Annotated in this window: 63 protein-coding genes and 1 tRNA gene (2 of these 64 only partly in view); 33 read left to right on the top strand and 31 right to left on the bottom strand. The window is 45.5% G+C overall.

Features of this window, described 5'->3' with window-relative positions:
• From ACN9MT_RS09140 to ACN9MT_RS09090, 11 genes are all read left to right on the top strand, one after another.
• Positions 1 to 393 carry the end of a S66 family peptidase gene (locus tag ACN9MT_RS09140; RefSeq protein ID WP_426272107.1) on the top strand. Its footprint begins 618 nt before the window's first position, so the window shows 393 of its 1011 coding nt (coding positions 619-1011); its start codon lies off the left edge, out of view; its stop codon occupies positions 391 to 393.
• A gap of 15 nt (positions 394 to 408) precedes the next feature.
• Positions 409 to 750 (top strand): hypothetical protein, encoded by a 342-nt coding sequence (locus ACN9MT_RS09135; RefSeq protein ID WP_023468553.1) that lies wholly within the window; start codon positions 409 to 411, stop codon positions 748 to 750.
• A gap of 21 nt (positions 751 to 771) precedes the next feature.
• Positions 772 to 1704, top strand: coding sequence for an alpha/beta hydrolase (locus ACN9MT_RS09130; protein WP_426272106.1), 933 nt, complete (start codon positions 772 to 774; stop codon positions 1702 to 1704).
• 42 nt (positions 1705 to 1746) lie between these two features.
• Positions 1747 to 1830 (top strand) — tRNA-Leu (locus ACN9MT_RS09125).
• 202 nt (positions 1831 to 2032) lie between these two features.
• Positions 2033 to 2800 (top strand): transporter substrate-binding domain-containing protein, encoded by a 768-nt coding sequence (locus tag ACN9MT_RS09120; RefSeq protein ID WP_035407400.1) that lies wholly within the window; start codon positions 2033 to 2035, stop codon positions 2798 to 2800.
• A 31-nt stretch (positions 2801 to 2831) separates the two neighbouring features.
• Positions 2832 to 3476, top strand: a complete 645-nt coding sequence (locus tag ACN9MT_RS09115; RefSeq protein ID WP_035407403.1) for an amino acid ABC transporter permease — start codon at positions 2832 to 2834, stop codon at positions 3474 to 3476.
• Positions 3473 to 4201, top strand: coding sequence for an amino acid ABC transporter ATP-binding protein (locus ACN9MT_RS09110; RefSeq protein WP_035407405.1), 729 nt, complete (start codon positions 3473 to 3475; stop codon positions 4199 to 4201). Before ACN9MT_RS09115 ends, ACN9MT_RS09110 begins: the two co-directional genes overlap by 4 nt.
• A gap of 312 nt (positions 4202 to 4513) precedes the next feature.
• Positions 4514 to 7354 carry a 2-oxoglutarate dehydrogenase E1 component gene (locus ACN9MT_RS09105; protein WP_426272105.1) on the top strand — a complete coding sequence of 947 codons (2841 nt, stop codon included), beginning with the start codon at positions 4514 to 4516 and terminating at the stop codon, positions 7352 to 7354.
• Positions 7355 to 7389: 35 nt separating this feature from the next.
• On the top strand, positions 7390 to 8646 hold the full coding sequence (gene odhB / locus ACN9MT_RS09100) for a 2-oxoglutarate dehydrogenase complex dihydrolipoyllysine-residue succinyltransferase (RefSeq protein WP_426272104.1): 1257 nt from the start codon (positions 7390 to 7392) through the stop codon (positions 8644 to 8646).
• Between the two features lie 156 nt (positions 8647 to 8802).
• Complete coding sequence (locus tag ACN9MT_RS09095; RefSeq protein WP_375091863.1) at positions 8803 to 9708, top strand: glycerophosphodiester phosphodiesterase; 906 nt, start codon at positions 8803 to 8805, stop codon at positions 9706 to 9708.
• Between the two features lie 221 nt (positions 9709 to 9929).
• Complete coding sequence (locus tag ACN9MT_RS09090) at positions 9930 to 10373, top strand: Rrf2 family transcriptional regulator (protein WP_035407421.1); 444 nt, start codon at positions 9930 to 9932, stop codon at positions 10371 to 10373.
• A 54-nt stretch (positions 10374 to 10427) separates the two neighbouring features.
• Here the strand turns inward: ACN9MT_RS09090 and mnhG are convergent, their stop codons facing one another.
• From mnhG to ACN9MT_RS09055, 7 genes are read right to left on the bottom strand one after another with little or no spacing between them, the layout of a single operon-like run.
• Positions 10428 to 10802 (bottom strand): monovalent cation/H(+) antiporter subunit G, encoded by a 375-nt coding sequence (gene mnhG, locus ACN9MT_RS09085; RefSeq protein ID WP_290751007.1) that lies wholly within the window; start codon positions 10800 to 10802, stop codon positions 10428 to 10430.
• Complete coding sequence (locus ACN9MT_RS09080; protein WP_369792030.1) at positions 10786 to 11022, bottom strand: Na(+)/H(+) antiporter subunit F1; 237 nt, start codon at positions 11020 to 11022, stop codon at positions 10786 to 10788. Before ACN9MT_RS09080 ends, mnhG begins: the two co-directional genes overlap by 17 nt.
• Positions 11023 to 11069: 47 nt before the next feature.
• Positions 11070 to 11546: a Na+/H+ antiporter subunit E gene (locus tag ACN9MT_RS09075; protein ID WP_290751004.1), complete on the bottom strand. Its 477-nt coding sequence runs from the start codon at positions 11544 to 11546 to the stop codon at positions 11070 to 11072.
• A gap of 3 nt (positions 11547 to 11549) precedes the next feature.
• Positions 11550 to 13037, bottom strand: a complete 1488-nt coding sequence (locus tag ACN9MT_RS09070; protein WP_426272103.1) for a Na+/H+ antiporter subunit D — start codon at positions 13035 to 13037, stop codon at positions 11550 to 11552.
• A complete protein-coding gene (locus ACN9MT_RS09065; RefSeq protein ID WP_023468540.1) occupies positions 13030 to 13371 on the bottom strand; it encodes a Na(+)/H(+) antiporter subunit C in 342 nt (113 codons plus the stop codon). Before ACN9MT_RS09065 ends, ACN9MT_RS09070 begins: the two co-directional genes overlap by 8 nt.
• A 1-nt stretch (position 13372) precedes the next feature.
• On the bottom strand, positions 13373 to 13813 hold the full coding sequence (locus tag ACN9MT_RS09060) for a Na(+)/H(+) antiporter subunit B (protein ID WP_023468539.1): 441 nt from the start codon (positions 13811 to 13813) through the stop codon (positions 13373 to 13375).
• On the bottom strand, positions 13810 to 16215 hold the full coding sequence (locus ACN9MT_RS09055) for a Na+/H+ antiporter subunit A (protein ID WP_426272102.1): 2406 nt from the start codon (positions 16213 to 16215) through the stop codon (positions 13810 to 13812). Before ACN9MT_RS09055 ends, ACN9MT_RS09060 begins: the two co-directional genes overlap by 4 nt.
• 356 nt (positions 16216 to 16571) lie before the next feature.
• Between ACN9MT_RS09055 and ACN9MT_RS09050 the strand changes: the two genes are divergently transcribed.
• Positions 16572 to 16823, top strand: a complete 252-nt coding sequence (locus ACN9MT_RS09050) for a hypothetical protein (protein ID WP_056062056.1) — start codon at positions 16572 to 16574, stop codon at positions 16821 to 16823.
• 39 nt (positions 16824 to 16862) lie between these two features.
• Here the strand turns inward: ACN9MT_RS09050 and ACN9MT_RS09045 are convergent, their stop codons facing one another.
• Positions 16863 to 17156, bottom strand: a complete 294-nt coding sequence (locus ACN9MT_RS09045; RefSeq protein ID WP_035407444.1) for a hypothetical protein — start codon at positions 17154 to 17156, stop codon at positions 16863 to 16865.
• A 246-nt stretch (positions 17157 to 17402) separates the two neighbouring features.
• Complete coding sequence (locus ACN9MT_RS09040) at positions 17403 to 18116, bottom strand: YebC/PmpR family DNA-binding transcriptional regulator (protein ID WP_308101692.1); 714 nt, start codon at positions 18114 to 18116, stop codon at positions 17403 to 17405.
• A gap of 194 nt (positions 18117 to 18310) precedes the next feature.
• Between ACN9MT_RS09040 and ACN9MT_RS09035 the strand changes: the two genes are divergently transcribed.
• Positions 18311 to 20083 (top strand): glycoside hydrolase family 13 protein, encoded by a 1773-nt coding sequence (locus ACN9MT_RS09035; protein WP_426272101.1) that lies wholly within the window; start codon positions 18311 to 18313, stop codon positions 20081 to 20083.
• Between the two features lie 51 nt (positions 20084 to 20134).
• Here ACN9MT_RS09035 and ACN9MT_RS09030 read toward each other — a convergent pair whose 3' ends face one another.
• The 6 genes from ACN9MT_RS09030 to ACN9MT_RS09005 form a co-directional block, all read right to left on the bottom strand.
• Positions 20135 to 21337, bottom strand: a complete 1203-nt coding sequence (locus tag ACN9MT_RS09030) for a DUF1015 domain-containing protein (RefSeq protein ID WP_426272100.1) — start codon at positions 21335 to 21337, stop codon at positions 20135 to 20137.
• A 13-nt stretch (positions 21338 to 21350) separates the two neighbouring features.
• On the bottom strand, positions 21351 to 22508 hold the full coding sequence (locus ACN9MT_RS09025; RefSeq protein WP_133207446.1) for a phosphoglycerate dehydrogenase: 1158 nt from the start codon (positions 22506 to 22508) through the stop codon (positions 21351 to 21353).
• Positions 22509 to 23573, bottom strand: coding sequence for a 3-phosphoserine/phosphohydroxythreonine transaminase (serC, locus tag ACN9MT_RS09020; protein WP_426272099.1), 1065 nt, complete (start codon positions 23571 to 23573; stop codon positions 22509 to 22511).
• A gap of 124 nt (positions 23574 to 23697) precedes the next feature.
• Complete coding sequence (locus ACN9MT_RS09015) at positions 23698 to 24063, bottom strand: nuclear transport factor 2 family protein (RefSeq protein WP_023468530.1); 366 nt, start codon at positions 24061 to 24063, stop codon at positions 23698 to 23700.
• An 83-nt stretch (positions 24064 to 24146) separates the two neighbouring features.
• Complete coding sequence (locus ACN9MT_RS09010; protein ID WP_023468529.1) at positions 24147 to 24347, bottom strand: cold-shock protein; 201 nt, start codon at positions 24345 to 24347, stop codon at positions 24147 to 24149.
• A 247-nt stretch (positions 24348 to 24594) separates the two neighbouring features.
• Positions 24595 to 24852 carry a hypothetical protein gene (locus tag ACN9MT_RS09005; protein WP_056062036.1) on the bottom strand — a complete coding sequence of 86 codons (258 nt, stop codon included), beginning with the start codon at positions 24850 to 24852 and terminating at the stop codon, positions 24595 to 24597.
• 142 nt (positions 24853 to 24994) lie between these two features.
• Here ACN9MT_RS09005 and ACN9MT_RS09000 point away from each other — a divergent pair, with 142 nt between their 5' ends.
• The 5 genes from ACN9MT_RS09000 (at position 24995) to egtD (ending at position 29548) form a co-directional block, all read left to right on the top strand.
• The gene (locus tag ACN9MT_RS09000) at positions 24995 to 25552 is read left to right on the top strand and encodes a GNAT family protein (protein ID WP_329468641.1); all 558 of its coding nucleotides are present in this window, start codon (positions 24995 to 24997) and stop codon (positions 25550 to 25552) included.
• The gene (locus ACN9MT_RS08995; RefSeq protein WP_329468639.1) at positions 25539 to 26045 is read left to right on the top strand and encodes an NUDIX domain-containing protein; all 507 of its coding nucleotides are present in this window, start codon (positions 25539 to 25541) and stop codon (positions 26043 to 26045) included. Before ACN9MT_RS09000 ends, ACN9MT_RS08995 begins: the two co-directional genes overlap by 14 nt.
• Positions 26046 to 26203: 158 nt before the next feature.
• A complete protein-coding gene (gene guaC / locus ACN9MT_RS08990; RefSeq protein WP_035407471.1) occupies positions 26204 to 27187 on the top strand; it encodes a GMP reductase in 984 nt (327 codons plus the stop codon).
• A gap of 124 nt (positions 27188 to 27311) precedes the next feature.
• Positions 27312 to 28592, top strand: coding sequence for an ergothioneine biosynthesis protein EgtB (gene egtB, locus ACN9MT_RS08985; protein ID WP_426272098.1), 1281 nt, complete (start codon positions 27312 to 27314; stop codon positions 28590 to 28592).
• Entirely contained in the window at positions 28592 to 29548 is a 957-nt protein-coding gene (gene egtD / locus ACN9MT_RS08980; RefSeq protein WP_056061879.1) for an L-histidine N(alpha)-methyltransferase, read from the top strand. The genes egtB and egtD overlap by 1 nt, the downstream gene beginning before the upstream one ends.
• Before the next feature lie 84 nt (positions 29549 to 29632).
• Here egtD and ACN9MT_RS08975 read toward each other — a convergent pair whose 3' ends face one another.
• Together ACN9MT_RS08975 and ACN9MT_RS08970 are read right to left on the bottom strand one after the other, a co-directional pair.
• Entirely contained in the window at positions 29633 to 29956 is a 324-nt protein-coding gene (locus ACN9MT_RS08975) for a hypothetical protein (RefSeq protein ID WP_056061877.1), read from the bottom strand.
• Positions 29957 to 29995: 39 nt separating this feature from the next.
• On the bottom strand, positions 29996 to 31114 hold the full coding sequence (locus tag ACN9MT_RS08970; protein WP_035407485.1) for an NAD(P)/FAD-dependent oxidoreductase: 1119 nt from the start codon (positions 31112 to 31114) through the stop codon (positions 29996 to 29998).
• 284 nt (positions 31115 to 31398) lie between these two features.
• Between ACN9MT_RS08970 and ACN9MT_RS08965 the strand changes: the two genes are divergently transcribed.
• From ACN9MT_RS08965 to ACN9MT_RS08955, 3 genes are all read left to right on the top strand, one after another.
• Positions 31399 to 31947 carry a hypothetical protein gene (locus ACN9MT_RS08965; RefSeq protein ID WP_426272097.1) on the top strand — a complete coding sequence of 183 codons (549 nt, stop codon included), beginning with the start codon at positions 31399 to 31401 and terminating at the stop codon, positions 31945 to 31947.
• A gap of 96 nt (positions 31948 to 32043) precedes the next feature.
• Complete coding sequence (gene corA, locus ACN9MT_RS08960; RefSeq protein WP_426272096.1) at positions 32044 to 32994, top strand: magnesium/cobalt transporter CorA; 951 nt, start codon at positions 32044 to 32046, stop codon at positions 32992 to 32994.
• 12 nt (positions 32995 to 33006) lie between these two features.
• A complete protein-coding gene (locus ACN9MT_RS08955) occupies positions 33007 to 33915 on the top strand; it encodes a LysR family transcriptional regulator (protein WP_426272095.1) in 909 nt (302 codons plus the stop codon).
• 60 nt (positions 33916 to 33975) lie between these two features.
• Here the strand turns inward: ACN9MT_RS08955 and ACN9MT_RS08950 are convergent, their stop codons facing one another.
• The gene (locus ACN9MT_RS08950) at positions 33976 to 37563 is read right to left on the bottom strand and encodes a dynamin family protein (RefSeq protein WP_426272094.1); all 3588 of its coding nucleotides are present in this window, start codon (positions 37561 to 37563) and stop codon (positions 33976 to 33978) included.
• Positions 37564 to 37684: 121 nt separating this feature from the next.
• Positions 37685 to 39109, bottom strand: a complete 1425-nt coding sequence (locus ACN9MT_RS08945) for an NAD(P)H-binding protein (RefSeq protein ID WP_290750952.1) — start codon at positions 39107 to 39109, stop codon at positions 37685 to 37687.
• A gap of 160 nt (positions 39110 to 39269) precedes the next feature.
• On the opposite strand from ACN9MT_RS08945, the gene ACN9MT_RS08940 reads away from it, so the two are divergent.
• Complete coding sequence (locus ACN9MT_RS08940) at positions 39270 to 39659, top strand: hypothetical protein (RefSeq protein ID WP_426272093.1); 390 nt, start codon at positions 39270 to 39272, stop codon at positions 39657 to 39659.
• A 247-nt stretch (positions 39660 to 39906) separates the two neighbouring features.
• Positions 39907 to 41256 (top strand): phenylacetate--CoA ligase family protein, encoded by a 1350-nt coding sequence (locus ACN9MT_RS08935; protein WP_426272092.1) that lies wholly within the window; start codon positions 39907 to 39909, stop codon positions 41254 to 41256.
• 55 nt (positions 41257 to 41311) lie between these two features.
• Here the strand turns inward: ACN9MT_RS08935 and ACN9MT_RS08930 are convergent, their stop codons facing one another.
• Both ACN9MT_RS08930 and ACN9MT_RS08925 read right to left on the bottom strand, forming a co-directional pair.
• Positions 41312 to 42166: an effector binding domain-containing protein gene (locus tag ACN9MT_RS08930; protein WP_426272091.1), complete on the bottom strand. Its 855-nt coding sequence runs from the start codon at positions 42164 to 42166 to the stop codon at positions 41312 to 41314.
• A 303-nt stretch (positions 42167 to 42469) separates the two neighbouring features.
• Positions 42470 to 42823: a hypothetical protein gene (locus tag ACN9MT_RS08925; protein ID WP_368914794.1), complete on the bottom strand. Its 354-nt coding sequence runs from the start codon at positions 42821 to 42823 to the stop codon at positions 42470 to 42472.
• A gap of 356 nt (positions 42824 to 43179) precedes the next feature.
• Between ACN9MT_RS08925 and ACN9MT_RS08920 the strand changes: the two genes are divergently transcribed.
• The gene (locus ACN9MT_RS08920; protein ID WP_426273497.1) at positions 43180 to 43635 is read left to right on the top strand and encodes a DUF5694 domain-containing protein; all 456 of its coding nucleotides are present in this window, start codon (positions 43180 to 43182) and stop codon (positions 43633 to 43635) included.
• A gap of 61 nt (positions 43636 to 43696) precedes the next feature.
• Positions 43697 to 44293 (top strand): hypothetical protein, encoded by a 597-nt coding sequence (locus ACN9MT_RS08915; RefSeq protein ID WP_056061855.1) that lies wholly within the window; start codon positions 43697 to 43699, stop codon positions 44291 to 44293.
• Here ACN9MT_RS08915 and ACN9MT_RS08910 read toward each other — a convergent pair.
• Positions 44275 to 45198, bottom strand: coding sequence for a zinc-dependent alcohol dehydrogenase (locus ACN9MT_RS08910; RefSeq protein WP_426272090.1), 924 nt, complete (start codon positions 45196 to 45198; stop codon positions 44275 to 44277). The genes ACN9MT_RS08915 and ACN9MT_RS08910 overlap by 19 nt on opposite strands.
• Positions 45199 to 45317: 119 nt before the next feature.
• Between ACN9MT_RS08910 and ACN9MT_RS08905 the strand changes: the two genes are divergently transcribed.
• Genes ACN9MT_RS08905 through ACN9MT_RS08890 form a run of 4 tightly spaced genes read left to right on the top strand, consistent with a single transcriptional unit; the run spans position 45318 to position 47056 of the window.
• A complete protein-coding gene (locus ACN9MT_RS08905; protein WP_426272089.1) occupies positions 45318 to 45485 on the top strand; it encodes a hypothetical protein in 168 nt (55 codons plus the stop codon).
• Between the two features lie 12 nt (positions 45486 to 45497).
• The gene (locus tag ACN9MT_RS08900; protein WP_214854197.1) at positions 45498 to 45911 is read left to right on the top strand and encodes an RDD family protein; all 414 of its coding nucleotides are present in this window, start codon (positions 45498 to 45500) and stop codon (positions 45909 to 45911) included.
• Positions 45901 to 46626 (top strand): alpha/beta fold hydrolase, encoded by a 726-nt coding sequence (locus ACN9MT_RS08895; RefSeq protein ID WP_426272088.1) that lies wholly within the window; start codon positions 45901 to 45903, stop codon positions 46624 to 46626. The genes ACN9MT_RS08900 and ACN9MT_RS08895 overlap by 11 nt, the downstream gene beginning before the upstream one ends.
• Entirely contained in the window at positions 46598 to 47056 is a 459-nt protein-coding gene (locus ACN9MT_RS08890; protein ID WP_426272087.1) for an NUDIX hydrolase, read from the top strand. Before ACN9MT_RS08895 ends, ACN9MT_RS08890 begins: the two co-directional genes overlap by 29 nt.
• 55 nt (positions 47057 to 47111) lie before the next feature.
• On the opposite strand, the gene ACN9MT_RS08885 is transcribed toward ACN9MT_RS08890, so the two are convergent.
• Positions 47112 to 47861, bottom strand: coding sequence for an SDR family oxidoreductase (locus ACN9MT_RS08885; RefSeq protein ID WP_426273495.1), 750 nt, complete (start codon positions 47859 to 47861; stop codon positions 47112 to 47114).
• A 188-nt stretch (positions 47862 to 48049) separates the two neighbouring features.
• Between ACN9MT_RS08885 and ACN9MT_RS08880 the strand changes: the two genes are divergently transcribed.
• Complete coding sequence (locus tag ACN9MT_RS08880; RefSeq protein ID WP_426272086.1) at positions 48050 to 48439, top strand: thiol-disulfide oxidoreductase DCC family protein; 390 nt, start codon at positions 48050 to 48052, stop codon at positions 48437 to 48439.
• Between the two features lie 44 nt (positions 48440 to 48483).
• Here the strand turns inward: ACN9MT_RS08880 and ACN9MT_RS08875 are convergent, their stop codons facing one another.
• From ACN9MT_RS08875 to ACN9MT_RS08840, 8 genes are all read right to left on the bottom strand, one after another.
• Entirely contained in the window at positions 48484 to 49596 is a 1113-nt protein-coding gene (locus ACN9MT_RS08875) for a hypothetical protein (protein ID WP_426272085.1), read from the bottom strand.
• Between the two features lie 74 nt (positions 49597 to 49670).
• Positions 49671 to 49961, bottom strand: a complete 291-nt coding sequence (locus tag ACN9MT_RS08870; protein WP_290758872.1) for a spore coat protein — start codon at positions 49959 to 49961, stop codon at positions 49671 to 49673.
• 30 nt (positions 49962 to 49991) lie between these two features.
• Positions 49992 to 50873: a manganese catalase family protein gene (locus ACN9MT_RS08865; RefSeq protein ID WP_058264888.1), complete on the bottom strand. Its 882-nt coding sequence runs from the start codon at positions 50871 to 50873 to the stop codon at positions 49992 to 49994.
• 84 nt (positions 50874 to 50957) lie between these two features.
• On the bottom strand, positions 50958 to 51608 hold the full coding sequence (locus ACN9MT_RS08860) for a DUF2817 domain-containing protein (RefSeq protein ID WP_426273493.1): 651 nt from the start codon (positions 51606 to 51608) through the stop codon (positions 50958 to 50960).
• On the bottom strand, positions 51572 to 52096 hold the full coding sequence (locus ACN9MT_RS08855; protein ID WP_426272084.1) for a DUF2817 domain-containing protein: 525 nt from the start codon (positions 52094 to 52096) through the stop codon (positions 51572 to 51574). Before ACN9MT_RS08855 ends, ACN9MT_RS08860 begins: the two co-directional genes overlap by 37 nt.
• A gap of 2 nt (positions 52097 to 52098) precedes the next feature.
• On the bottom strand, positions 52099 to 52653 hold the full coding sequence (locus ACN9MT_RS08850) for a cysteine hydrolase family protein (protein WP_426272083.1): 555 nt from the start codon (positions 52651 to 52653) through the stop codon (positions 52099 to 52101).
• A gap of 12 nt (positions 52654 to 52665) precedes the next feature.
• Complete coding sequence (locus tag ACN9MT_RS08845) at positions 52666 to 52971, bottom strand: hypothetical protein (protein WP_426272082.1); 306 nt, start codon at positions 52969 to 52971, stop codon at positions 52666 to 52668.
• Positions 52961 to 55018 (bottom strand): sensor histidine kinase, encoded by a 2058-nt coding sequence (locus ACN9MT_RS08840; protein WP_426272081.1) that lies wholly within the window; start codon positions 55016 to 55018, stop codon positions 52961 to 52963. Before ACN9MT_RS08840 ends, ACN9MT_RS08845 begins: the two co-directional genes overlap by 11 nt.
• 546 nt (positions 55019 to 55564) lie before the next feature.
• On the opposite strand from ACN9MT_RS08840, the gene ACN9MT_RS08835 reads away from it, so the two are divergent.
• The 3 genes from ACN9MT_RS08835 to ACN9MT_RS08825 all read left to right on the top strand — a co-directional run.
• The gene (locus tag ACN9MT_RS08835) at positions 55565 to 55966 is read left to right on the top strand and encodes an RrF2 family transcriptional regulator (RefSeq protein ID WP_056061810.1); all 402 of its coding nucleotides are present in this window, start codon (positions 55565 to 55567) and stop codon (positions 55964 to 55966) included.
• A 327-nt stretch (positions 55967 to 56293) separates the two neighbouring features.
• Positions 56294 to 56722, top strand: coding sequence for a hypothetical protein (locus ACN9MT_RS08830; RefSeq protein ID WP_426272080.1), 429 nt, complete (start codon positions 56294 to 56296; stop codon positions 56720 to 56722).
• A 250-nt stretch (positions 56723 to 56972) separates the two neighbouring features.
• Positions 56973 to 57250 carry the start of an MBL fold metallo-hydrolase gene (locus tag ACN9MT_RS08825; RefSeq protein ID WP_426272079.1) on the top strand. It continues 535 nt past the right edge of the window, so 278 of the gene's 813 nt are visible here — the first part of the coding sequence; the start codon lies at positions 56973 to 56975; its stop codon lies beyond the right edge, outside the window.

The following is a 57250-nucleotide window of genomic DNA, read 5'->3' as shown; positions in this document are numbered from 1 at the left end:
GGTTGTCTGGAGACGATTCGCCATCTGATTGGGACACCGTACGGGGATGTGAAGCGCTTCCAACATGAAGAGATCAACGGAGAACCGATTCTCTGGTACTTCGAGGTGTCTGAAGCGAGTTCTGCCGAGGTGCATCGGACGCTTCGACAAATGGCGTATGCAGGATGGTTTGACCATGCGGCTGGCTTTTTATTTGGCCGTACGTCTGCAAGGATTACAGAAGATCTGACATGGCTAGACGTGTATCATTATCTAGCGGATGAAACGGGCTTACCAGTCTTATATGATCTTGACATCGGTCATCAGCCGCCACAGTTAACGTTAATCAATGGAGCGACAGGTACGGTTCGTATTCAAGGAAAAGATTCACGAATCGATCTTACGTTCAACTAAAAAGGAGAGCACGCAATGGCACGTCGTAAGTTTCAAGCATTAGGCGTTTATAAACGCGTCCATATTAACCCGGAAACACGTCGAATGACGTTACCGGAACCGTTTTACGATGCACTTCGTCTAGAAGATGAATTACTGATTGCACAAGTCGGAGATGTTCTCGTCATGCGACGTCCGGGGGAAGTCGTCGAGACAGAAACGGATTTATTGAGCGAACTCGTAGAAGATGGATTCACGGGTACAGAGCTTGTCCAAGAGTTTGCCTACCGGCGTCAGCAACAGGAACAACGATTACGTCAACAAGTCTTGCAGGATGAAGAGGATGACCATGCTGCTCAACTGAAGATCGAGCTATAACTTAAAGAAGGAGTGGGGCAGATGCGTCGCAGAACAAAAATTGGAATCGGAGTCATCGGATCCGGATTAGTAGCAGCGAGTTATTATTTTTATGAGATGGCAATCGCCACGAATCCGAAGCCGTTCTTATCGAATAATCGGGATTTGAGTGATGAGATGGTCCGATTGATGCAACCTGGACAGACATGGATCAAGGAGCAGCCGCTCGAGCGGATCGAGATTCAAGCAAAAGATGGCTTAACGTTACGCGGACATTTCCTCCCGTCTCCTGTTCCGTCAGACCGGATTGTCATTCTCGTGCATGGATACGGAGGCGTCGGAACGGATTTAGCCGGATTCGCCTATCTGTACCATCAGGCCGGTTTCCATGTCATGATGCCAGATAATCGAGGACACGGAATGAGTGACGGTCATTATATCGGATTCGGATGGCATGATCGGGAAGATTGTCTCAGTTGGTCGAACTATCTGATTGAACGGATTGGACAGGATGCTAAACTGTTCTTACATGGTGTGTCGATGGGAGGGGCGACCGTATTGATGACGAGTGGCGAACAACTTCCACCACAAATCAAAGGAATCATTTCTGATTGTGCCTATACGTCCGTCAATGCTGTTCTTGCGTATCAGATGAAGCGGATGTATCGACTACCACACTTCCCGTTTTTAGGGATGACGAGCGTATTGACGAAGCTAAAGGCAGGTTATACGTTCCGTGAAGCATCAGCTTTGAAACAGGTCAAAAAGGCACAGGTTCCGATTCTCTTCATTCATGGTGGGGCGGATACGTTCGTACCGACAGATATGGTGTATGAGCTGTACGAAGCCTGTCCAACGGAAAAGGAACTGGTCGTCATTCCAAATGCCGCACACGCGATGGCATATTTCGAGGATCCGGCATTGTATGATGACGTCGTTGAGAAGTTCGTCCGGAACATCTTGCGAAATGATTGACAACTCAGTTCGTTACCCGCTATATTAATATCATAAATCAACGTCGTCGTGGCGGAACTGGTAGACGCGCTAGACTCAGAATCTAGTGGTGGCAACACCGTGGAGGTTCAAGTCCTCTCGGCGGCATAAATGATTGAAGGAGGCAATCCCATCAAGGGGTTGCCTCCTTTTTTGATAATGAATAGAAAACGGTTGCATCGAATAAAAATTCAGAAATGTTTATCTTTTTAGAACTTTTCTGGTAAAATACGTTTTAAAGAGGGTACTCTTCAGGGAAAGTACTAAGTGGAGTCGACAATCTTTAACACATAGGAGAGGGGAAACAAACATGAAAAAAGGAAGTATTTTGCTAGCGCTCTTGATGAGCTGTATTCTCGTACTTGGTGCATGTAGTATCGGTTCGAAGGATGAAGGGTCTTCAGAAGGAAAGACGTATAAAGTTGGTATCGACGTCACGTATCCACCATTTGAGTACAAAGACGGGGACACGTACAAAGGAATCGACATCGATCTTATGAAAGCAATCGCTAAGGATCAAAACTTCAAGATTAAATTTGAAGCAATGGATTTCAGCGGTATCATTCCAGCACTTCAAGCAAATCAATTGGACGTTGCCATTGCCGGTATGAGTATTACACCAGAACGGAAAAAAGTCGTCACATTCTCAGACCCATATTTCAAAGCTGGTCTTATTTTAGTCGTCAAAAAAGATGAGAATGGTATTAAATCTGTTAACGATCTTAAAGGGAAAAAAGTAGCCGTCAAAAAGGGAACGACGGGTGCAAAATATGCAACGGACAACGCGGATAAACTTGGCTTCACTGTTACACAGTTCAATGACAGTCCAGCGATGTTCCAAGAAGTAAAGAACGGTAACGCAGCTGCCTTGATTGAAGATTATCCGGTCATCTCATATGCAAACAAACAACAAAACCTTGGATTGAAACTTGTCGGTGATCGTCTCAACGGTGATAACTACGGGATCGCTGTCTTAAAAGGTGAGAATAAGGATCTGCTGAAGAAAATCAACAAAGGACTTGCGAATCTGAAAGAAAACGGTGAATACGATAAAATCGTTGACACGTATCTGAAATAAGTCGCAAGGCGATAAGGGAGTGGGATAGCCAATGGAAGTGGTCAAAACCGCATTTCCATTTTTCTTGGAAGGGCTTCAAGTCACATTGTATATTTTCATCATTGCGGTCATCGTCGGCTTTCTGATTGGCTTAGTCGTCGCATTGATGCGTTTGTCACCGTTAAAGATTTTGAACGCAATCGCGATCATCTATATCGATGTCATTCGTGGTACACCGTTCATCGTTCAGCTTTTCTTCATCTACTTTGGACTCAACTCGCTTGAGTGGTTATCGATGGACCGGATGTATGCAGGGATACTGACGGTCGCGATCAATGCTGGTGCTTATTTCGCGGAAATTATTCGAGCAGGTATCCAGTCGATTGATAAGGGACAAACAGAAGCCGCACGTTCACTCGGGATGACAGGACGTCAAACGATGGTTCAAATCATTTTACCGCAAGCATTCCGACGGATGTTACCAACAATTACGAATCAATCGATCATCAGCTTAAAAGATACATCGTTGTTATCGATCATCGGCATCGCTGATTTGACGCAACAAGGTCAAGTTCAGCAATCGACGACGTTTGAGCCATTCATCGTTTGGTCTGTCGTCGGATTGATGTACTTCGTCATCATTTATCTCTTGTCATTAGTGGCGAAGTTCTTGGAACGGAGGTTTACATTACGATGAGTATCATTGAAGTGAAGAATCTAAAGAAATCATTCGGTTCGAACGAAGTCTTAAAAGACATTAACGTCTCGATAGCCGAAAAAGAAGTTGTGTGTGTCATCGGTCCGTCGGGATCTGGGAAAAGTACGTTTTTACGCTGTTTGAATCGACTGGAGGAGATTACGGGTGGAACGGTCATCATCGATGATTTCGACATCACAAATCCGAAGGTCGATATCAACAAAGTTCGGGAAGAGGTCGGAATGGTCTTTCAACATTTTAATCTCTTCCCGCATAAAACCGTGCTTGAGAACGTCACGCTCGCACCGATCAAAGTACGTAAATCGGATAAGGACCAGGCGAAAAAGCGAGCTTTGGAACTACTCGATAAAGTTGGGCTACGGGAAAAAGCGAATAATTATCCAGGCGAATTATCCGGGGGTCAAAAGCAACGGGTCGCAATTGCCCGAGCGCTCGCGATGAACCCGAAAATCATGTTGTTTGACGAGCCAACGTCAGCGCTTGACCCGGAAATGGTCGGGGACGTGCTTGCCGTCATGAAACAACTTGCTCTCGAAGGGATGACGATGGTCGTCGTGACCCATGAGATGGGATTTGCTCGTGAAGTCGGAGATCGCGTGTTGTTTATGGATGGTGGGTATGTCGTCGAAGAGAATGTGCCACAAGCGCTCTTTGATTCTCCACAGCATGAACGGACGCAATCGTTCCTCAGTAAAGTTTTATGATTAAACCGGCGTATCTAAATGCAGATACGCCGGTTTTTTGACGAATCATAAATAACTGGCTAAGCGCTCATAAGAAAAACTTATACATTTAAGCGTGAGAATTTGGGAATTCGAAATGCACACACAGGAAAAGAGTAGTAATATAGTAACGAAGGCACTTTCATGGAAGAATGACACGATCATTCCTTCTCATGACGTTCAGCGTTTTATTCATGCAATTCCTTTTGAAAGCGCTAACAGGTAGAGGGCTGGAAACACATCGAGTATCCACTGGATGTGTGGGGAGAAATATAGAAACGGGGGGAACCGTACATGGCAGGCCACGAGCAAGATCAACAAGCATTTTATGGACCAAACCTTGGCTACATCATTGAATTGTACGAGCGTTTTTTAGAAGACAAAACATCCGTCGATGAGGAGACACGTACTTATTTCGAAGAGCATGGTGCACCTGTGACGGAACCAGTAGTACCGATGCAAGTCGAGACGGGAGATTTCGAAAAATATCTTGCGGCGAATCGTTTAGCGGAACAAATTCGTGCAAAAGGACATCTTGCGGCGGATATCTATCCGCTGAAGGACCATCCGCGAGAAACAGGATTATTCGAACTAAATCAGTTTGGACTGACAGAGGCAGATCTTCGGAAAATGCCGGTTTCACTCGTCTGTCCTGAGCCGCCAGCGGGTGTTCAAGATGCATTTGAAGGCATCGAGCACTTGAAAGCGCAATACACGGAAGCAGCGGCTGTTGAGTTCCAGCATGTTGATGACTTAGAGGAAAAGAAATGGCTCCGTCAAAAAATCGAACAAGGTGCTTTGACGGCGACGCTTGATGCTGAGCAAAAGAAACAATTGTTCAAACGCTTGGCTGAAACGGACCTTTTCGAAAAATATCTGCACAAAACATATGTCGGTCAAAAACGATTCTCGATCGAAGGGCTCGATGCGATGGTGCCATTGCTCGATACGATCGTCGGACACCTCATTTCGAACGGCTCGGAGACGATCAATATCGGAATGGCGCACCGTGGACGATTAAATGTTTTAGCTCATGTACTCGGTAAACCATATGAAATGATCTTTGCTGAGTTCCAGCATGCACCAAATCATGATCTCGTACCGTCTGAAGGATCAATCGGTATCACATACGGTTGGACGGGCGACGTGAAGTATCACCTCGGACTAAACCGGAAACTCGAGCAAAAGACACGTGACATCCGGATGACGCTCGCGAACAATCCGTCGCACTTAGAGTTCGTCGACCCAGTCGTCGAGGGCTTCACGCGTGCGGCACAAGATGACCGGACCCAAAAAGGCGCACCACGTCAAGAGCAGGCAGCCGCTGCTGCGATCCTGATTCACGGGGATGCAGCGTTCCCAGGTCAAGGAATCGTTGCTGAAACCTTGAATTTAGCAAATCTCAAAGGATATAACACAGGCGGAACGATTCACATCATCGCGAACAATACGATCGGCTTCACGACGGAACCGACAGATTCGCGTTCGACGCGTTACTCGAGTGACCTGGCTAAAGGGTATGAGATTCCAGTTTTCCACGTCAACGCCGATGAACCTGAAAGCTGTCTCGCTGTTGCGCTACTCGCGAGCGAGTACCGTGCAACATTCAAGAAAGACGTCATGATCGATTTAATCGGATATCGTCGTTTTGGACACAACGAAATGGATGAACCGATGAATACAAACCCGGTCTTATACGATTTGATCCATAAGCATGATCCGATTCGTGTCTTGTACGGAAAGACGCTTGTCGCGAACGGGGATGCGACAGCTGAGGAAATTCAATCGATTGAGACGTCAATCAATGATCACATGAAGGCGGCTCGAGAAAAAGTCCCAAATGTAGAGAAAGAGTATGGTGGGGTCATGCCGGACGTCGTCTTTAAAGGCGTTCCGACGATCGAAACAGGAGTAGCGATCGAAACATTAACTGCATACAATGAAGAATTGTTGCAGTGGCCAGATGGCTTCCAAGTGTTCCATAAACTTGAGAAAGTCCTGAAGCGCCGGACAGATGCATTCTCGACGAAGAACGGGATTGACTGGGGACACGCCGAAACATTGGCATTCGCTTCAATTCTCTCGGATGGAACACCAATCCGATTAAGCGGGCAAGATTCTGAACGGGGAACGTTTGCACAACGGAATATCAATCTTCATGATGTGAAAACGGGAGAAGGATTCTCGCCACTTCATGCTTTATCAACGGCAACAGCTTCGTTCTCGGTCTATAACAGTCCACTCTCTGAGGCGGGTGTTCTTGGCTTTGAATACGGCTATAATGTCTTTGCACCAGAAACGCTTGTCTTATGGGAAGCGCAATACGGAGACTTCGCAAACTCAGGCCAAGTCATCTTTGACCAGTTTATTTCTGCGAGCCGAGCCAAATGGGGACAAACGTCAGGTCTCGTTATGTTGCTTCCGCACGGTTATGAAGGACAAGGACCAGAACACTCGAGTGGTCGTTTAGAGCGCTTCTTGACGTTATCGGGTGAGAAGAACTGGACAGTTGCGAACGTATCGAGTGCTGCGCAGTACTTCCATTTGTTGCGTCGACAAGCAGCAATCCTCGGAAAAGAGGAAGTTAGACCGCTCGTGGTCATGACACCAAAGAGTCTCTTGCGTCATCCGCTTGCGACATCTGACGTCTCTGAATTGACGGAGGGTAGTTTCCGTCGTGTCATTGAACAAGCGGGACTTGGAGAAGCACCAGATCGTGTCAAACGTCTTGTGTTCTGTTCTGGTAAGATGGCAATTGATTTAGCGGAAGCGGTCTCGAAATCAGAGGAGAATCTCGACTGGTTACAAATCGTCCGGGTTGAGGAACTGTATCCGTTCCCAGCGAAAGCCTTACAAGAAGTCATTGCGCGCTATGAATCCGTCGAAGAGATGGTCTGGGTGCAAGAAGAACCGAAAAACATGGGGGCGTGGTCCTTTATGGAACCACGGCTTGAAACAGTCGCACCGAACGGAATTCAAAATGTTCGTTACATTGGTCGTCGTCGCCGTTCAAGTACAGCAGAAGGTGACCCGGCAGGTCATAAAGTAGAGCAAGCACGTATCATCAATGATGCGCTCACAGTAACGGCTTCTACACCATCAGCACCATCACACGTATCGAATCACACATCATAACGTAAGATAGAAACGAGTCATAGGGGGAGAATACGATGGAAATCAAAGTACCAGAACTTGCCGAATCAATTACTGAAGGAACGGTGGCATCTTGGTTAAAACAACCAGGTGATCACGTGGAAAAAGGGGAAGCCATCGTTGAGCTCGAGACAGATAAGGTCAACATCGAAGTACCGTCAGATGAAGCGGGTACGTTAACGGAAGTAATGGCTGCTGAGGGAGATACAGTCCGCGTCGGGGAAACGATTGCTGTCATCTCTGCTGGTGGCGAAGCTTCAAAACCGGCTGCAACAGAAACAGCACAAGAAATTCCAAAAGAGACACCAAAAGCAGAAGAAAAAGCGGAACAACCAGTGGCTGCAGCAGCGACGGAAAGTACATCCGTTGCAGATCGTCCGATTGCTTCACCTGCTGCCCGTAAATTGGCTCGTGAAAAAGGAATTGATTTAGCACAAGTGGCGACGCAAGATCCACTTGGTCGGATCCGTGTCCAAGATGTCGCGACGTTTGAAGTAGCGCCACGTGAACAAGCAAAACCTGCTCCTACGAAGCCTGCTGCGCCGACACCAGCTCAAGCGGCTGCTCCTGGGAAACCAGAAGAGCGAATCAAGATGTCACGTCGCCGGAAGACGATTGCGAATCGCCTTGTTGAAGTTCAACAAACGGCAGCGATGTTGACGACATTCAATGAAATCGATATGTCTGCTGTCATGGCGCTCCGTAAACGCCGTCAAGAAAAATTCGTGAAGGAAAATGAAGTTAAACTCGGCTTCATGTCATTCTTTACGAAAGCAGCAGTCGCAGCACTCAAAAAGATGCCATACCTGAATGCTGAGATTCAAGGCGATGAAATCGTCCTGAAGAAATTCTATGATATCGGCATTGCCGTCTCAGCACCAGACGGTCTCGTTGTTCCAGTCGTTCGTGATGCGGACAAAAAGAACTTCGCTGAAATTGAAAAGGACATCATTCAATTAGCGGTCAAAGCGCGTGATAATAAACTTGGTCTATCTGACTTAACGGGTGGTACGTTCACAATCACGAATGGTGGTACGTTCGGTTCACTCATGTCGACGCCGATCTTAAACGGTCCACAAGTCGCGATTCTCGGCATGCACGCAATCAACCTGCGCCCTATTGCCATTGATGCAGAACGCATGGAAAATCGTCCGATGATGTATGTTGCTCTCTCTTACGATCACCGGATCGTGGATGGAAAAGAAGCTGTTACGTTCCTGAAACACATTAAAGATCTTCTTGAAGATCCAGAGTCATTGATTTTCGAAGCGTAATCATTAAAAGACCCGTTTTAGATGCGGGTCTTTTTTCTATGGAATGATATCGTTTTGTCATCAAATCAAGAAATGACGTTAACAGCTTCTCTATATCATCTTCATACAAACAATTTAAGATAAGTGTTGTAAGAATATTTTAAGGGGGAATAGATGATGCTGAAACAAATCGGATTGACGATGGTAGCGGGAGCCGTATTAAGTACAGGACTTCCGACAGAAGATGTCGGTGCACAATCAAAAGGCAAATCGTTACTCGATTCAAATCGAATCATTAACGTTGCTCATCGTGGAGCTTCAGGTTATGCGCCGGAGCATACGATGCCAGCTTACGAAATGGGACATAAGAAATTTAAAGCAGATTACATCGAAATTGATTTACAGATGACAAAAGACGGTCATTTAATTGCGATGCATGACGAAACCGTCGATCGGACGACGAACGGAACGGGTGCTGTCAAAGAGAAGACATTAGCTCAAATCAAGAAACTTGATGCGGGTAGTTGGTTTAATGAAGCAAATCCAACACTCGCTAAAAAATCATATGTAGGATTAAAAGTCCCGACACTCCAAGAAGTCGTGAATAAGTACGGGAAACATGCGAATTACTACATTGAGACGAAGTCCCCTGAAGTATACCCAGGAATGGAAAAGAAATTACTCGATTTATTGAAACGGAACGGATTGTCTAGTGATCGTGTGAAATCAGGACAAGTCTTGATTCAGTCGTTTAGTGCAGAAAGTCTTCAAAAAGTCAGATCCATCGATTCAAAAGTCCCGTTGATTCAATTGATGGAAGCAAAGGAGGTGTCTTCCTTAACCAGTACGAAATTAAAGGAAATCCGTAAATATGCAGTTGGAGTCGGTCCTTCATATAAAGCATTGACACGTGAAAATGTTAAAGCAATTCGTCAACAGGGCTTGCTGTTGCATCCGTATACAGTAAATGAAAAAGTCGAAATGGTTCGCTTGCTTGACTATGGTGTTACAGGTGTCTTCACGAACTACGCGGATCGCTTTAATGCAGTCATTAAAGAATCGTCCAAAAAAATTTCAAAATAATTCAAAGAGTGATTCCTCGTTTCGAATGCGAAATAAGGAATTGCTCTTTTTTTGATGAAATCTCGTATTTTAAATCCAATATTTCCTTCCTTACGTAATCTGTGTAGAGCATGATGACAAATTCGAATTATGAGATGAATAGTGAGACAAAACTATGTAGTCGTTAGAGTGTTTCATGTTACGATAACAGTGCAGTTTTGGGAAGGAATGGAGTGAGGATTGTGAGAATTACACAGTATACGGATTATGGTTTACGCGTGTTGATGTATCTCGGTGTGCACCGGGATGTTATCACACCAATGCCGCAGATTGCCCAGCATTATGGCATCTCATCCAACCATTTAATGAAAGTGACACAACAGTTAGCGAAACTTGGATATGTCGAATCAACGAGAGGTCGCTCAGGGGGACTCCGTTTGATTCGTGATCCAAAGGACATTAACATCGGAAAAGTCGTTCGTGAAATGGAACCAATGGATATCGTCGAATGCTTCGGAAGCAACGGTCATTGTGTCATCGAACCTGGGTGTCGATTAAAAGGTGTGCTTGGGCGAGCATTGCGAGCCTTTATCCGAGAACTGGAACAGCATACACTAGAAGAGTTGCTTGATAATCGTGATGAGTTGGCGCTCTTATTTGCTGCTTCACCCTTACAGCGTTCCTAATCAAAAACCCTCGTTTCCGTAAGCGGAAGCGAGGGTTTTGTCATGTCGATATACTCACATGTCATCTTGGCGTTTCTTCGGTTCCACATGTTCTTTATTCTTAGACAGGTCGTCACGGACAGACGATTTCCATAATGGCACGTCGCTATAGTAAGCAGCACGCGCAATTAAATGTCCACCAATCGGTGCCGTGATGAGTACGAATAGGATACCAAGCACGACACGAGAGGAGAAAAATCCATCTTCAGTGACGAAATAAATAATGACGCCGATCAAAATCGACATGACGCCTAATGTCGCACTTTTAGATGCGGCATGCGCACGCGTATAGACATCGGGTAAGCGGATCAAACCGAGCGCGGTAACGAGACTAAATCCCATACCGAGCAAGGCGAAGACCGCGACGACCCATTCATTGATTGCGATCACGTTCGATGATCTCTCCTTTCTCGATATATTTTGAAAAGGCAACCGTACCGATGAAGGCAAGGATACCAATCAAAAGAATGACTTCGAGGTAGTCGCTCGTCCGTAAGATGATTGAAACAAGACCAACGATTGAAATCAAGCTGATACCAATCGAATCTAAGGCGATAACACGATCCGCAACACTTGGACCTTTAATGACACGGTAGAATAGACCGAGCATCGAGAGGAAGACACCCCCGAGTGCGATATAGATTAAAATATCGAACATCACCGACTCACCTCCAGAATGGCTTTCTCAAAACTATCGCGAATCGATGCGACGGCTTCGTCGACTTCTGGCATATGAAGCGCATGAATATAGAGTATCTTATTATCGTCCGAGATATCGACGACAAGTGTTCCAGGTGTCAAGGTAATCAGCATCGATAACAATGTGACTTGCCACGGTTGATCGAGTTCCGTCTCATAGGCAAAGATACCAGGCTGAATATCTAACTTCGGCTTTAAAATGATTTTTAGGACATCGATGTTCGCTACGACAAGTTCATAGAGAAAGCGGAAAAACAACAAGACGAGTGCGACGACAGGTCCGAGATAAAAACGACCCTTAAAGCCGCGACGGAAAGCGAACATCGCAATCAGACCTAATGCATAGCCGATGGCGAAACCGGAGGCCGAGAAATTATTCGCAAGAAACATCCACAAGAAAGCAAGAAATAAGTTGAGCAAGACTTGAAATGCCATGAATTAACGACCTCCTTTGAGTACGGCATCGATATAGAGCGTTGGATTCGTCAGAGGTTCAACGGCTTGTTGAATCAGTGGACGCATCGCCTCAGCGCCTACGCCATAGAGGATGCTAAGCGCAACTAAGGCAATCGCAGGTGCAAGCAGTCGAGAAACGAGCGCTTGCTTCTCACCTGAGTACGGTTTGGGTATCCCCCAAAAAGCACGCATGAACAGTTGGACGACCGAATACAAGACGAGCAGACTGGATAGTAGAACGATGATCGGTCCGACCAATTCACCAGCTTCAATGCCGCCACGAACAATCAAGAACTTCCCGATGAACCCACTAAGCGGTGGAATGCCGGCAAGCGATAACGCTGCAATGAAGAATGTCCAACCCAGCACCGGAAAGGCTTTGATCATGCCACCCATATCCTTTAGTTTAGTTGATCCGGCAATTCCGACCATGATGCCGACGAGCAGGAACAATGCAGCCTTGATCACCATATCGTGAAGCAGGTAGAAAATCGCACCTTCTAGTGCTTGCGGTGTCATAAGGGAAACCCCATACAAGATGACCCCGACTGCGACGATGATGTTGTAAATGATGATCTGTTTCGCATCCCGTGTCGCTAATGCGCCAATCACACCGATGATGATCGTGCTGAGGGCAAGGACACTTAAGATTTGATGAATCGTTCCGATCTCGTTTGAGAAGAACAAGCTATACGTCCGTAAAATTCCGTATACCCCGACCTTCGTCAACAAGGCACCGAACAAGGCAAGAACAGGTGTCGGTGGTACTTGATAAGAACCAGGTAACCAGAAGTAGAGTGGGAAAATCGCGCCTTTTAATCCGAAAACGATCAGGAACAACAAGGCGATGACGTTTAGAATCGCTGGTTGTCCAATCTCTGTGATCTTCTGACTGATGTCCGCCATGCTGAGTGAACCGATGATCCCGTACAAGAAGGCAACCGTCATGACGAATAATGCGGACGAGATGACGTTAATCAAAAGATACTTGAGCGATTCTCGTAACTGTGCCGGTTTCCCGCCGAGAACGATCAAGACATAAGACGAAATCAGGAAAACTTCGAAGAAGACGAACATGTTAAAGATATCACCTGTCGTAAAGGCACCATTGACACCAACGAGCAGGAATTGAACGGCAATGAAATAGTAGTACCGTTGATAGGAAACGCTCAAGTAGACGATGGCATACCAGATGATACAAAGAACAAGAATGCTCGTCGTCGTGACGAGTAAAGCGGATAGCATATCAGAGACAAGCGTAATCCCGAAAGGTGCTGGCCAGCTACCGAGTGTGACGGTTAAAATGCCATTCGAACGGACGGTCATCACTAGATAGATGGAAGCACAGACAGTTAAAATCGTCGAAAAGAGGGAAACGATTCGTTGTCCTTTGAGGTGTCGCGGGAAAAACATCAAGATGACACCCGTCAACAACGGGATGATGATTGGTAATAACGGTAAGTTAATCATTCGAATCGGTTCCTTTCATTTCTTCGATATTATCGGTTCCGAGTTCTTGATAGGCACGATAAGCGAGTACCAAGAAGAAGGCAGTGACACCAAAGCTGATGACGATGGCGGTCAAGACGAGTGCTTGCGGTAGTGGATCCGTATAGGAAGTCACGCCGTCCTTTAAAACCGGAGCCGCGCCTCGTTTTAGTCCACCCATTGTCATGACAAGCAGATGGGCAGCGTGGCTGAGCAACCCTGTTCCGATGATAATGCGAAGAATGCTTTTCGAGAGAATGAGATAAATGGCACACATCGTCAGGATGCCTGCAGCGATCGCCATGATGATTTCCATATTAATCACTCTCCCCAATCGTTTGAATAATCGTCATCGTCACACCGACGACGACAAGATAAACACCAAGATCAAACAACATCGCCGTATGAAGTGATGTCTTACCGAATAACGGTAAGTTGAAATAGTCATGTGCATGTGTGAAGAACGGGACGTTAAAGACAAGCGCTCCTGAAGCCGTCAGTACGGCAATCAACATGCCAAGAGCCGTGATCCATTTGTAGTCGAATGGCAAAATCCGGCGTAACGTCTTGATGTCGTAAGCAAGTAAGATCAAGACAAGAGCAGACGCCGTCACAAGACCACCAATGAAACCGCCACCTGGCGTATAGTGTCCAGCAAAGAACAAGTAGACAGCAAACAGGAAGATGATGAACGTGATAAAGGAAGTCGCGGACTCTAAGATGACGTCATTCGTATGCTTTTTTGTCTGCTTTTTCATTTATCGATCCCTCCTGTTCGTCTGAATTTAATCATCGTGTAAATACCGATTCCAGCCAGTGCGAGAACGGCAATCTCAAACAACGTATCGAAGCCACGGAAGTCGACGAGAATGACGTTGACCATATTACCGCCAGCGGCAAGATCAGCGACGTTATCGATGTAATACTTGGCGATTGAAGTAAACGATCGTTGGCTAAGAGAAGCAAGGGCGACGAGTGTCACTGTCAATCCGACGAGTGCCGAAATCAAGGCATTGCCGAGCTTGAACGGGATGCGTTCTTCTTTCCGGCTGATTTCCGGTAAACGATAGAAAACGAGCAGGAACAGAGCGACCGATACTGTCTCGATGACGAGTTGCGTTAAAGCAAGGTCTGGCGCTCGGAATAAGACGAAGAACAGAGCGACCGTATAACCTGTCACACCGAGTAAGATGATCGATGTCAGCCGCGATCGTGCAAAAGTGATCGAGAGAGCACTTGAGACAAGAACGAGAGCGAGAATGATCTCATAAGCATGAATCGAGCTAATCGGATCTACCGCGAAGCGGAAAGCGTCGAACCCGTATAGTGCTGTCAAAATCAAGATGACGACGAATCCGAAGATATAAACGAGATACGACCGCATGTATCCGGTCATGACCGTATCATGGATCTTTGTCGAGGTCTGTTCACCACGGCGTAACAAAGCGTCATATTGATGATTCAAGGAGATGGCACGAGGCATCCGGTTATAGAGCGATTGCCAGCGCGGCAGTGTCTTATACAAGATGAACCCGACTGTAAAGATGAGTAACGTCAGGAAAAATTCTGGTTTGAATCCATGCCACATCGTAATGTGAACGTCAATCTTGCCACCGGCATCAACGACTTGCGGTAAGATTGCTTCGACTGCCGGTCGAATCAACGTATCCGATAATATATTCGGGAAGAGTCCGATGATGACGACGAGCGAGACGAGGACGAGAGGTGGAATCAACATTCCAATCGGTGCCTCGTGTGGTGCTTTCGGTAACTTGTCGTCTTGACGCTTACCGAAGAACGTTCTGCGGACGATCAAGATGCTATAGACGAATGTAAAGATACTTCCGACGACGGCGAGTACAGGAATGATCCAACCGTAAGACGATAAGTGGAACAAGTCAGATCCTGAAACTTCAAGTACACCTGTCAAGAACATCTCTTTACTTAAGAAACCATTGAATGGAGGAATCCCCGCCATCGAAAGGGTCCCGATCATCGCAATCGTCATCGAAATCGGCATGAGTTGCGCAAGACCACCGAGCCTCCGAATGTCGCGAGTACCAGTCTCGTGATCGACGATTCCCGCCATCATGAAGAGACTGCCTTTAAACGTCGCGTGGTTGATCAGGTGGAAGATCGCAGCGACTGTCGCAATCGTATATAATCCGTCATCTAACGCGTCGACGTGCAAGGCAGCTGCTCCGAGTCCAAGTAATGACATGATCAATCCAAGCTGAGAAATCGTCGAGTAAGCAAGGATTCCCTTTAAATCATGTTGTTTCACCGCATTGAGTGAACCCCAGAATAAGGTGAATATTCCGACAGATGAGACGAGATAGAACCAGAGCGACTCATCCGCAAAAATCGGACTGAAACGAGCGACAAGATACAACCCTGCCTTGACCATCGTTGCCGAGTGCAAGTAGGCGCTGACAGGGGTCGGTGCTTCCATCGCATCTGGTAACCAGATGTGGAACGGAAATTGAGCCGATTTCGTGAAGGCGGCTAGCAAGAATAAAACAAGGGCGACCGTAAAGAAGGGTTCACCTTGAATCGACTCAAGCGACGCATAGGTCTCACGAATACTTAACGATCCACTGAGTGTAGAGAGAATCGCGATTCCCCCAAGCATCGCTAATCCACCAAAGACGGTGATCAGCATCGATTTTTGAGCGCCGTAACGAGAACGTTCCCGCTCGTACCAGTAGGCGATCAATAAGAACGACGAAATCGACGTTAATTCCCAGAACAGATAGAGGACGATCATGTTATCTGACAGTACGACCCCAAGCATGGCGGTCATGAACATCAACAGATAGACATAAAATGTTCCGAGTGATTCTTTTTTCGCATCTAAATAAAAAATCGAATAAAGAACGACGAGTGAGCCGATTCCTGTGATCAATAGTGCGAACAATAAGCCGAGTCCGTCAAGATACGTGACGAAATCGATACCGAGCGATGGTATCCACGGCATACGTGCCGTAAAGGTCTCACCTGACATCGTACCAGGGAGAAAGCGGCTGAAATACGAAACGAGCAGTACAGGTACGACAAGTACAAACCAACCGGTATGAATGTTCGGAAGGCGTTTCGCTAGAAGCGGAATGAAAAGACTGATCAATATGGGCAGTAGAATAGCCCCGTGCATCACGGACACGAAATTCCCTCCTTTGTGACATCGACGACCAAAAATGAAAAAGGGACGCGAACGCAAGCTGTTGAAGCTCGGAACTGTCCAGTAGAAAACACGATTCATTTTGTTCGTCGAAGATGTTTCTGAATCAAGTATAGCGTACTTTTTTCCTTCTTGCATGACGTGAAGCATTGAAGCATAAGGGATAGAGCCATTTTCTCTCTTGATTATTAAATATGTAGGAACACGGCAGAAATAGGTTGAAATTTTTTTTTGTTTTTTTCAAAAACACGTTGATCCATGCGAAGAATGATTCAAAATCAAGTAACCCGGGTACATCTATCTAGAGCACAACTAATGATCATAGAGGGGGAATTTTCATGAGAGCAACATTCAAGACAGGTGTCATTTTAGGTGGTTTAGCGGCGATTGCGACAATCGCCTATCAACAATACCAACAACGAAAAACGACGTCTAACGATATTGATCATCGACCAAGCGTCGACGCGAAACGCGATCCGGCTGAAGTCGGACTGACACAGCTTGATTCCATTCATCGGGCAGATTGGCAAGCGAATGGATTCCCACAAACGCACGCAGAACTCGAACGCTTAGAACGAGAAGAAAACTAAAAAACACGTCTCTCGCATGAGAGGCGTGTTTTTTGATCATCAAGCACTCGTTGTGACAAGGGCACGTGTCCGTTCACTGTGTGCGGTATAAGAAGAGAGATGTTCGAACTGATAAAGCGTTAAGGTTGCTGTACGACGCTGTCCAGTGCTAGATTCGAGCATCAAATAAGCCTCATTAAAATCAGTGCCACCACCGTCATAGCGGATATGTGCCGTAATCGTTCGTCCATCCGTCGTCTGCATATAAATATCGTAACCTCCGAAATCAACACGTTTGAAACGGGTCGCCTCGCTTACGATGTGCTTAAATGTTTCAATTAAAGAATATGTCATCGTTCGTTCCTCCCTTTATTTCTTCAAAACAAGATAAGTTATAATTAACTCCGAATATTACTGTTCCCATAAAATTGAAGAAATAAACATCACAAATGAATCTTTTTTTATTCTTGTTATGAAACGCGTTTCATACTTTATGATGATGATAGACGGTGCGTGACCGATTACGGGCGTTAACCGATATAGAAACTGTATAATCAAAAAGACAAGGGGATGGTTACGACCATCCCCTTGTCTTTTTGATTATAACTCTACGTTATGGTAGACCTGTTGTACATCCTCAAGATCTTCAAGTGCATCGATCATTTTCTCGAATTGTGCAACGTCGTCCTCAGATAACACGACTTCGTTTTGAGCGAGCATGACGAGTTCGGCAAGCGAGAATTCGGTGATTCCTGCAGCTTTCAACGCTTCTTGCACAGCATGGAATTGTTCTGGCTCGGCGTAGATGATGACAGAATCGTCTTCTTCGAGGATGTCGCGAACATCGATATCCGCTTCCATCATCAATTCGAGCACGTCATCCGCAGATTTTCCTTCAAACGCAAAGATAGCAGTCGCATCGAACATGTAAGCAACGGATCCACTAACGCCCATGTTTCCGCCATTTTTCCCAAATGCAGCACGCACGTCAGAAGCCGTCCGGTTGACGTTGTTCGTCAATGTTTCGACGATGACCATTGAACCGCTTGGACCAAATCCTTCATAACGAAGTACATCATAGTTTTCTTCCGCTCCACCTTTTGCTTTTTCAATCGCTCGATCAACGATGGCACGGGGAACGTTATATGTCTTCGCTCGTTCGAGTACGACCTTTAACGCTTGGTTAGATTCTGGATCTGGTTCGCCTTGTTTTGCCGCTACATAAATCTCACGACCGAACTTTGCGTAGATCCGACTCGTATTTTTGTCTTTTGATGCTTTTTTTTCCTTGATATTGTTCCATTTACGACCCATTTCGTATCCACTCTCTTTCCGTAATATCAGAAATCCCTGATTTCCTATGCGTTATCAGTATACCTTAAACTACCTGACAGACTGAACTAAAATGTCGGTGGAACAGTTGAATTTCTACTAAATACGTTTAAGCGATGCGGAAGAAAGGAACTTTACCGATAGAGAAATATCAATTTAAGGGAGAGTGGCAGAATTTGAACCAGGCTGGGGTAGTTCATCGCGCATTATCACCGTTCGTTTATGCTTACGATCAAGAGACGGTCCATATCCGACTCATGACGGCTAAAGGCGATATTGAAAAAGTTGAATTGATATATGGTGATCCGTATGAATGGGAAGCGGAAAAAGAAGAAGACCGAGATTGGAATTTTGATCCGGAGAAAGAAAAATCATGGAAAGTAGAGCGGACGCTGATGCAACACAATGGAAGTGATGCGACGTATGACTATTGGTTCATTGCAATCCGTCCAGAACGGAAGCGGGTACGGTATGGGTTTGAGGTTCATGGCGATACGACAGCCGTATTAACCGAGCGTGGCTGGTTTGATGAAGCGCCACTCGATCATCCAGGCTATTATTTTTCAGTGCCATATGTTCATGCGACGGATGTCTTTGATACACCGGATTGGGTGAAGGATACGGTCTGGTATCAAATTTTCCCGGAACGATTTGCGAATGGTGACCGGGCGAATGATCCAGCGGGAACGAAGGAGTGGGGAAGTGAAGCACCGGCTTTTCAGAATTTCTTCGGTGGAGATTTTCAAGGTGTCATTGATCACGTCGATCATTTACAACGTCTCGGCGTCACCGGTGTCTACTTCTGTCCAGTCTTTGAGGCACCATCCAATCATAAATACGATACGCTTGATTACTTGAAGCTTGATCCTGCGTTCGGTGACGAGAAAACGTTCCGCAAGATGATCGATGTGCTACATGAGAACGGTATCCGCGTATTACTCGATGCCGTCTTTAATCATATTAGTGAAGAGCACCCAGCATTTCAAGATGTCTTAGAAAAGGGACAAGACTCAAAATACGCCAACTGGTTTACGATTGATTCCTTCCCGGTCGATCCATCGATTCCAAACTATGAAGTGTTTGCATTTGAACGAAACATGCCGAAGTTGAATACTGCCCATCCGGACGTCAAAGACTATTTGCTTCACGTCGGACGTTACTGGGTCGAGGAATTCGGAATTGACGGCTGGCGTCTGGATGTCGCTAGTGAAGTCGATCATGCGTTTTGGCGTGAGTTTCGAAAGGAAGTCCGGGCTGCGAACGGAACATGTTATATCGTCGGTGAATGCTGGACGGATTCACAACCATGGCTCCTCGGCGATCAATTTGATGCCGTCATGAATTATGGTTTGACCGAGAGTTTTTTGACTTGTTTTGCGACGGGCGAGACGAGCGTTCGTGATTTCTCACATGCAGTCAGCCGGAATTTGAACTGGCATTCTCAAAATGTCAACGAGGTCATGTTCAATTTGATTGACTCGCATGATACGCCGCGTGCTCTAACGCGTGCGAAAGGGAATATCGAGCGGATGAAATTGCTCTTCACTACACTGTTGACGTTTCCAGGTTCACCCGTCATCTATTATGGTGATGAGATTGGAATGAAGGGTGGGCAAGATCCGGCCAACCGTGCGTGTATGGAATGGGACGAGACGAAGCAGAACCTTGAGTTGTTCGATCACGTTGCGCAGTTGATCGCCCTTCGAAAACAGCATCCGGTTTTAGCAAATGCCGGAACGTATCATTTCCAAAGGATCGATGATACAAGACAAACATATATTGTCGAACGACGTCAGGGCGAACAGGTTTACTTGCTCGTCGTCAACGTCAGTGAAGAGGTACAATCTCTTTCGCTTGAAGGAACGTATGAAAGTCTGTTAGACGCAACGACGTTATCGGGAACTATTCAAGTAGAAGCTGTGTCAGCTCTTCTTTTGCGACACGTATAAGAAAAAGCAAGTCGTGGATATCGCATCCGCGACTTGCTTTTTTAGTGTGCATTACGAATCAAACGGATGGATCAGTAAACCGCTCCGAAGTTTCGGTTCGAACCAAGTCGATTTCGGTGGCATCACTTCTCCGGCATCAGCCACCGCCATTAAATCTTCGATCGAAGTCGGATGCAAGTGGAAGGCGACAGCGGCATGTCCAGAGTCCACGATTTGCTCAAGGCCGGCATACCCCTTATGACCACCGACGAACTGGATCCGTGCGTCCGTCCGTGGATCTTCGATACCGAGTAACGGTGTCAACAGCTCTTCTTGCAAAATCGAGACGTCGAGATTCGCTTTCGTACCTGTTCGTTCAGAATTGTACGAAAGGGTATACCATTGCCGGTTGAGATACATCTCGATTTGGTGAGGCTTCGTTTGTTCGGCACGTCCTTTTGTGATCGTAAAGCGATGGGCTAATCGCTCGAGGAAATCAACGACGGATTGACCGTACAAATCTTCAACGACGCGATGGTAACCGAGAATCCGTAATTGATCCTGCGGGAAGGAGACGCCAAGAAAACGTTGGGCTTCTTCCTGGTCGGTCCGACTGGCAGCGATGGCTGCTGCTGCAGCACGATGATGACCATCAGCGATATAGAGAGCATCGTGACGGGCGAACTGGCTCCCGGTCGTCAATAGATGATTGCGATCGGTGATTTTATAAATTCGATGCGTCACTCCATCGACGGTGAAATCATATAGGGGATCGCCAGCAGTAATCGTCGTGACGATTGCTTCGAGTTGTGCATCGGTTTGATGCGCAAGTAAAATCGGACCCGTATGTGCTTGTAACTGTTCGACGTGTCGGACACGGTCGCGCTCTTTATCAGGACGTGTGAACTCATGTTTACGAATTTGATTCGTCTCATAATCACTGACGGCAACACATCCGACGAAACCGGATTGCGTATGTGTTCCATCTGACAATTGATAAATGTAATACGTCTCGTCTGCATCGAGCTGTAAGATGCCGTTTGTTTGACTCTCTTCGAAGGCAAGCGCTGCTTGCTGATAAACGCGTGGGTCATCTTCAGCGATTAATGACGGAAGAGTAGCTTCTGCTTTATCAATCCGTAAAAAAGACAGCGGATGACGTCGGATCTCGGAACGTGCTTCTTCGCGCGAATAAACATCATACGGTAAGGCGGCAAATTCTGCCGCATATTTTGAGTCCGGTCGTAACGCCGCAAAAGGTTCGAAAGTTGGCATGGGGTTCACTCCTTTAGAGTAGGCGTGTTTTCAAGACGCCAGGAATCTGATTCAGTCGGTCGAGCGAAATCATCTCGTCCGCATGGTTATCGATATCGATGATCGTATAGGCAATCGCATCTTTACTACCATTGATCATATTCGCGATATTGATCGACTCTTGCGCTAACACGGAGGCGATTTGACCGACCATGTTCGGAATGTTGTGGTGAGCAATCGTAATTCGTCGTTTTCCAGTGAACGGTAACTCGACGGCTGGGAAATTGACCGCATTGCGGATGTTTCCTGTCTCAAGGAACAGACGCAGTTGATCGACCGCCATGATGGCACAGTTTTCCTCCGCTTCACTTGTTGATGCCCCGATATGTGGTAAAGCAATGACCCGGGGGAGGGACAAGATGAAGGCGTTCGGGAAATCCGTCACATAATTCGCCAGGCGACCGGACCTGAGCACTTCGGCTAGCGCTTGTTCATCGACGAGTTCACCACGCGAGAAGTTGAGTAGGGTCGCGCCGTGTTTCATTTTTGAAAAGAGTGACGCATCGAGTAAACCCGTCGTCGCATCAACGAGCGGGAGATGCAACGTGATGTAGTCGCTTGTCGCGAGGAGATCCTCGAGCTGTGTTGCCCGCTGAATCTGATTCGAGACGCGCCAAGCGGACTCAACGGACATATGTGGATCATAGCCTGTGACGGTCATGCCGAGCTCGTGAAGGGTGTTGGCTAAGTTTGCCCCGATCGCCCCAAGTCCGACGATCCCGATTCGTTTCCCGAGTAACTCCGTTCCGACGAATTGTTTTTTGTTCGCTTCGATCCGCTCTGGAATATCCGGTCCGCGTAAGTTATTCGTCCAAAGCAGACTCGGTACGAGTTTTCGCGCCGTCAGGAACAAACTACCGATGACAAGTTCCTTGACGGCATTCGCATTGGCACCTGGTGTCGAAAAGACGGGAATCCCGCGGTTCGCGAGTTGATCGAGTGGAATCGTATTGACACCGACGCCAGCTCGGGCGACGGCTTTGAGACTATCTGGAAAGCGCATGTCATGTAAATCCTTGCTGCGGACGAGAAAGGCGTCTGGTTGCTCCGTTTCCCGCTGGACGTGATAGTCGTCTGTAAATCGTTTTAATCCTTTGTCTGATAGATCATTCCATAGTTGGACTTGATACATTTAACGTTCCCCCTGTTCAAAACGGTGCATGATATGAAGCAGTGCCGTAACCCCTTCGGTCGGCATCGTATTGTAAAGACTCGCGCGCATTCCACCAATCGAGCGGTGACCGGCAAGATTGATCAAATCGTGACGCGCAGCGAAGTTCAAGAAAGCAGCGTCTTCCGATTCGCTTCCAGTCGAGAATGGAATGTTCATCCGGCTTCGATCCTTGACGGCTACATGGTTATGAAATAGATCGGATTGATCAATTGCTTCATATAACATGCGCGCTTGTGAGACGTTTCGTGCCGCGATCGTCTCGAGTCCCGTCTCTTCAATCCAATCGAGCACTAATTTCGTCATATAAAGACTAAACGTCGGTGGCGTGTTATAAAGAGATCGCTGTTTTGCATGGATGTCATACCGTAAGTAGGCACCGATCGTGTCAGGAACACGATCAAGCAACTCGTTCTTCACGATGACGACCGTTAAGCCAGCGACACCAAGGTTTTTTTGAGCACCGGCGTACAACACATCGAATGACTCGATTGGCAATGGTTCAGACAAAATCGATGACGAGACATCAGCGACGAGTGGCACATCGACATGAGGCGGTGTCTGATACGTCGTCCCTTCGAGAGTATTGTTCCAAGTGATGTGCAAATAGTCGGCTGTTGACGTGAACGGACCTTCTGGAATGAAGCGATAACCGTGATCAGCGGAAGAGGCGAGCACGTTGACCGTGGCGTACAGTTTGGCATCTGCAATCGCCTTCGTCGACCAGCCGCCGGTATCGATGAAATCAATCCGTCCGGTCTTCGTCGCCAGATTTTGCGGTAACATCGCGAACTGAAGTGTAGCTCCTCCTTGAAGAAACAATACGGAGTACGAATCGGGAATCGACATCAGTCTCCGTAAGGATTGTTCAGCTGCCTCCCGAATCGATTCGAAGATTGGCGAACGATGACTCATTTCAAGAACGGATTGTCCTGAATTTTCATAATCGAGTAGCTCGGATTGAGCCTTCAATAGGACCGGGGCAGGAAGGACTGCTGGACCGGCAGAGAAGTTATAAACCGTCATGAGGAACACTCCTTCTTGAATTTTCAGAAAATATGTACCACTCAAGTGTAACGGAATGAAAAATGAGAAGCAATTCCAACTGACGATGAATGGAAAATGAAAACAAAAACATCCCTTGAATCCGTTACGACGGATCAAGAGATGTCAATTGACCAAAGTGCCATTTCCAACCATCTGACGTAGCACGATAGATGGATACGATCCGGAAACGACCAACGTATTGAGTTGTTCCGTATTCAAATCGATCTTCTGTCAAACTATATTGGATTGCCGTATCTTCGAAATGATCAATGTATGAAAAATCATCGGTCCGGGATAACCAGCGGATGTTTGCAGGATCCACGTAATGATCGAGGTAGGTCTCGGCATCGAATGACCGCCCTAACGCATCGATGAACGTGAATTCAGGAGATAATAGATGCGAGACTTGTGATAAATCTCCTTTTAGCATAGCGTCTTGAAGGTGTTGCATCGTTTGTTCGAGTGTCATGTTAAATCTCCTTTCTTCCTGAATCGCTAGTGTAGCATATATAAACACAAAAAAGACCCTGCGTGAGCAGGGTCTAAAAGAAATTAAAGTTTTACAACGTTAGTTGCTTGTGGTCCACGTTGACCTTCTTCAACTTCGAAAGAAACCTCTTGACCTTCGTCAAGTGATTTGAAACCTTCAGATTGGATTGCTGAGAAGTGTACGAATACGTCGTCTCCGCTTTCGCGCTCGATGAAGCCGAATCCTTTTTCTGCGTTAAACCATTTTACTTTACCTTGTTCCATGTGTATTGCCTCCTGCGTGTGACTGGCACACTGATTATTACTACCGTGATCAATTTCATCGAATATAAAGTGAAACACTTCGTATCTCCACCGAACAACAATAATTACTTAATAATATAGCATGCCTGAATCGAAAAAGAAAGGACAAAACAAAAAAAGAACAAACGAAGCTGTTCTTCTCTAAATACATCATTGAATTAAAGGGTTCATTTTACCTGTGTCGAAAGAGTATAACTGATTCTTTCAATTAAGTCGGAATATGTTCTCTTTTACTACTGAGTTGTCGTAATGTATGCAAAATGAATCCTTGGAAGTTCGGGTAACGTGTCGGTTGTTCCCAAACAGTGCGGAATAATTCGGTCATTGCAGAATGAATAAGTGCTTCATCGACCTGTGTACGACGAAATAAAAGAAAGAGTGTTTTTTCGTAACGATCGTATAATCGTTCGAGCGCGACAGAATCACGCTGTTTGATTTGATTGAGCAAATCAGTGTCTGAATACATAGGTCACTCCCTCTTCGACAGTTTTCTCTATAGTATGCTGTCACAGTAATGTAATGAAACTATTATGTAGATTCCCGCTGGATGAATTATGAAACACCCAAACTTCTTGAACTAAAGATAATAATCAAAAGGAGGAAAAATGATGTTACCTATATATATTCGCCCGTATGTCTTAGATGATGCGGCAGTTATTCTTGAGATGAACTTACGAAATCGTGAACACTTCGAATACTGGATGCCAGTTAAGCCGTTACCCGAACAGTACACATTAGAGGGGCAGCGGGAACGAATTTTTCGTCATCAAGAGTTGATGAAACAAGATGCTTATTATGCTTACGGTGTTTTTTTATCAGAGACCGATCAATTGATTGGCGATGTCTCAGCGATGTTCATCCAGCGTGGACCAGCCGAGACGTGCATGATCGGCTATCAGTTAGATGCCGTCTATGGTGGAAAAGGATATATGGCTCAAGCGGTCGGATTGTTCGTAGACCATCTATTTGATGTCCATCAGTTCCACCGGATTCGTGCTGAGGTCATGCCGGCGAACGTCGGATCGATTCGTGTTCTTGAAAAAGTCGGATTTCGTAAAGAAGGAATCGCGAAACAAAATCTCTTCATCAATGATGCCTGGGAAGATTTTATTCTGTTTGCTCTATTAAAAGAAGATCGGGAGGAGTCAGGTCATGCCAATCTCTGATTATTATGCCAATCTACGGCGACATGTCGGAACACAATGTCTGTTTACACCATGCGTCGCAGCAATCATTCGAAACGAAGCAGGGCATATCCTTTTCCAGGATCCAGGTGGTCCGTTTTGGAGTTTGCCTGCCGGGGCGATTGAACTAGGAGAATCCCCTGCACAAGCAGTCATTCGCGAAGTCTATGAAGAAACGGGTCTATTCGTTCGACCCGTCCGACTAATCGCGACATTTGGTGGGGAATCGTTTCGACTTACGTATCCTGACGGAAACGAGGTCGAGTATGTAGCAACGATGTTCGAATGTGAGGTAGTCAGTGGGAAGCTCGAGGCCATTGATGGGGAATCTAAGCAACTGGCTTATTTTCCAAAAAATGAGCGTCCGCCACTTGCCTTGCCTTATCCTGATCAAGTGTTTGAGAAATCGGAGGCATCGAGTTATTTCGATTGGGAAGAGCAGTGGTTGACTGATTTACAACAACAATATTGTTAAAATCCGAACATTATTTTTTTGTTAACTAAAAAAGTTCATGAAAAACCTTAAAAACACGAAAATTTCTTTGACACTATGATAACAGTTCGTTATAGTAGTCAATGGGCGAATGATTATCGCCGATATATAAAAAATATTCGTAATTAGAGGTGTTATTCATGGATGTAGTATTCGATTATGAAGATATTCAATTAATTCCAGCAAAATCAATCGTTGGTAGTCGTTCGGAATGTGATACGTCAGTCGAGTTCGGCGGTCGTCGTTTCAAGCTTCCGGTCGTACCCGCAAACATGCAAACGATCATTGATGAATCGATTGCTTTGTTCTTAGCTGAAGGCGATTATTTCTATATCATGCATCGATTCGAACCGGCACGACGTCTAGCGTTCGTTCGTATGATGCAAGAGCGTCAACTGTTCGCTTCGATTAGCGTCGGTGTCAAGGAAGAAGAATATCAGCTGATCGAACAGCTCGCGACAGAGGGACTAACTCCTGAATACATCACGATTGATATCGCACACGGTCATTCGGAAGCAGTCATTCAGATGATTCGCCACATCAAATCGCTTTTGCCAACAAGTTTCGTTATTGCCGGAAACGTCGGTACACCGGAAGCGGTACGCGAACTTGAGAACGCAGGAGCAGACGCAACAAAAGTCGGGATTGGACCAGGTAAAGTTTGTATCACGAAAATTAAAACAGGTTTCGGTACAGGTGGTTGGCAACTCGCAGCACTTCGTTGGTGTGCGAAGGCAGCAAGCAAACCGATTATCGCCGATGGTGGTATTCGGACGCATGGGGATATCGCGAAGTCGGTTCGGTTCGGTGCTTCGATGGTCATGATCGGTTCACTTTTCGCAGGGCATGAAGAATCGCCTGGTGAGACACATGAAGTGGACGGGGTGCTCGTCAAGGAATATTTCGGTTCTGCTTCTGAGTTCCAAAAAGGCGAACGCAAGAATGTTGAAGGGAAAAAGATGTTTGTCGAGCATAAAGGAAGTCTAGCAGATACATTGATTGAAATGGAGCAAGATTTGCAATCAGCGATCTCATACGCTGGTGGAAATAAATTGAAGGCGATTCGGACGGTCGACTACGTCGTCGTCAAAAACTCGATTTTCAACGGTGATAAAGTATTTTAAGTATGATGAATCCGCTCTTAACAGAGCGGACTTTTTTTGTTTCCTTAGCATAACTCTTCCATAGGAGGGGTATAAGTCAAATGGACCGAAAAATTCGGAATATTTTGGATAGGGAGTGATTGACATGCTATTTGAAACGACATCGTACTTAATTGAAAAATTCGCAACCGTTCGCAACCAAACGATCGCCTTAATCGAACCGCTCGAAGCAGAGGATTTCATCATTCAAGCTAGTTCAGACGTGAGTCCGCCAAAATGGCACATTGCCCATACGACTTGGTTTTTTGAACGGATGATACTACAGGAATATAGTGAAAACTATCAAGTCTTCCATCCGAAATACAATTATTTGTTTAACTCGTACTACAATTCAATCGGACCTTATCAACCTCGTCAACAACGGGGAATGTTGTCACGTCCGACCGTCGAGGACATCATCGCTTACCGGGCATATGTCGATGGACAAATGATCGAGTTCTTGAAAGAAGAACGGACTCCAGAAGACCAACGAAAAATCGAAGCATTGGTCGAGATGGGACTACAACACGAACAACAACATCAGGAATTGATTTTGATGGACGTGAAGTATAACTTTTTCACGAATCCGTTATTACCTGCCTATCAGTCAAAGTCGTTAGAACTGGATGTGCCTGAAAATGCACTCATGGAAACATCCTTTATCCCATTTGAGGAAGGACTCGTCGAGATTGGTCATACAGGAGACGGTTTTGCGTTTGATAACGAGAGTCCGCGCCATAAAACGTGGCTGCATCCGTTTGAATTAGCGACACGTCCTGTCACGAACGGGGAGTATTTGGCATTTATTGAAGCAGGTGGCTATGAAAAGTCAGAGTATTGGTTATCTGATGGCTTTGCAACGGTTCAAAAAGAAAGCTGGAAAGCGCCATTATATTGGATGAAGGATGACGCGGGAGAATGGACGATCTTTACGATGAATGGCGTCGAACCATTGCGGCTCGACGAACCAGTCTGTCACGTTAGCTTTTATGAGGCGGATGCTTACAGCCGTTTTAAAGGGAAGCGTTTGCCGACAGAAGCGGAATGGGAATGGGCTTCTCGTCAAGTCGATTCCGTTACGAAGCGCAACATGATGGGAAATGGTACGTTTCATCCAGTCGTAGTCAAAGAGTCAGAGACGACACTTGCGAGCATGTTCGGTAACGTCTGGGAATGGACATCAAGTCCTTATAGTTCGTACCCAGGCAGTAAACCACTCGAGGGAGCACTTGGAGAGTACAATGCGAAGTTCATGTGTAATCAAATGGTACTACGTGGAGGAGCGTGCGTGACGCCTGACGATCATATTCGCGAGACGTACCGAAACTTCTTTCCACCCGATAAACGCTGGTTATTTGGCGGCTTCCGATTGGCGGGTGACATGTGATGCGCGAGACGGTCATTGGCTACGACTTATATACTCCGCAACAAAACATGCGTTTAGAAGTCATCGAAGGTCTGATGCGCGAACAAAAAGTCTTACCGGCGAAATACTTTTATGATCATATCGGCTCCCAGTTGTTCGAGCAGATCACGCAACAACCGGAATATTATCCGACAAGAACGGAACTTGCTATCTTGGAGCAACACCGAGCGGAAATCGCTCAGAGTATTGGGGATGTGCATACGCTGATCGAATATGGAAGTGGAAGCAGTCGTAAAATCCAGATGTTGCTTGAGACGTTTACGCACTTGGATACGTACATGCCGATCGACATCTCAAAAGACTTTTTGATGGAATCTGCTCGTCAATTATCGGAGCGGTATCCTGCATTGCATATTAAAGCTGTTTGTGGTGATTATTCACAAGCCATTTCCTTACCGGTAGAGGAGTCTCAAAAACGGGTCATCTTTTTCCCGGGTTCGACGATCGGGAACTTTGAACCGGAGGAAGCGATGCACTTTTTACGTCATTCATCGCGGATCCTTGAAAGTGGAGATGGATTCTTGATCGGCGTCGATCTAAAAAAATCGACCGATGTCCTTGAACGTGCTTATAACGATGCAGCCGGTGTCACGGCAGCATTCAATTTGAACATGTTGACGCACTTGAACCAGATGCTCGATGGAACGTTTGATGTGACCCGATTTAAACATCATGCTTTTTATAATGAAGAAAAAGGACGAATCGAAATGCATCTTCGGAGTCAACTTGATCAATTAGTACAAGTCGGAGACGTGACGGTTCCGTTTAAACAGGGGGAGACGGTTCATACGGAGAACTCTTATAAATACAGTAAAGAAGAGTTTGAGACACTCGCTCGTCAAAGTGGTTTTCATCCGGTCAATTGCTGGATTGATGATGACAAACGATTTAGCGTGCATTATTTAGAAAAAATGTAACGGCGTCATAACTAAAAAACACTCCTACACGTAAGCTTCCGTTAAAAGCATGACTGGGGAGTGTTTTTCATAGATTAAAGTGTCTTATTCGATCCGTGCACCTTCCGGAATCGGATGTTCCGGCACGACGAGAATCGGCATCCATTGCTCTGAACGCCCAATCTCAAGTACTCGTCCGGACTCTTCTGGCGTACGACCAGGTACGTTGAGTACAGCAATCGCTTGTTTTCCAAGCAGCTCGTGGACATCAGGTCGTAGTGAATCCCAAGCGAGTGAAAAAGAACGTGTAAATCCGTCGAATTGTAGCTCAAGCTGAATTGAGCCATCCGTGCGATTCGAAATCGACTGGATCGTACCGACACGAATATCTAAAGCATCAAATAATTCAAGTGAAACTACTGGTTTCATGGACAATGACGTACTTCCTTTCAAAAAGCATAAAGTGAGTTAGGAGTCGAAAGAGACGTATGTCGGCTCATAGGTCTGCCATTCGATATCAAGCGTTTGATGATTTGCAAGCTTCGCTAATTGGCTACCGAGATAAGGTCCAATCGTCAAACCGGATGCGCCGAGTCCGTTTGCTAAGAACACGTTTGGATGATTTTGAAGCGGTCCGATTACTGGTAACGAGTTTTTTGTATAGGGACGTAAGCCGATACGGAGTTCATCAATTGTCGTTTCCTCGAGACTTGGTAAGACAGGTAAAGCACGATTCAATAAAGCATGCATTCCTTTGACGGTCGGCTTTAAGTTGTAATCGGTCTGTTTCTCGTGTGTCGAACCGACGATCAGTTTCTTTTCGTGGATCGAAACCAGGTACAATCCGCGTTGTCCCATGACGACAGGCCACGTCGTTGATGTAGAATCCGTCAAGTCGAGTTGTAGGATTTGTCCCTTCTCTGGGTGCAAATCGATTTTAAGGTCAAGCGGCCGAAGAAGGTCATTCAACCAAACGCCTGCCGTTAAAATGAAGTGGTCTGCCGAGTACTGTTCGTTTTCCATGGTTATACCGGTGACGACTCCTTTGTCTACGACAAGAGAAGCATCTCCTTCTAGTACAGTCGCACCGTGTTCGACAGCACCACGGATCATAGCGGCACATAAGGCACGTCCATCAACACGTGCACCGCCAGAGACGAATAAGGCATCTTCGATCTGTTCAACGAGCGGGAACAGCGTTTTGACACGTTCTTGATCGAGTCGTTCGATCCGTTCGATGGCAGGGGCTTCTGGAAAGCGGTTTTGCGCAATCGTCTCCATCTTATCGATTTTTGATGTTTCGTGTAAGGCGATCGCTCCAACTTGCTGATAACCAGTGCTCGTCTCACCGAGTGCTTCGAGTTCAGGAATCAATGTCTTGTAAAAATGAGCACCGTTATTCGCTAACTTGTACCATGCTTTATTGCGTCGTTGTGTCATCCATGGACAGATGATGCCGGCTGCCGCATGGGAGGCGCGACCGGGTTCCTTCCGATCGACGAGTAAGACGCGTTCACCAGCCTTTGATAAATGATAAGCTGTCGAGGCACCAAGAATTCCGGCACCGACAATGATATGGGTGTACATGAAAAATTCAACTCGATTCTATTCAATTGGAATATCTTATATTGTAGCAGTAGAAGATCCGGGCGACTAGCAAGAGTGAGAATCGGATCGGTAGCACATCGAATAATGGGAAATGATGGGGAAAGTGAACTTTTTCGAAACCAATCACGTATACTAAATATACAGTTTCTATAAACTGTGAATTAGATGATTAGAAACAGTTGAATTTGGAAACATACCCTTATAGGCATCATGTCCTGTCATCATTGACTTTGAAACGGTCCATCATGAAGGAGGGGAAGGCAATGAATATGAGTCAAGCCATCGTACGCAAACGCTACACGGATCATACTTTATTTTATTCCGCCATCCTAATCTGGAAATTGCTATTCTTCCTGCCACTGCTCATGTTCGTCAACAGTGGCACGGACCATGTGTTTCAAATGTATTTCGTACCGTATCTAACTGTCATCTTGTTGTTTCGCGTGATGACCTACTTCGCGACCTATAAAGCATCTTTTATGGAGATGACGGAAATGGGTCTCTCGCTATCTTTACTCATCGCAGATGTATATTTGATTGCTTTGTTCGATATTCCACTTCCATTTGCCTTGATTATTCTGACACTCGCTTTACTCCACTTCAGTGCAGCATTTAGTCGTTTTCGGTGGTTCCGTCGTCGTCTCTGGTTGAATCGGCATCTTGAGATCCTCAATTATTTGACGGATCACGGTGAAGTCCCGATTAAAATCGCGGTCATGGCAGAAGATGAGATGCTTGTAACGACGAAAAGTGGTAAAGAATTTACGTATCGTCAAGTGTATTGGAGCGGTTTTTATATTGAACATGGTTGATCGTCCATAAGAAAAAGGATTCCTTTTTTTGGAATCCTTTTTTGTTGCATTTGAAAAAATATAGTACGCTTAAATAATAAAAGGGGGGAGAGGAACTTGATTCGTTGTATATTGATCGATGCGAACGATACGATCATTTTGACAGATGATATATTTCGGATACAAGAGCCGGGTATCAAACGCTATTTCGTTGATTTCAATCAACCGACAGATACAGAAAAGCAAAAATTGATCGATGCCTTTGATTTTCATCCGCTGGCGATTGAAGACTGTTTTCATTATTTACAGCGTCCGAAGCTCGAGTATTATGCGGATCACAGTTTTTTTGTCCTTCATGCGCTCGATGAAGGAACGTTGACGAGTCGTGAAATCAATTTGTTCGCAAGTGATCGGCATCTCGTCAGCTACCATGAGCAATCCTCGCCGGAAATTGACGTCGTGTTTGAACAGTGTAGCCAGCGCCTCGACAAACAAGAAACGGTCGATCTCGTACATAAAATCATGGACAAGATCGTCGACGGTTATTTTCCGATAGTCCATGCGACAGAAGATGAATTGTTTGCGCTTGAGGAACGCTATCGATCACGCGGAAACGATCGTCGGTTGATGGAAGAAACTTTCGAACTAAGAGCGCAGTTACTTCGAATCTCACGGACTGTCATGCCGATGCGGGACTTATTGTATCGGGTCGTCGAATCGAAGCGGTTATCGATTCATCCGAAGAAGCAAGCATTCTTTCGCGATTTGTATGATCATTTACTAAAGTTATCCGAAATGATTGAATACAACCGATTGATGACATCTGAGTTTCGGGATAACTTCATTTCCCTCAACTCGTACCGGATGAATAGCATCATGAAGACGTTAACGATTTTTACGACGATTTTCATGCCGTTGACGTTCATCGCTGGTATATATGGCATGAACTTTGAACATATGCCAGAACTGACCACCCGGTATGGTTATTTCGTGACGTTAGGGGCAATGGGACTCCTTGCTTTAGGAATGATTCTGTTCTTCAAAAAAAATCGTTGGTTTGATGAATAAGGAGAGATGTAAGTGGATATTCGACAATTGCTCTTTTTTACTACGATCGTCGAGCAAGGCTATAACTTAACGCGTGCTTCGAAACACTTGTCGATTTCGCAACCGGCGCTTAGTCAGATGATTCGCGACTTCGAACAGCTGGAGCAAGTAGAACTGTTCATTCGAAAGCACGGACGGTTGACAGGGTTATCGGAAACGGGACGTCAATTGTATGAGGATGCGAAAATCGTTTTGACGCGTCATCAAGCATTGATGGGGCATCTACGCGAACGCTCAAACGTCGTCCGAGGGAAAGTCCGTCTCGGAATACCCCCTGTCATTCTCCCTGTCTTATTTTCACAGTTAATCCCGAAGTTCATGGCGGAACATCCTGGGATTGAACTCGAAATCATCGAAGAAGGGGCGTTTGAACTCAAACGTCGACTGCTACTTGAAGAACTCGATTTGGCCATTTTGATCGAACCAGGTGAATCCTATGGCATTGAACGTTTTCGATTGATTGAAGATGAAGTCGTCGTTGCCGTTCGCCCAAATCATCCGTTTCAAGCAAAAGAAGCTCTATCTTATAGTGATATCGGGAATGAACCACTCGTCATCTTAAATGATCGATTCATGTTACATCATCAAATACTATCGGAGTTTCGCAAAGTGCAGCAAGAACCGAATATTTTCTTCATGTCTGGTGCATGGGACTTGTTGATCGGGATGGTTCAAGAACTCGACGTCATCTCGATCCTACCCGAACCGATTCTGCGGTTTCATCATGCGGATGACATTAAAATCATTCCGTTCGAGCCGCCGATGTTATGGGATGTCTCGTTGAACAGACTTGTCGGGACAGAATTACGCCCAGTCGTCCGACACGTCCATCAATACATCGTCCACTATTTTCAGTCGTACTGGCCAACGCCTGTGCGGTGAAGAAAATACAAAAGACCGGAACGCGTCGCACTCCGGTCTTTTGTATTAATTGATCATGTTTCATGACGTGACGTGCTGCGTCAGATTGCGAATCTTTGCGGCAGCTTGTTTGTAAGGTGTCAGTGTCTCTTGTGCCTGTAACGTCGCACGTTCACTCTCGAGTTGTTCGAGTGCTTGGCGTAACAGGTGCTCTGAAAGGGATGTTAAAGAGACATCTAGATGTGCCGTCGCGACTGTCAGCAAACGCTCTTCTTGAGCAGTAGTGTATGCGAGTGCTTCTTGTTTAGTTAACGTCGCCAGTTCTTCCTTCAGTTGTTCTTTCTCATTTTTTTCAAAGAAGGCTTTCGCATTCCGGAAGTGGCGTTTGACACCAATATAAGGGGTTGCATCCTCGAAGGGTCCGTCGAACGTCATTTCGTTCAACCGAGAGACCGTGACAGGCGCGAGCTGGAAGGATTCGTTCCATTGCTCAAGCAACTGTTGCTCCTCTTGCTGACGATGGACTAAGGCGGCTTCGAGCCATTGGTCGACGCGGAAATGCGTGACCCGAAGTTCCTGCTCAAAGTCGAACCGGAGGAATGTCAACAGTTCCCTCAACGCCTCTTGTAAGGCTACCCCTTTACTCGTCTGAGCAAAACGAACGGGATTATAGGCTTCTTTGAAGAAGTCAGGGAAACGGTAATAAATGCGTTGTACGACATGGTGCAACAGTTCATGAATCTCTGCTTTGAGTGCAGGTTTGATCAAAGTAGCACGATTGTCCTCGAAACGATCGGTGACCTGCTGTTCTAAAGTAGACAGTTCAGCCAGCCGTTCTTCTTTTCGCAGGAGGTTTGCTTCAGTCGCAACGATGAACCGTTCGAGGCGCTCGACGGTCTTTTCCGTCTGCTCAGACAACGATACTTTAGCAAGACCGGTCAAGTCCTCCGCTAGGAATTGATGAAATGCTTCCTCGAACTCGGGTAAACCGGAAATTGAATCCGTTCGCTCTTGCTGCTTTTCAGCGAGTCCTTGTAAGCTCGAGACTCCATACAGTCGGGGCGACCGAATCCCGAAGCGTTGCAGTTCCGTAGCGACATAGTTCAAGACATCTTGACGTTCGCTTTCTGAAGCAGCGAGATCAATCGCATTGACGAGGAAGAACATCTTATCGAGTTCGAATGCATCTTTGACACGACCGAGTTGAATCAAGAATTCACGGTCAGCGCGAGCAAAGGCATGATTGAAGTACGTGACGAACAAGATTGCATCCGCATTTTTGATGTAATCGAAGGCGACATCGGTATGACGGGCATTGATTGAATCCGCTCCTGGTGTATCAACGAGTGTCACGCCGAGACGAGTTAAGGGACTATCATAATAGAAATCGATGACATCGACGAAACAGCTTCGTTCTTCCTGTGCGACATATTGTTTAAAAGCTTCTTGATCGACCGTCTGGACGGTACCGATGAATGATTGAACGGTTGGGAATCCTGTCAAGAAAGCACGCAAGAACGGATCCGTCAGCGATGCGGCACGTGGTAAGAGCGTATCGTATGCCTGTTTCGTTGACTCGAACGTCATCGTTGCGACCATCGCTTCATTTAAGTCTTCAAGCATCGCTGCTTCCGACTTGAATGTGACTTCTGCCACGCCGTGCGAGTGTGTAGTGTCAACGGGATGAATCCGGTTGATGGACGCGGTCGTTGGGTTCGGAGAGACGGGTAGTACCTTCTCTCCGAGCAAAGCATTGCAAAACGATGATTTGCCAGCACTGAAGGCACCGAATAAGGCAATCGTGAACGATTGGTGTGTCAGTCGATCCAATTTGTCATTTAAATAAGCGACGGCTTCTTCAAAGCCCTGTAGACCATTCAGCTGCTGACGGATTTGAGCAACATCTTCTGGTGTAAACCGGACGGATTGTTGCTCACTGATCGTCTTCGCGAGCTCAAACGCAGTTGTTTCTGTCACCGATTCATACCCGGTAAAGGAAACGATTGTCGCTTCTTGCTGAATCAATTGCTCTTCCCAGACTGAAACTTGTGTCCGAGCCTGTTCGAACTGTTGGTCAGATGGATTGGCAACGCCATGCTCATATCGCTCGAGTGCTACGGTAGCCTGTTGCCATGCTTGAACGTTGTCCCATTTATGCTGTAATGACGTTTGTTGTTGCAATAGCTCAGCTTGTTCTTTCGGGAAAGTTGATGTCAACTCTAGTCGAACATGCTCCCGCCACGCATTCGTTTCCTTGACGAACCAAGCTTGTGTCTGTTCGGCGACACGATTCGTGAACTGGAGCACCGATTCACCCGTGATCGTAATGCCAGTCGGCAGGGCACTCTCGAGTACGGAAAGCGGCGGGGCGAGTGAAAGCTGATCGATCGCGACGATATGCATATCCTGCAGGAGACCAAGGTCGCGTAACGATTGTTTCATCAAGTTACGTAAATGGAGCGAAATCTCGGAAGCGGTCACCGTCTGATAGGCACGCAACACATCTTGTGCAATCTCTGCTTGAGCCGCTTCCGTTTTTTTTGTACTTCGGAACAATCCGACCTTGAAGTCGCGTTGGCGTGACTCGAGGAAACGGCGCATCTTCTCGCGTAATTCGAACGGCATCAATGTCGCGTTTTTCAAGAGTTGATCTCGATGCAACGAAAACGTCTGTACCCAGCGGTCCGGCTGACATGCTTCTAATTGTTGCGAAACGTGGGCTAATTCGGTTTCGATCGTCTCTGGATCACGTCGTTCAGCGTCATTCAATTGTTCAGCCATCGTCTCGTGGGCTTCTGAGACGAGACGTGTGAGATAACGTGTGTGCTCTTGATGAAGACTTTCAAGCGTTAAAGCGGCAGAAGCCAACAACTTCGGTTGAGCATCACGAATGCTTTGTTTGACGAGCTGTTCGACTTTCATGAAATCGTTATACGGATGATCTGGTTTCCGCAGGCTTGTAAAGAAGATCCCTTTCGGCGCGACACCATGTTCAGCGAAAGATGCATGGACCGAGCGGCGGAAGGCGTCGAATGATAGTTCATCTTCACGATGTTTATCGATTTGATTGACGATTAAATATAGTTCCGGTACGGCAGCTTGTAATTCATTCGTCACTATGAAGTTCAATTCAGATTGAACATGATTGTAGTCCATGACGTAAAACAAGATGTCAGCCAAGTGAAGGGCGGATTCCGTTGATACACGGTGGGCATCATCGACCGAGTCGACGCCTGGTGTATCCATCAAGACGAGACCAGGAGGCAGATTGGACGCAGCATGCGTCAAATCGATTTGACGGACATCACCACTCTTCCCAAGTGTTTTAAGATGCTCCTCTTGCTCTGTTGCTGTCAGACGAACAGAAGGCTGTTCATGAAAGTGAACGATCGCTGAATCAGTGTCCCCTTGTTGAAGTGTCACGATGTTCGCACTCGTCGGAATCGGACTTGTCGGTAAGACCGATTCACCCGTCAAGGCGTTGATCATGCTTGACTTTCCAGCCGAGAAATGACCAGCGAAAGCAATCGTGAACTCTCGTTTCAATAGTTTCATAGCGAATTTATCTAGTTTATCTAAACGGAGTTGATCCGTTGAAGGTTGAATCAACGTGGCGAGTGAAGCTGTCGCTTCGAGTTGGTTCGATAATCGTTCCTCAAATGAGCGCATGCAATGAAACCCCTTTCTTTCAGTCATCGTTCAGTGTATCACGATTTTTTTAGTTTCGTCATCCTTCTGCAAGCGACAAAAAACGATCCGCCAAGGAAGAGGCGGATCGTTTTAATCGGGATCAAGATGACGGAACGATTTCGTCTGCGTGTGTTGATTCTTGTTCCGTCGAATGAATTCGACGCAATAAGTGTAATTTAAAGAGATACATGACGAGCAAGTGAACGTTCGCCTGCGTCACCTTATAGAGTATCCACGGTAAAGCAGGGACAAATTCGTGAATGGCAATGATACATTCCTGTGTACCGGGAATTTGCCGAAATTCAATCCGACCCCGGCTATCTTCCTCGACTTTTGCGAACAGTCCGCCGGTAATCCGGTAGGTCGCCATTTGTCGATCACGAACCGGTTCCTTCGTCAATTCAAGTAGGGGTTGTTCGTAAAATGGAATGTTTATTCCAACGACTTGATCTTTCATAGTTGATGATAGGAAAGGACGCGCAAACGAAGATAACCAATCCATGTAATCGTCAGCTGCCCAGTCGGCATCGCGATCCTTCGGCAAAAGAACACGTTGAACTGAACGAACGTCAAGGGCGTCTGGTGTTGAAGACGACGAGGAAGAAGAACCTTTTTTTTCTTCCTCCTCTTTTAGCGCATCACGGACCGATTGTTCGAATGTAATTTTTCCGTCACTGATCCCTGGAACCATTTTTTCTGGATCTGCAACCATCTCATGAACCATGCTTTCAACGAGTGGATAGACGGTTTCTTTTGGTTCTCCAGACACGAGCGTCACCCAAAGTCGAGATAATTTAACGGTCAATAAAGGAATATCGATGGTCGGTTGTCGTTTTCCCATGATGTCAGCAGTTCGAAGGATCATCTCTTTATAGGTCATCGCTTCCGGTCCACCGATATCGATTGCCCGGTCTTTAACATCATCGCGATCGACACTTTCACCAAGTGCATGAATGACATCCGGTAAAGCGACGGGGTGTGTCTTGTTACGTGTCCATCGTGGGAGTGCCATGACGGGGAGGCGTTTGACGAGCTTCGATAAGATTGGGAAAGATGAGCCTTTTGGACCGACAATCAATGCGGCACGGATCGTCGTCACCGGTGTGCCATAAGCACCAAGAACGCGTTCGACCTCGAGTCGGCTCTTTAAGTGACGCGATAGATTTTCTGTTTCCTCAGGAATGATACCACTTAAGTAAATGATTTGTCGGATACCATTTTCTTTTGCTGCACGGGCAAAGTTATCGGCTAACAATAAGTCCATGTTTTCAAACGATCCTTGTGTCAATTTAGCAGAAGGCATCATCGAATGAACGAGGTAGACAGCGATGTCCGCTCCTTTCATACCAGCAATCGTATCGTCTAGAGAAAAGAGATCGCACGATCGCCATTCGACACGTTCCTCATTGTCCTTATCATCGCCGTTTCGAGAAAGGGCAATGACGTCATATTTTTTCTTCAGTTCATTCAGTAGATTGTGACCGATGTAACCGGTAGCTCCGGCTAAAGCTAGGCGCGTTGGCATGGATGTAAACTCCTCTCTTATATCTGTTGTAATGTACCCCCAATCGTGTCAGTTCAATCGCAAGAGGATACGCTGAGATGATTCAGTTAGATGGAATAGGGAATAAAAATATAAGGAAAAGAATCAACAGGAAGAATGAAAAACAAAGGAGGCTTCAACCATGCAGACGATACAATTCATGCAAGCGGAACATGAACGACGATTCGATCTGTTGTGGAGACGCTTAAAGCCGAAACAACGAGAAGATGCAGCGATGGTCTCGATGCTGTATCTCGCAACAGGACAGCCACAAGTGCTCGAACGATTCTCGGATTATTTCTTTCCGGATAGTGGTGAGTTTTTTGATCGTGAATTTCTGGCAGAACCCTATCCAAGTCCAGCGTTAGAAGCGATCATCCACTTGATCGTACAATTATATAATGGGCGAACGACGATCACGATCATCGAGTTGATTGAACGATTGGATGAACAACAGATGTTGCTTGTACTCGAATCGATTAAATTACGGGCTTACGGGTGTCAGATGCTACAAAAAGTCGCGAAATCGTAATGACCCTAATATGAATCCGATCGACGAAGAGACTTCCTGATTCGTCGGTCGGATTTTTTATGATGGAAGAAAAGTTGTAAGTTCAAGAATTGATGAGAAGATGTTCGTAAATCAGAGTTCAATAAAATAAATCGTCCTGAAAATAAAAGCTAAGTTTATTCACGAAGAACTAATTGAGGTGGGCGACGACTGGAAATAAGATGAAAGTATCAGTAAAAGGTGGTTTATCTATGGAAGGAGTGACATCATGCAGCTCAAAGAATCGATCTACTTTCACTCACCGATCTTCATCCAAAACTTGTTGACGACTTTACAAGGACGTCGCCTGTTCCACGAACGATATGGTCCAGCCTATCAACAACGCCTACAAGAACTGAAGCAGAAGTTAGGACGACCGAATGACGTACGGGCGGAACAGTTGCATCGATTAAACGACTTCCTTTCTTTTTGCCAAACGCATAGTCCGTATTATCAGGAATTGTTTTCCTCTCTTGCGTTAGAGCTCCCTTTACGATCGATTGACGAACTAACACAAATTCCTCCTTTGACGAAAGAAATCTTACGACAACAAAATGAGGATGTCCATGCGCGCGTCCATGCTCCGATTCTCGGGAAAACGGGCGGTACGACCGGCAAATCGATTCAAGTCCATTACACGAAAGAAGACATGCAAATCCGCATGGCGCATCTCGACTTTTTCAAATGGACACATGGCGTCGATCAAGGGATGCGCCGTGCGAGTTTTACCGGTCAAATGCTTGCCTCGCCTCAACAAAAGGCACCGGTTTATTGGCGGACAAATAAAGTCATCAATCAAATGTTGTTCTCGATCAAAAACATCAATCCGAAAACCGCAGCTGCATATATTGAACAACTCAATCGGTTTCAGCCGGAATCGATTGATGGTTTGCCTTCAGGGATGATCGAAGTCGCGCGATATGCTAAAAAATATGGGATGACCTGTTCGTTTCGACCGAAAGCGATTTTCCCGACGGCAGAGATGATGACGGCAGAAGAACGAGCACTCATCGAAGACGTTTTCCATGCACCGATCTATGATCAGTATGCGTCGTCAGAAGGGGCCCCGATCGTCGCCGAATGTCCGTATGGCAAAAAACATCTACATTATGAGATGGGAATCATTGAACGTGATGAGGACGGCGAAATTCTCGTAACGAGTTTTGATACGCACGGGACACCTCTCGTCCGTTACCGTGTCGGCGATCGGATGACGCTCAGTCAGGAAACGTGTCCTTGTGGTCATCAAGGTCCGATCATCGCTTCGATCGACGGACGGGGGAGAAGCTTCATTCAACTCAGAAACGGTCACCGTGTCTTTGAAGGGGAACTCGCGGGAATCGTTCGGGCGTTCCCGAACTGTATCGAACGCGTACAATACATTCAAGAGACACGGGACGAGATTGTTTTATTATATGTTCCGGATGAACGATGCTTCGAGAAAGAACACGAGAAGAAACTCTTTTTTGTTCTAGACCGACTGTTTGACGGACAATTGAATGTCGTCATGCGCGCGGTACCGGAAATTCCGAAAGAAATCAGTGGAAAGACACTACTGATTAAACAACAGTATGCATGACACACGAAAAGGCGAGATCACCGATGATCTCGCCTTTTCATATGTCCTGAAACCATCAGTCGCGCGGACGCACCGGAATCCAGATGGCAGATTGATAATCGGCGGCAGGCGGGTCGCCTGCCGAATAGACTTCGAGTTCTGCATGAGGTAACGGCTCATAACCATGTGACGGAAGCCATTCTTGGTAGATGCGGTGCCACATCTCTTGAATGGCATGCGGCATCGGACCGACAACTGGGAACGTCGCCCAAAGACTTGCCGGAATCGTCATCGTTTCCTGACCAGGCAGGACTTCCGTTGTCGTCGTCGCGATCCAATAATCCATCGATGCTTCGGTGAAATTGGAGCAGACACCAATCACACCATCAATCTGACCGTCATTTTGTTTGAACAAGGTAGCATCTTGACCGGAATGATTCACATCATTCCAAAACAATGGAATCAGTTGCTGTTGGGCACCATCTTGCGTAGGGAAATGTTTTCGCCATCCTGAAATCTGTAAAGCAGGTCGTTCGATGAGTTGATAATCCATTTGATCCAGTCCCTTCAAAGTCACCTGAATGCTCAGGCGGTTATAGGCGTGAATCCGACGTCGCTCGTTTCTCATCAACGTCGGGGAACAACCATGCTGACGTTTGAAAGCTTTTGTGAAAGCTTCCGGTGTCTCATAACCAAAACGTAAGGCAAGATCGATGATTTTTTCGTCCGTCTGTGTCAATTGTTGCGCAGCAAGCGTCAGACGTCGCCCTCTGATGTATTCCGGTAAGGTCATCATCGCAAGTAAGGAAAACGTTCGTTGTAAAGTATACGTTTGCATCTGAGCCACGCTTGTCAAAACGTTGAGATCAAGCGAGTCTTCTAAATGATCTTCAATATAGTCAATAACCCGTTGAATCGATTCGAGCCACATCTTGTCACCTCCTTGTTTTCAGTATAGTAGAGCGATGATCGTTGAACCTGTCCAAGGTGATAGCAATTTGTCAGGGTTCACTCTTCGCTGATTTTGTCCTATTCCTGTCAGATATAGCAGGTATCGTAAAGTAACGAGGACATGGGTAACAAAGAGTAATCTACAATCGCTTTCCTCTATTTCCCTACCAGCTGTCCACCTTCTAATTATTTCTCATCATACCTCGTTTAAACATATATTTTAAAATACACGCGTTATTAGTACTTCTAAAGGTGTACCACTTTAAGGGTATGTTAGATTACCTCAGTCATTCAAATTATTTTCGATATCTCTTCCCTTTTGTAAAAGCCATTTTTTATTTTTTTTGTCTTTTACGATGATAAAATCTTCTGTTCCTTTAACAGCATAGATGGTGGACCCGACTGAAAAGAGATTCGATTGACTGTTCGCTTGGGGCATTTCATGAGCTTTTGTTTTCTTTAATATCGTACTAATTTTTTCTCCTTGTTGTTTAGATGCGTCCAATTCAGCTTCTGTTCCGTTATATTCTTTATTGTTCACAATGACAATCATGGCATAACTAGTTTCATCCTCTATACCGGTTTGGTTGCATCCGAATAAAAATCCAATGAACACAATGACGAATATCCTTTTCATCGGAACCTCCTTATATGAGTATTTGTTGAATGGTAACGTAAATTCATAATAGGTAAAGGTCGCTTCCTTTACCAAATATAAGGTAAAATAAGGAAAAGGAGGGATGTAGATGAAGCCCCAGATTTTACTGTTAGGCATGTTCCATCTTGATCGACCGGCAAATTGTGATCTGATTCGTCCAGTAATTTTTGATGTCGCATCAGAGAGACGGCAACAGGAAGTTAAGGAAGTCGTTGTTCGATTGAACAGATTTCAACCGACTTGCATTGCTCTTGAAACGTCACCTGAACGCATGAGTGACCTGCAACATACATATGACACCTATCAACACGAGAGTGATTTAAGAACGGCAACAAATCGGCTTTCGCCTAGCCCGGATGGCAGGATTAGCACAGTTGCATGGAATCGATTGGAACGAAATCGTACCAGGCGTACCGGATTTAGGAATAGTCCGTTCACATCATCCGGAAGCTTTCGAGACGATCGTCACTGCTGAGATGAAGCGGACTGAACAGTTAGAGAACGCGATGGAGCAGTTATCCTTTTCCGAATGGCTCGATCGATTGCACGCTGAAGAGACGATTGCAGCGTCCGCTAAGGTCTACGATCAAATCGAACAGCTGGAAAACGGGCGGATTTGGATCGAATGCTACTGGCATGCCCGTAATCAAAAGATTGCCGATCGTCTACTGCAACTTGCCCAGACGACTGAGCGAATCGTCTACTGCAACTTGCCCAGACGACTGAGCGAATCGTCTGTTTGTACGGTGCTGCGCTGCGCACCTTCCGCTATTAAGACAATACTTAAATGAATCGAACCAAGTTGTAGTGATGACATGGAACGATTGGAACAAGTATAAGGAGTGTATGTAAATGCTATTTCACTACCATATTTGGACACCACATTTGGAGGAAACAGAAGCCTGGTATACAGCACGCGGGTTTCACGTTTCTCAGCGCATTGGGAAGAAAAATGGAGAATTTTCTTCGTTTAATCCACCTCTGACATGGAACGATTTTCGAACGGATAAGATTGTGTTTCGGATCATTGAAATGAAACGCGGGGCAGTGAACGTGACTATCGGGTACGGGAAGGTCATTCGCTTCGACCACATCGGATTTTTGATTCAATCAGATGACTTGCAAATGATCCTTGACCGTGCAGAAACACTTTCATTTACAGTCCAACCGAATGAGCGTCGGACGTTCTTGCAGACACCATACGGATTACGGATTGAACTGCAAATCCATGAAGATGCGATTGCGGATACTGATGGAACAACACTTGAGCGTCTGATCCTAGCGACGCCGCTCGAAGGATTAGAGGCGGATTTAGCGAAACTGTTCGATCAACCGGTTCCGCAAATCCAAACCGTCCGCGGGGAGAAGACCGTCTTGCAAGAAGCAGTCTTTTCCGACGTATCGCTAGCAGGTACGGATCCGAACGGTGTTCAGCTCGTCTGCTCATAATCAACGAAGACTTTGATCGGGAGATCGGTCGATGCCATTAAGGCAGCGAAGCAGTTGGCGAGCTCCGAAAACGAAGTTTCTTGTTCGAACAAAGCAGGTAATGTCGCGTGACGATCGTTGGAAAAAAGCCAGTCTGCATGCTGCCGGTAGTTCCAACCGTCACTCGATGCAATGATCTGAAGTTCCTTTGCGTGAAACGCGGGCGTCAACGTCAAAGATTCACGGTTGCCGTCCGATAAGACGCAGATTGCACCATGAGGACGGACAGCGGATTGAAGTTCGGCAAAGGCCGCTTGACGCCCGGAACATTCGATGGCGGCGTCATACGTGTCTGAATCCGGCGTGACGACACGTGCACCGAATTGACGTGCTAATTCAGCTCGGGAGGCGAGCGGCTCGATGATATCTATCTGGCGAACGTTAACGTAATGCCGCAAGTAATGTACCGTCAACAAACCGATCGTACCCATTCCAGAAACTAAGACGCTTGTGTCGGGCGTCAATGTCAGTTTTCGGACGCCTTTTGCCGCGTCACAAGATAGAATCAGTAGCAAGGCTTCACGTGGTGAGACACGAGCAGGAACCGGAATGACCTTCGACTCAGGTACGACCGCTTGATCTTGATGACCGTAGAAGCCGACGACCCGATCACCGGGCTTGACGGTTTGGACGGCGTCACCAACAGCAAGCACCTTACCGTAACTTTCATATCCGGTCTCTAGCGGATAGCCATAATCGGTTTCAGTCATATCTTGTTCCAGCCATTGGGGAAGTTCGGCACCGATACTGATGGAACCGGCAAGGGTGCGAACGTGGACGTCATGGATGCCGAGCGGCGGTAGGTTCCGAACGAGATAACCAGGCTTCTTCAGCTCAATGAGACAGCAGGTCGTTGTAGTGTTCAAAATGCAAACCCCATTTCAATAAAGAATCAAATATGTATAAGCATACCTCAATTTACTTGTAAAATATAACAATTCGAAACCAGAAATGATGTAGAATAAAAAAGAAGAGGGGGGATCAAATGGCACCATTATTGATTTTGGCATTGCTCGTGTTCGGATTTTTGACGTTTCGGTATAGTAAGATTCTCGTCCGAAAGGATATCTCTACCGCAAACAAACGACTCGCGATCGTCTTTTATTTGATTGCTGTCAGTGCACTCGGCGCTGTCGTCTATTTCAACGTATAAGGAGGATCATCCATGCACTCAACAACAAAACGACGAATCGGTGCGTATATCATCAACCAGGCTGTCTATCTCGGACTTTCCGTCGTCATCGAAAAAACGGTATTACGACGTGTGAAGTCAGAAGTCGTTCACGCCGTCGTGACACAACCGACGATCAGTTTTCTAGGAGAAGTCGCGCAATTAAAACTGTTGAATGGAAAAACGGTTGGTGGTCAGATCTGTGGCATACAGGTCGAGAGCGAGAACGGATTGCCGTTGACGACGAAACAAATCGTCCGTCGAACAGTTTATCGCGATACGGTCTCGTTGTTTAAGATTCGACCGTACTGGAAACCGTTTCTCGAGAACGGACAACGATTACCGGAAGATGACTTTGCGAGAACGATCGTCCGCTTGAATCAGGAGAAGCTAAAAAATGAAGCTTGATTTTCATATCCATAGCGTCCGCTCCTCTCACCCAACAGGAGCCATTCTACTCTACCATGGTTGGGGCGGTACGGCTGTTTCTTATCTAGAGTTTGCACGACAATTATCTGAAGAAGGGTTCGATGTCTTTATACCGGAACTTATTCGACACGATCAACGTGAACCGTTTGATCATCCGTTTGATCCAGAAGTATCGACGACCTATTTTTGGACGGTCGTTGAACAATCGATCAAGGAAGCGACAGCTATCATCGAACAATCAGGCTGGCATGTTTCAGAGGTGATCGCGATCGGTGTCTCGATGGGTGGGTTCATTGCCCACGGGATCATGGCGCGTTTGCCGATTAAAGCACTCGTTGCGATCAATGGGGGCGGTGCCTATCTTGAAGCGGAACGTCAATTCCGCACGCGCGACGGACGACCTGCTATCAAAGAAACAGATGTACCATGGAAGCTCGATCCAATCAGTGTGATGGATGAGCGTCCACGGTTGCTCCTGCATGGTGATGCGGATAACATCATTCAACTATCGATCCAGCAGTTCTATCACGCAACCGCTGTACAAGCAGGTATGGCGCAAACGACTGAATTATGTGTTTTTCCGGGTGTGAATCATACTGTGACGGAGGCGATGATCGAACAACTGATTGTCTGGGTGAAGCACGTCAAACTTCAAGGAGCGACAGATGGACTACATACGTTTTCTTCGCAGTAAGGTCGGTCAGGAAAAAGTGATGTTGAACTTTGCCGGTGGGATTGTCTTTGACAAGGAGGGGCGCATTCTCCTGCAAAAACGGCGGGAGCAACAAGCATGGGGCTTTCCCGGCGGCGCACTGGAACTCGGAGAGTCGATTGTCAAAGCAGCCAAGCGTGAGATTTTCGAAGAGACCGGTTTTCATGTCAGGATCGAACGTTTGAGTGGTGTCTATTCGAAATACGAAGAGATGTATCCAAACGGGGATGTCGCCCAACCGATCGTCCATTTTTTCGTTTGCCGAATCAATGGGGGACAGTTAACGATCGACTCCAATGAATCACTCGATGTTGCTTTTTTTGAAAAAGATCAGATGCCAAAACTCTATAGTGAACTGCATCAAACCGCCTGGAACGATTTTTTGACGGAACCGGGTCCGGTCTTTCGATAACGTAAAACATCCTTCTGATTTTAACGTCAGAGGGATGTTTTCACATGCGACATATTCAGCGTTCAAAGCCACCTTCGGAATGGATGACTTGCCCGGTCACCCAGCCACCGTCAGGACTGACGAGGAATTGGATCAATCGTGCGACGTCTTCCGGCGCGCCGATTCGACCGAACGGAAAACTAGGTTTAAGCGCCGTCCGGGTTGCTTCATCCATCCAAGTCGAGTCGGTCGGACCCGGATTGACGGCGTTGACGGTAATGCCAAGCGGTGCCACGGCTGCCGCGTATGTCTTCGTAAACGTCGACAAGGCACCTTTCGTCGTAGCGTAAGCAATCTCGTCAGGCATCGGACCGAGATCCTGCCCGGACGTCAGTTGAATGATACGACCGGACGTTAGATGTGCTTCAGCGAATCGCTTCGTAAAACGTGTCGCGAGCAACAGCGGTGCCCGGAGATTGACGGCATAGTGTTGATCAAGACTTGCTGCATCAAGCGTTCGCCAATCTGTCATTGTCGAATGGGCAGCGTTGTTGATCAGGATACTTGGTGTTCCAACATCTTCTATGCGTGCGAATAACTCGTCAGCAGCATCTGATTGACTTAAATCGAGTTCAATCGCAAGGACGCGGGCACCATGACTTTCGAGTTCGGTCGTAAAACTAGCCGCCCAATCCGCTGTTGCTTTAAAATAAGTAAAGACCAGGTCATGTCCAGAAGAGACAAGTTGGCGGCAGATTGCAGCTCCGATGTCGCGTGTCTGACTGGCACCGGTCACGATGGCAATCGATCGTTTTGTCATATATATGCTCCTTTTAAGTAGATGGATTTGTAAAAACCAAATGTTTACAGAATCAGTATAACGGAATGAAGAGAAGAAGAGAAAGCGTTATCATGATTTAACATACTAAAAAAATGCATGTTTATACCCAAAGTGTGGTAAAGGAAAAGTGTACAAAATCATTCGTTAAACAGGTAGGGAAGGGTGAATCAATCATGAAAGCAATCGTATTATTCGATGGAGAATGCAATCTCTGTGACGCGAGCGTCCAGTTCATCTTAAAACGAGACCAAGGATATCATGATTTTGCTTCGTTGCAAGGGGAAACAGGACAAGAGCTCGTCCGGCGTCATAATCTTCCGGAAACGATCGACAGTGTCGTTGTGATTGATCGAGGTGTACCCTATATTAAATCAGATGCAGCGTTACGGATTGCCTGTCATTTAAAAGGTGGATGGCGTCTGTTGAGTGTGTTTCAGATTGTTCCACGTTCACTTCGGGATCGCGTCTATGATTTCGTTGCAAACAATCGTCATCGTTGGTTTGGACAAAAGCAGCAGTGTGCACTGCCGTCTCCGGAGACACGTGCTCGATTTCACGACTAAATATGAAAAACCGCGACGAATCGGTCGCGGTTTTCTTCTGTTCATTAGTTGGTCACATGCAACCAGTGACAACTTGGCAACGGATTGCCGAGGAAACTTAAACCTAAATCATGGGCTTGGTGGATTGTTTCAAAACAATCGTTTCCTTCATCCAGATATACTTCATGGTGCGGTGATTGGAGATGTGTTCCTGCGATACGCCAAAGATTTGCATGATGCGCTACCTTGATTTCGTAGTCGATATTAGGTGAGACGACGAGCGGATTGCCGACAGAGTGGTGGAGCGTATATCGTGCTTTTGATTGATCTGATAAATAGACCCGCTGAGTCGACGCTACATCTTCTCGATATAACTGATGACGAGCATCAAAAGATCGGGTAGGGTTTGCTTGTTTTGATAGTTGATGAGTGGTTTCACCATCAAATGTCAGGACTTCTGTAAAGGTGCGATACTCTTTTGAAAAAGGCGAATATTGTCGCGCATCGCCTTCGAAATAACGATGCGGAGAAAACGGATTCGGGTTCATGAGAATTGGAGGAGCAATGAACGTCAGTACACGCAATCGGTAAGAAGAAACCTTCTTATGTGAAGCGGATAGCGGGTACAAAGAAAAATAGAGCACGAATTGTTCAAATTCTCGTTCACGGTCTTGTTCCTGTTTTATCTGATTCGTAACGCGGGCGAACGTCTCGATCATCCGTGCGAACGGCATCGATTTTCTTGAAATTGGACGGAGCACCCGGATTTCAAAACGTGTAAATTGTTCAGGGTTAATCGTTCCTTTCCATTCGGGTGACGCAGTTTGACCTAATCGATGCCCATCTTGAAATACCGTATAATGCGATACCTCTGGGATTTCACCCCACAACAGTCGGACAGCATGATCTTGTTGGATCAGGACAGTCATTTTTCGGTTCCAGAACAAATCATCTGTACTTGAAACAAGAGCGGTGACGATACGTGTCTTCGAATCTGAATCAATCAGTTCGAATGACAAAGGCTCAAATAAAGGAAGTGTCTCCGTTTGATAGCTATTCGAGTTCTGAATGAAACACGGTCTACTATTTAATAAGAGACGGACGTTACTTGTCCCTTCCCAGGTGAGACAAACAGTTTCTCCACTTTGTTTGATTTGAATATGATCGATGTCAATCATGAGACTGATCGCTCCTTACACGAATTCTGAAAGAAAACCCCTTCCACTTCAAAATCAGAAGGGAAGGGGGAACGTCATAGTAAGCCTTTAGCGACTTCTAGTTTTTCTTGATCGTGTTTTAATTGTTTTTTCAAGTCATGCACGTGATACATCTCATGATCGATCATGTATCCGGCGATTGCTGCGTGAGTCTGAATGGCTTTGTTCAGCTGTTCAGTCAAGACTTTTCGAACGTCAGGAGAAGCCGTTTCCGTAATTGCAACAGCATAAGCGCGGACAAGTGATTTGCTGCTAATCAAGAAGTCTGTCGCAATCAACTCGTCGCGTTTTTTACTGGGACGGCTAATGAATTTCGAGTGTTTCACGGATTGCGAGTGGTGATTTAGCCATCGATCTCACTCCTTATCATGTAACATACGTTTGACAGTATCTTTGACGTTTTGCATTCCTGTTTTTTCTGCTAGGTCGTGGTGAAGTTTGTGTGCCGGTACCTTCATGTTCGGAATATTTCCTTGCGGTGCAGGATTTTCTAGATGAACGAATTCACCGGTTCCATCCTGCGCTTCCCCTTGAGCCCAGCGACCTTCTTTTGAAGCTGTGCCTTCCGATAGGTCCCAGAACTCATAAGCATGCGGTTGCGCTTCCATCTCATCTTCCGGTGCGAAAGTAGCAGGCACGACAACTCCGTTTTTCGTCTCCAGTTCTTCGATCGCAGCCATCCATTGATACTGATGATACCGGTCGCGAGCGAGCATCTTACGGAAGGTAGCGCGAACGCCTTCATCCGTCGTCATATGATAGAGGCGAGCGACCTGAAGACGACCTTGTGATTCAGCATGTAAATTCGAACGCATGTCTGCCAATAAGTTACCGCTCGCGACGATATAAGATCCGTTCCACGGAATGCCGTTGGCGTTCGATGGCAGTCCACCGAGACCGCTGACAAGAAGATGCTGTGGATTCATACCCCCGAGAATTGCTGCCGTCGCTGGATCTTTGGCAGCTTCTGCCTGATCATCCGGTGACGCCCCGTCGAGCAATTGAGAAATGAGGGAACACAGCATTTCAACGTGCCCGATTTCTTCCGTCCCGATATCCATCAGCATATCCTTGTACTTTTCTTCACCACGGCAATTGAAGCCTTGGAAAAGATATTGCATCATGACCGTCATCTCACCGAATTGTCCACCGAGTACCTCTTGCACGGCCCGAGCAAGCTTTGGATCGGGTCGATCAACCTTGACTTCGAATTGTAATTCTTTTTGATGGCGAAACATGAAAAGAACCCCCTTTAAGTTTTAAACATATGCGATTTACACATGTTATATACCTTAATCAGTTTCTTTCAAACCTGTTTTACCTTATTTTTCGATAGGTTGAAGTGAACGTTTAATCAAAGAATGACTTTTAGGATCATTGATCCATTCAGTGATGTTGTTAAAGATGAAGGATGTCTCGTTCAAGATGGACCGTCGCCACTGTTTATTTTTAGGGATGTAAAGTGCATCGAATCGCTCTCTAATCCGTCGAGGGGCAACTGCTTGATTGAAAAAGAGACGATTTTCATCGATCGTTGCTTTTAACGTTCGGAGTAGGGCAAAAGGATGCTTTCCAAGCGTTCCACACTCTAATGTTAAACCTAAAAAACCGATGTGTCGCTTTTTTGTTTCTTCATACAGATAGTTTAACCATTCTCCTTCAATTGCATAAAACTGTTGATCTCGTGGTTGATCGACGATCGGATAACGTGTGTATACTTCTACCTCCCTAGCGTGTCGTGGATCTTCCGACGACATGACGAGTTGGACTTGACCCGCTGGTCCATAACCCGTATGGCAGTCGAGCATCACGACGTGTTGGTAAGCAGATAGTGTATCGACGAGCCGACTTAACACATCGGAGAAGTAAGCGTCTTGTGTATGTCCGCCATAATAGAATCCGGTCGGATGCTTGAATTGTCCAAGTGTCGCAGCCTTTAAAAAGCGTGTGGACCTAGACGAAGCAAGTCGTATAAGACATGCAGTGTAAACGGTATATAATCCAGACGCCGTCCTGAACCTGACCGTTTTATAAACAAAGATTGCAACTCATCAAAACCCGGATTGCGTAAATCTGCCTTTGAAAAATCGTGAATCGCGTTTCGATTTAAATTGAGGTTATGCTGTGTTTCTTTTCGATGATGTTTCATCCCATATGCATTAATACCATGGATCAGCAAAATATCGACTTCTTCCGTATTTACCTGTTTCATATGGTCTGATAAAAACTGGAGCTGCATGGCACTCCCTGCGTACCCTTCGATTCCATGTAATCCACTGGTTAAGATCAATAATGTTGAATTATTACCGGACTGGCCGTGCCACCAATCGGAATAGAGTGATGCTTGTTGTTCCAGTGAATCATGCGTTAGCTTCGGATAATGCTGAGAAAGAATGCACTGTGCAGTCTTATTGAAACGTTCGCGTGCTGATTCATACGTTCCAGAAAAATAATGAAGCATGGTTATTCCTCCTTATTCATCAAGCATGAACTCGAGGAGCAATCCAGTGATAATGTCGAACTGAGAATTTCTAAGGCATGATCTTTTGCGACAGTGGTTTCTGCTGCCGTACAGTCTGCAGGGACATGAATGGCATATTCCCGCATATAGGCGTCATTTGCTGTAAATAAGATACACATATCGGTCGTTAGCCCGGTGATAATAAGACGCGAGACATCCAAATGCTTCAATAAAATATCGAGCTGAGTACCGAAAAAACCTGAGTGCTTGGGCTTGATGATGAAGTAATCATCCTCTTCTGGATGGAGTGCTTCGATGAGTACATCCCCAAGACCCCCGCGGCACTCATCAATGATTTGAGTGACGTTTTCCTGCCACAGACCAAAATTGTCATTAACGTAAATCACGGGAATATTTTGACGTTTACAATGTTGTTTTAATTTTGTGAGTGGTGAGAGGATAGGGAGCGTTTGTTGCATTAACTGCTCAGCTCCTTCAAAATCCATCTTATTAATGACGTCAATGATCAACAATGCTGTATTTTCTTGAACAGTCATGGTGGACTCCTCTCATAAAAAAGTAATCAAATAATGATAAGGCGAATAGAGTTGGGCTTTAGAGATAAAAATCTCGGAAGGGGAGGCGGATTCACGGGCTCCCCGGACATCAATTAAACAGCGATAAATAAGTGATTCCAATTCAGCGATGAAATCAGAGTATTGATACAAAGCATCATTCAATCGTCTTTTGCGGTGATCCTCCATCAAGACGATGCAGGGGTTGGTTTCTTTCAGTGCCATTGCACTGAAGACAGTTCTATGCTGTTTAAAATCTTGATTTAAACAGTGAACGATTTGATTTAAATCAGCTTCCACGTTCTTCACTTCCTAGTTGTAGATTATTCATACTGTTATTGTACATGTTATTGGTTGTGTTCCACTCTTCATCACGAGGTAAACGGATAAAAAAGTCAGATCCTTTTCCGATTTCTGAATGAACGGTGATTCTCCCACCATGCGCTTCGATGATTTCCTTACAAATCGGTAAACCGAGACCTGTTCCTTGAACTTGGAGGTGGTCTGCTTGTTCGACACGGTAATACGGATCAAAGAGGTAGGGAAGATCTTGTTTTGGGATACCATATCCGTCGTCGCTAATGGTGATGACGATTTCAGCTTCACAGCACGCTAACGAGATTTGGATATTTGAATCAACGGGAGAGTATTTTATCGCATTATTTAAGATGTTTAATAAGACCCTCCGGATTTTTTCTTGGTCAGCCGTAATCAGGCAAGGACCGTCAGTTTGGATTTGTAAATGATGCGTCGATGTCGCAACGTTCAACCACTCCGTTAACTCGATGAGCATATGTTCGATGCAAAATGATTCTAACTGATAGGATTCTTTTTGATGACTAAGTCGCTGATAATCTAGGAATTCGGTTAACAGTTGACTGAGTCGCTGTGTCTCACTCCGCATGGTTTCTAAATATTTTCGCTGTTTTGAAGGAGATAACGACCGGTGTAACATTAATTCACTGAACCCTTCGATGGATGCAAGTGGCGTTCGAAGCTCATGTGATAAAACCGAAATGAAGTTTTGCTCCTTTTTAGCATGGTTGACTTCAACTGTGCGTTCACGAAAAACAAATAGAATACCTTGACGTTCGGGTAAAAATTCTGTGTAAAGTCGTAAATGACGATCGTCTGGCATTGAAAAATCCTGAGCTGGAATAACTGATGCGTGGTCAAAGCCTGCTTTGATTTGTTCCACATATGCATATAATGCCTCTGTTTCGAGAATCAACGGTTCGAAGGCTTCGATGACGAATGCTAAGTTTTCAGATTGGTTTTCAGAAGGTGACCAGTTCGGAAATAATTGATGAAACATGCGATTCGTAAAGATATTCGTATTCGTCACATCGACGAATAAGATAGCTTCTCGTAAACCATTTAAAATGCGCTGAATTAATTGATGGTGTTCTTTTATACGAATGTCATCAAGCAATCGCATCAACCCAATATTTAATAAATGAGTCGTTTTCTGAAGTGCGACAGTCTCAGTAAAACGATGATGAAATTGTAACGTCAATGAACCAATGAATTTTGACGGACTGTGTAAAGGGAGAGCACATAACGTCAACTGCTCCTTCTCGATTAGATGGATGGATGTATCTAGCTCGGTCTTCGCTTCTAACTCCAACCGTTCTTGGTCATAAATGGGTTCGTCTGATAGTGCGATATGGACAGGTTCAAAATTCTCCGACTGCGGTGAAAAATAGATATGAGCCGCCCGAAAATGACTACCGATTGCTTGTAGCCAGGTGTGAAGACCTGAAGTAGATTGATGACGCAAAATTTGAGTAGCTAACTGATTTTGAAATTGAAGTTGTCGCTTGATTGTTTTTTGTTGGTATAAAGACTCTTGAAGTTGTAAATTAGCAACTTGTGTTTGCTGGTGTTCAAATGCGAGCAACGTTGTCATTTGTTGCATCGATCGCCCAAGTGTACCAATCTCATCGTGACGATTATGAAAATCATTCTGTTCCAATCGATCAGGCTGTTTCGTTTGATCGACGAGATCGAGTAAATCTGTTTGAAAAGACCGCACAAGTCTTAAAATCAAGTAACTGAGAAGACAAAAAGCGATGATCATCACACCAAAGGCGTAGCGTAATACTTCAACGGTTCTTTGTTGTAGCGACTGCTGTGCGTTTTTCTCTTCATTATGAATCATTCGAAAGTAGTCGTTAACGACGAAGTCAGACTGCTGAACCAGCTTTTGATTATCCGTAGGTATTTGCAAAGTGACTTCCTGTTCCAAAAATCTTGAAAATTGAACGAGTTGATGCGCAAATCGTTCGTCTGATGGATCTGAATAACGTTGACTGAACGATTCAACGTTTTTTTGTAAACGTTTCAATCTTTTATTGATTTGCTTCAGATCATCTTGATCATTAAAATCAATTTGTTGGACTTGGAAATTGACTTGTTGTGCTTCATTCCAAAGCGTGCGAGCTTGCGTTTTTTGTAATGTGATCTTCTATGATGAAGTTCGGTGTTGCTCTAGCTCTTTTTGAGCAAAGTAAAATGTTAAGACGCTGATGCTTGCAAAAATTAAGAAATTCGAAAACAATAAAATATAAAACCGATGGAACATACTTGATGAGAGCCAATTCATGACAAGACCTCTTTCTAAAAAATATATAAATAAACTTTAAACGTACATGTTTAAAAGAATCTTATCATAGACTTGAAATAACTAAATAATTTGCTTCATGAAATTAAAATATCATTTTACTTTTTCCGAGAAATGCCTAGATTTTGACACTTCATATCCTTTAAGATAAACGATATACATATGTGCAAAACCACTATAAACGACACTTTAAGCCATACTATTGATTGTGAAAATGAGTGAGCTTCTGTACTATGTCTATATAAAGGAAAGAAAAAGAAGGTGAAATGGATGAAGATGACTCGCTCTACGGACTATGCCATTCGTGTGCTTATTTTCGCAGCGTCGCATCCGACTCGGCTCGTGCAAATTCAGGAAGTGGCAACCCATTATGATATTTCTAAAAATCATTTGATGAAGATTGTCCATTCATTGAGCAAGTTTGGTCTCATCATTTCTGTACAAGGTCGTAATGGTGGGTTCAAATTAGCGAAATCCCCAGAAACGATTACGTTAGGAGAAATCGTTCATTTATTTGAAGAAGTATCCTATCTTGAAAATGTGACAGTTCCAAATAAAAATGGTAGTTTGCAAAACACACGACAAGCGTTCGATCAAGCATTCACGTCCTTTACGGACGCGCTGCAGGCATATACGTTACAAGATTTAATCGCGCCAACGATGAACGATTGATGGAAGAGTCAGAGAGGAATAGATGATCTCTGGCTCTTTATCCGTGTACATATTCCAGTCATGCAGATTTTTATCAGATGATCATATTAAATATGATTATAACTAGTATCTTTTATGTTACTATAAACAAGATTCGGAGGCTATTCGAATCTTAGTTTTGAAACATAAACATGTACACTTTGTACTTGTTTTTGTGGTATAACTTTACAGAAGGGAGGTTTTTTTCCCAATTCACCTGCTTGATTTCATACAGGACTCTTACTGTCCATTCACATAAAGGATTAAAGGCATTCGTCCGTTGATCCATGCAAAAGGGAGGGTTTCGGTATGTCCGAAATGACCATCGAAATGTTCGTTCACTTCGTTCAACATTTAGTGCATTCTCCACGATTCATCGTCCAGCGTCAGCATGAACATGAGAACGCCTACATGTTTGAAATTCGAGAGTTGAATTTATCGCGAGTCTCAAAAGCCGTATTGCTTCATAAGACAGTTGATCTTCTCCAGGAAAAGACGTCAGAAGATACACGCGAAACGTTGACGAATGAACTGGTCACTCTATCACAAAAGACATTAATGAAGTCAGATACGATTGCTACACTTAAAGTGGAGTATACAATAGACGACTCATTGCATCTTACATTTTCAGAAGACAAAAAGATCTGGTTTTCTGGAAATCTTGATACAGAAGAAGCGATCAATCGATTCACAGAACATTTTCAAAGCGTCATAAATGACGATCGAACGTCTTATTAAATAATGCAGGTCGAGCCACATCAATGGTTCGACCTGCTTTTGTCTTATCTTCTGCAGAGCATCAAGACGTTGCCTTAGGAATAAAGTAAGCCAGCGCGCAATGAGAGGAGGCGAAATCGGTATAATAATCTCATTCTTCATACATGTTCATTTCGGCGAGCGCATCTTAATCCCTAGATTCAATCCCTATAATTGGAATATGTTATGATGTATCAGGAAAATCATTTACGAATTGGAAAGGAATGATGATATGGAAACCATCATCTGTACGACGTGTGGAGTCGAACAAATCAATCCGCATCGCGAAACGTGTTTGATTTGTTTAGAGGAGCGACAGTATGTCAATCCAACCGGTCAAACATGGATGACACTCGCTGCCATGCAAGCGTCAGGAACGTACCAAAATATCATTACGGACGACGGAGCAGGTGTCTATGCGATTCAGACGACACCAGCATTCGGCATCGGTCAAACGGCATATCTCGTCCAAGGAAAATCGTTCAACCTGTTATGGGACTGCATTACATA

The organism is Exiguobacterium sp. R-17 (assembly GCF_049913315.1).
GTDB lineage: Bacteria > Bacillota > Bacilli > Exiguobacteriales > Exiguobacteriaceae > Exiguobacterium_A.
This window is presented reverse-complemented; position numbering and strand designations above follow the sequence as displayed.

Excerpts from the sequence above, each read along its gene's own strand:
- ACN9MT_RS09135 (WP_023468553.1), top strand. The coding sequence starts at position 409 with ATGGCACGTCGTAAGTTTCAAGCATTAGGCGTTTATAAACGCGTCCAT.
- ACN9MT_RS08895 (WP_426272088.1), top strand. The coding sequence starts at position 45,901 with ATGAAGCTTGATTTTCATATCCATAGCGTCCGCTCCTCTCACCCAACA.
- ACN9MT_RS08875 (WP_426272085.1), bottom strand. The coding sequence starts at position 49,596 with ATGATTGACATCGATCATATTCAAATCAAACAAAGTGGAGAAACTGTT.
- ACN9MT_RS08995 (WP_329468639.1), top strand. The coding sequence starts at position 25,539 with ATGCCAATCTCTGATTATTATGCCAATCTACGGCGACATGTCGGAACA.
- ACN9MT_RS08900 (WP_214854197.1), top strand. The coding sequence starts at position 45,498 with ATGCACTCAACAACAAAACGACGAATCGGTGCGTATATCATCAACCAG.
- ACN9MT_RS09050 (WP_056062056.1), top strand. The coding sequence starts at position 16,572 with ATGAGAGCAACATTCAAGACAGGTGTCATTTTAGGTGGTTTAGCGGCG.
- ACN9MT_RS09095 (WP_375091863.1), top strand. The coding sequence starts at position 8,803 with ATGCTGAAACAAATCGGATTGACGATGGTAGCGGGAGCCGTATTAAGT.
- ACN9MT_RS08975 (WP_056061877.1), bottom strand. The coding sequence starts at position 29,956 with ATGAAACCAGTAGTTTCACTTGAATTATTTGATGCTTTAGATATTCGT.
- ACN9MT_RS09000 (WP_329468641.1), top strand. The coding sequence starts at position 24,995 with ATGTTACCTATATATATTCGCCCGTATGTCTTAGATGATGCGGCAGTT.
- ACN9MT_RS08865 (WP_058264888.1), bottom strand. The coding sequence starts at position 50,873 with ATGTTTCGCCATCAAAAAGAATTACAATTCGAAGTCAAGGTTGATCGA.
- egtD (WP_056061879.1), top strand. The coding sequence starts at position 28,592 with ATGCGCGAGACGGTCATTGGCTACGACTTATATACTCCGCAACAAAAC.
- ACN9MT_RS08880 (WP_426272086.1), top strand. The coding sequence starts at position 48,050 with ATGAAAGCAATCGTATTATTCGATGGAGAATGCAATCTCTGTGACGCG.
- ACN9MT_RS09025 (WP_133207446.1), bottom strand. The coding sequence starts at position 22,508 with ATGTATCAAGTCCAACTATGGAATGATCTATCAGACAAAGGATTAAAA.
- guaC (WP_035407471.1), top strand. The coding sequence starts at position 26,204 with ATGGATGTAGTATTCGATTATGAAGATATTCAATTAATTCCAGCAAAA.
- ACN9MT_RS09040 (WP_308101692.1), bottom strand. The coding sequence starts at position 18,116 with ATGGGTCGTAAATGGAACAATATCAAGGAAAAAAAAGCATCAAAAGAC.
- ACN9MT_RS09075 (WP_290751004.1), bottom strand. The coding sequence starts at position 11,546 with ATGGCATTTCAAGTCTTGCTCAACTTATTTCTTGCTTTCTTGTGGATG.
- ACN9MT_RS08935 (WP_426272092.1), top strand. The coding sequence starts at position 39,907 with ATGCAGCTCAAAGAATCGATCTACTTTCACTCACCGATCTTCATCCAA.
- ACN9MT_RS09045 (WP_035407444.1), bottom strand. The coding sequence starts at position 17,156 with ATGACATATTCTTTAATTGAAACATTTAAGCACATCGTAAGCGAGGCG.
- ACN9MT_RS09070 (WP_426272103.1), bottom strand. The coding sequence starts at position 13,037 with ATGATTAACTTACCGTTATTACCAATCATCATCCCGTTGTTGACGGGT.
- ACN9MT_RS08915 (WP_056061855.1), top strand. The coding sequence starts at position 43,697 with ATGCTATTTCACTACCATATTTGGACACCACATTTGGAGGAAACAGAA.
- ACN9MT_RS09115 (WP_035407403.1), top strand. The coding sequence starts at position 2,832 with ATGGAAGTGGTCAAAACCGCATTTCCATTTTTCTTGGAAGGGCTTCAA.
- ACN9MT_RS08930 (WP_426272091.1), bottom strand. The coding sequence starts at position 42,166 with ATGTGGCTCGAATCGATTCAACGGGTTATTGACTATATTGAAGATCAT.
- ACN9MT_RS09065 (WP_023468540.1), bottom strand. The coding sequence starts at position 13,371 with ATGGAAATCATCATGGCGATCGCTGCAGGCATCCTGACGATGTGTGCC.
- ACN9MT_RS08970 (WP_035407485.1), bottom strand. The coding sequence starts at position 31,114 with ATGTACACCCATATCATTGTCGGTGCCGGAATTCTTGGTGCCTCGACA.
- ACN9MT_RS09005 (WP_056062036.1), bottom strand. The coding sequence starts at position 24,852 with ATGTATTCAGACACTGATTTGCTCAATCAAATCAAACAGCGTGATTCT.
- odhB (WP_426272104.1), top strand. The coding sequence starts at position 7,390 with ATGGAAATCAAAGTACCAGAACTTGCCGAATCAATTACTGAAGGAACG.
- ACN9MT_RS09120 (WP_035407400.1), top strand. The coding sequence starts at position 2,033 with ATGAAAAAAGGAAGTATTTTGCTAGCGCTCTTGATGAGCTGTATTCTC.
- ACN9MT_RS08850 (WP_426272083.1), bottom strand. The coding sequence starts at position 52,653 with ATGACTGTTCAAGAAAATACAGCATTGTTGATCATTGACGTCATTAAT.
- ACN9MT_RS08940 (WP_426272093.1), top strand. The coding sequence starts at position 39,270 with ATGCAGACGATACAATTCATGCAAGCGGAACATGAACGACGATTCGAT.
- ACN9MT_RS08945 (WP_290750952.1), bottom strand. The coding sequence starts at position 39,109 with ATGCCAACGCGCCTAGCTTTAGCCGGAGCTACCGGTTACATCGGTCAC.
- ACN9MT_RS08855 (WP_426272084.1), bottom strand. The coding sequence starts at position 52,096 with ATGCTTCATTATTTTTCTGGAACGTATGAATCAGCACGCGAACGTTTC.
- ACN9MT_RS09010 (WP_023468529.1), bottom strand. The coding sequence starts at position 24,347 with ATGGAACAAGGTAAAGTAAAATGGTTTAACGCAGAAAAAGGATTCGGC.
- egtB (WP_426272098.1), top strand. The coding sequence starts at position 27,312 with ATGCTATTTGAAACGACATCGTACTTAATTGAAAAATTCGCAACCGTT.
- ACN9MT_RS09110 (WP_035407405.1), top strand. The coding sequence starts at position 3,473 with ATGAGTATCATTGAAGTGAAGAATCTAAAGAAATCATTCGGTTCGAAC.
- ACN9MT_RS09060 (WP_023468539.1), bottom strand. The coding sequence starts at position 13,813 with ATGAAAAAGCAGACAAAAAAGCATACGAATGACGTCATCTTAGAGTCC.
- ACN9MT_RS08835 (WP_056061810.1), top strand. The coding sequence starts at position 55,565 with ATGAAGATGACTCGCTCTACGGACTATGCCATTCGTGTGCTTATTTTC.
- ACN9MT_RS08965 (WP_426272097.1), top strand. The coding sequence starts at position 31,399 with ATGAATATGAGTCAAGCCATCGTACGCAAACGCTACACGGATCATACT.
- ACN9MT_RS08925 (WP_368914794.1), bottom strand. The coding sequence starts at position 42,823 with ATGAAAAGGATATTCGTCATTGTGTTCATTGGATTTTTATTCGGATGC.
- ACN9MT_RS09105 (WP_426272105.1), top strand. The coding sequence starts at position 4,514 with ATGGCAGGCCACGAGCAAGATCAACAAGCATTTTATGGACCAAACCTT.
- ACN9MT_RS08830 (WP_426272080.1), top strand. The coding sequence starts at position 56,294 with ATGTCCGAAATGACCATCGAAATGTTCGTTCACTTCGTTCAACATTTA.
- ACN9MT_RS09130 (WP_426272106.1), top strand. The coding sequence starts at position 772 with ATGCGTCGCAGAACAAAAATTGGAATCGGAGTCATCGGATCCGGATTA.
- ACN9MT_RS08905 (WP_426272089.1), top strand. The coding sequence starts at position 45,318 with ATGGCACCATTATTGATTTTGGCATTGCTCGTGTTCGGATTTTTGACG.
- ACN9MT_RS08890 (WP_426272087.1), top strand. The coding sequence starts at position 46,598 with ATGGACTACATACGTTTTCTTCGCAGTAAGGTCGGTCAGGAAAAAGTG.
- serC (WP_426272099.1), bottom strand. The coding sequence starts at position 23,573 with ATGACGGTTTATAACTTCTCTGCCGGTCCAGCAGTCCTTCCTGCCCCG.
- ACN9MT_RS09080 (WP_369792030.1), bottom strand. The coding sequence starts at position 11,022 with ATGCTCGGTCTATTCTACCGTGTCATTAAAGGTCCAAGTGTTGCGGAT.
- ACN9MT_RS08950 (WP_426272094.1), bottom strand. The coding sequence starts at position 37,563 with ATGCGCTCATTTGAGGAACGATTATCGAACCAACTCGAAGCGACAGCT.
- ACN9MT_RS09015 (WP_023468530.1), bottom strand. The coding sequence starts at position 24,063 with ATGACACTCGAACAAACGATGCAACACCTTCAAGACGCTATGCTAAAA.
- ACN9MT_RS09030 (WP_426272100.1), bottom strand. The coding sequence starts at position 21,337 with ATGCCAACTTTCGAACCTTTTGCGGCGTTACGACCGGACTCAAAATAT.